A 57671-nucleotide genomic window follows, 5' to 3' on the forward strand; every position below is an offset into this window, starting at 1 on the left:
CGAGGAAATCATCAAGACCTCGCGCCGCTGCAACGACACCCTGCCGATGGGCACCACCGTGGTGGCCGCACGCGTGCTCGGGCAGCGTTTCGAAGTGGCCTGGGTGGGCGACAGCCGCGCCTACCTGTGGCGTGACGGCCGGCTGGCGCAACTGAGCCAGGACCACAGTTATGTGCAGGAACTGATCGCCCAGGGCACATTGACCAGCGAGCAGGCGCGCGCGCATCCGCATCGCAATGTCGTCACCCAGGCGCTCGGCGTCACCGACCCGGCCCATCTCAATGTCGCCACCATGCAGGGCGAGCTCAAGTCGGGCATGCAGCTGCTGTTATGCAGCGATGGGTTGACCGAAGAAGTGGACGACACCGCGATCGCCGCAACGCTGTCGCAGGCCGATTGCAGTGCCCAGGAATGCGTGGAATGCCTGGTCGCCGCCGCACTCGATGGCGGCGGCTCGGACAACATCACCGCCATCCTGGTGCGCAGTCACTGACTGCGCGGGCAGCGCGTCCTTCAGCGTCGCCTTAACTGGCGACCGCGACCTCGTCCAACTCCGGCGCATCCCACAGCGCACGCCCGGCCTTCTTGCGCAGCCGCTCCAGACGCGCCTCGTGCGCCTGCAGCTCCGAGGGCGTCACCACCACGCGTGGGCGCGGCAGCAACAGCGACGGATCGAACGCGATCATGCCCTCGCCGCCTTCGGCATGCTGGCCGGCATCCATCGCGCCGAAGCCGATCTCTTCCTGCCCGGAGGTCAGCGCGATGTAGACATCGGCCAGGATCTGCGCATCGAGCAAGGCGCCATGCAACTGCCGGTGCGAGTTGTCCACGCCCAGCCGTTTGCACAATGCGTCCAGCGAGTTGCGCTGACCGGGATAACGCTCGCGCGCCATCATCAAGGTATCGACCACGGTGGCGCGGTCGATGATGCGGCCAAACTGATCGCCCAGCAGCGACAGTTCGTTGTCCAGGAAACCCAGGTCGAACGCGGCGTTGTGGATGATCAGTTCGGCGCCGTCGATGTAGGCCAGAAACTCCTCCACCACTTCGGCAAACACCGGCTTGTCCGCCAGAAATTCCAGGGTCAGCCCGGTGACTTCCTGCGCGCCGGGCTCGAAGTCGCAGTCCGGCCGCAGATAACGATGGAAGTTATTACCGCTCGGGCGGCGCTCCAGCAGTTCCACCGCACCGATTTCGACGACGCGGTTGCCCTTGCGCCATTCCAGGCCGGTGGTTTCGGTATCGAGAATGATCTGACGCATGCGTCCTCTTACGATGTTGCGAGGCCACCGCGCTGGGCGATGGCCTGATTGCGGGCAAGCACGTCGACGCGCTCGTTGTCCGGGTCGCCATTGTGGCCTTTCACCCAGCGCCATTCGATGGTGTGGCGCTGGGTGGCCGCGTGCAGCCGCTCCCACAGCTCGCGGTTCTTGACAGGGTCGCCGCCGGACGTCTTCCAGCCGCGCCGCGCCCAGCCAGGCATCCACTCGGTGATGCCCTGGCGGACGTATTGCGAATCGGTGTGCAGCAGGATCTGGCACGGCTCGGTGAGCGTTTCCAGCGCCATGATCGCCGCCATCAGCTCCATGCGGTTGTTGGTGGAATTGGCTTCGCCGCCGGCCAATTCCTTCTCGCGACCGTTGTAACGCAGCAGGGCGGCCCAGCCGCCCGGCCCGGGATTGCCGAGGCAGGAGCCGTCGGTATGGACTTCAATGGATTTCATCAGGACCTAATTTGGATTGCGATGTCAGATCGTGGCCACAGGCTGCGGCCAACGCGACGGCAGGGCGATCGGCGTCGGACCGATCGGCGCTGCGGCACGCTTTTCCACTTCGAGGAGATACACCGCACGCCAGGGCGCACGGCTCGGATCGGTGGAGCCGCGGCCGGGGCCCCAGATCGGCCCCAGATACCGCTCCTTGTCCACGCATTGCAGCCCGGCCCGCTGCGCCAGCAGCCGCCACCGATCCGGGCGCAACGCCACCGGGCCACGACGCGCCCAGCGGAACCGGTACGGGCTCAGCGGGTTGAGCGTGAACAACCACAGCCGCCCACCCGGCATCAGCACCCGCTCGCATTCGGCCAGGAACTCCGCCGCCCCATTGACCACCGCATGCTGCACCACGATGGCCTGCAGGCTCTCGGCCGGTAACGGGAACGGCAGCGCACAGCGCGCGTCGCCGCCAAAGCGACTACCGCTGCGATACAGCCGCAAGCCACGCCCCTGCAGGGCGTCGCGCGGTGGCAGATCAGTGGTCGGAGTGACCCACAGCCAAGGCTGCGACGGGCGCGTCTGCAGCGCCGTGAGCGCCAATTGGCGCTCCAGCTGGAGCAGGCGGCGGCCTCCACCCGTTTCAAACCAGGATGAGACACCAGCTTGACGGGAGAACGGCGTGGCAGGCATGGTCCCAATTCTATGCGACTCACCGCCCTGCCCGCATTCGACGACAACTACATCTGGGCCCTGGTCGCCGATGATGGCCGTGCAGTGATCGTCGACCCTGGCCAGGCAGCGCCGGTGCTGGAGGCCGCGCAGCGCGAGGGCTTCACTCCGGTGGCCGCCCTGCTGACCCACCACCATGCCGACCATATCGGCGGTGTGGCGGAGCTGCAGCAGCATTTTCCGGCGCTGGAACTGTACGGGCCGGACGACGAACGCATGCCTGCGGCCACCCGCCACGTCGCCCACGGCGACACTGTGACGGCCCTGGATATCGACTTTGCGGTGCTGGATGTCCCCGGCCATACCCGCAGCCATGTCGCCTATGTGGGTGACGGGCACCTGTTCAGTGGTGATACCCTGTTCAGCCTAGGCTGTGGGCGGATGTTCGAAGGTACGCCCCCACAGATGTTCGACGCCTTGCAGCGTCTGGCCTCCCTGCCAGGCGAGACGCTTGTGTGTTGCGGCCACGAGTACACCTTGGCCAATGCGGCCTTCGCGCTGCACGTCGATCCCACCAACGCTGCCTTGCAGCGCCGTCAACAGGAAGCCCAGGCAATGCGTCATGCAGCCCGTCCTACCCTGCCGATTTCGCTCAAGAGTGAACTGGCCACCAATCCGTTCCTGCGTCTGCATACTCCCGAAATTCGCGCCGCGGTCACCGCACACGCAAGCATTTCGATAACGAGCGATGTAGACGTATTTGCCGAACTTCGGCGCTGGAAAGACGTATTTCGCGCATGAGGCGCCTGCTTCTGGGTGTGTTGGCCGCGCTGTTGGCCGCCGCACCGGTCGCCGGCTCCGCCAGCGGGTCAAGCACCTCTGCCACCGTCAGCAGCCCAGCACCGGCCGTACGCAACGGCCGGGACATCTTTGCCTCCTTCCTGGAAGGGCGTGCCGACCCGGGCTGCGATACCGAGCACAGCGATCGGCGTTGGGAGCAGCACTTCTCCCGTGCGCCGGCCCGCCTGGCCGATGATGGGCAGGACGTTCTCCCGCTGTTTGGCTACGTGGTCGACCAGCTGCGCGAAGCCGACATGCCCACCGAATTCGCCCTGATTCCCTTCGTGGAAAGCGGCTACCGGCCCGGCGCACGCAACGGCAGCGGCCCGGCAGGCCTGTGGCAGTTCATCGCCACCACCGCGCGCAATCACCACGTACCGGTCGGTGCCCAGTACGACGGCCGCCTGTCGGCGGTGGATTCCACCACCGCGGCAGTGCGCTATCTCAAAACCCTGTACGGCATGTTCGGCGGCGACTGGCGCCTGGCGCTCATGGCCTACAACGCTGGTGAATACCGCGTCTTGCAGGCCATGCGCAGCGCTGGCATGAATGCGCAGAACGCCCGTCCGGCCGAATTGCCGGGCATGTCCAAGGTCACCTACGAATACGTGGAAAAGCTGCACGCGCTGGCGTGCGTGCTTGACCATGCGCAGGAGCAAGGGACCTTGATGACGTCGCTGGATCGCCCGGTGCCGGTGCTGACCGAGCACGCATTGCCGGCCGGCACCAGCCTCACCACCTGGGCTGGGCAGCGCGCACTGGAACCGCAACTGCTTGCCCGCCTCAATCCGGCAGTGGCCAGCGCCCGTGCAGCGCCGCGTGGCGTGCATGTGCTGGCGCCGATCGCGCCGGCACAACCCGGGTCCGCTGGCGCTGTTGTCGCCCTGGCTGATCGCGCTGCAGATGCGGATGAGGGCGGCGGTGCCACTGCGGTGGCCAGCGTCCAGACCTCCAAGCGCAACAGCGCGCGCACGCACACCGTGCGTAATGGCGAGTCCGCGTGGGCCATCGCCAAGCGCTACGGAATCACGGTCACCACGCTGCTCGCCAGCAATGGCCTGGACAAGCGCGCGGTGTTGAAGCCGGGCATGGTGCTGTCGTTCGAAGATTCGCCCTGAGCCATCAGCTGCGCTTGCGGTGACTCGCCGGTGATTGCTCGGTGTGCGCTGCGCCGCGCGACTGCAAAGCTGCAGCATTTTCCGGGCATCGCGTTTGAGAGCCTGCGGCGACAAAGGCGCTTTGCGCGGCCCCGCTATTCCTTGAGCAATTATTTGCCTGCGGCCGAGCTTTCCTGCGCAGTGATCCGTCGTCGGGAGAACGCGGCCGAAGGGCCGATGCGTGCAAAGTTGCTCACACTGGCCGGGGCGTGACGCTTGGCTTGGGGCGCCCATCCCAGCACATGGGGAACAAAGCACGGAGCACACCAAGTGCGAGGCGTTCGCGCATGCGTCGCGAGTTCTTTGTCTAGGTGACAGCCACCAAGCCGCTTTCGCCGACGTACGTCGATCCGGTGATCGCTACGCTGGCGCGCTGTACTTGGCGCGGTGTCTAGACTCGCTCCGCTCATGCACGCATCCAGTTCCTTCCCGGGAGAGGCACAGGAGGCGGATGAGATTTCGGCGTCTGTACTTTTGAGTGGTGACGAGCGGTTGGGCACCCTCCACTGCAGCAGGAGTGCGAAGCGTGAAGCAGGCAAGTGCAGAGCTTTCGCGCCTGTGGCGCGAGTTCCTTTTGTCTTGGCAAAAGGAACCAAAACCGCTGTCGCCGACGCAATCCGGTGCGGTGAAGCCGCACCGGTGCCCCGCGCTCCTCGCCACGCGCGGCACGGCGCCCAAACTCGCTGCGCTCAGACAAGGGCGCCTCTTCGGCCGCGCGCAGCTGCGGTGCTCGGCTCGCTTTAAGGCGACCGGGTGAAGCAGGAGCAAGAGCAAACGGCAAGGCCGGAGCAGAGCCTGTGGTGTCGCGGCGGCCGATCGGCGTCGATTAGCAGAGCAAATGCATGCAAAACCAGATCTACAGCGACAGCGAGAATCACACACGTCATGTAAGCCTTCGCAGATATATCCGATCGGCCGGTTTGTTTGAGCACGAGCATCTGTCGCCCGGAGTCAGCAATCACGTGTGGCTGCTCTCCACTTCGCCTACTCGGCGGATGCAAATCAAACCAACGGTCTCCGCAGGTGAATCGCCAAGCGGTGCTCTGCGCCACTCCATCGTCAGGCTAGACCCACGCGTTACTGCAGAACTCATTTCATGAGTACACCGCGTACAGGGCTAGCGACAGTTCGGCGACGCTGGTCCGCCACAATCGCGGTCACCCGTCGGCACACAAGCGGGCTCCGGTGCTCCGCCTAGCGCACCAGGAGTTGAGACCAATCGAGCAGCTTCTGCACGCTTGCTCATTACCACCTCCAGCAGATCGCTACAGCGCACGGTCGTACCACGCGCCTGCCCACACCCCTGTCCACAACCGTCGCGCTCACCAAACAACAGACCACCAAGCCACAATGGCTCCGTATCTCGGCCAAAGAAAAGCCCGGTGATGCCGGGCTTTTCCGTTTTATCGATATCAGAAGGGCTTACAGCTGCGCTTCTTCGATCTGGATCTTGTAGCGCTTGCGCATTTCCTTGACGTAGGCCTGCGCCGCATTGCCGCCGTCGATCTGACTCAGCTGCTCGCGCAGCATGGTCTGCTGCTCGGCCGGCATCTGCTTAAGATCGCCCGGGGTCGATTTACTCACCACGAACACCGCATAACGCCCGCCAGTGAGCTCAACCTTGCCAACCGACGGCTTGCCTTCGGTCGGGCGCGGGGCGCTGAAGATCGCGCGATTGGCGGCGGGCGTCGGCACCGGCGCGGTGCGCGGCAGCCCCGGAATCGGCGTGACCTGCAGCTTTTCGGCCGCCGCGAGCGATTGCAGGGTTTCACCCTTCTGCACACGCGCAAGCAGCGCGTCGGCCGCAGCCACCGCAGATTTCTTGGTGCGGTCCGCATTCACTGCGGCAATCACCTTCTCGCGCACCTTGTCCAGCGGCAGTGTCTGTTCGGCGGTGTGATTGGTCACGCGCAACACCACGCTGTGATTGGGCGCAATGGTGATCGGGTCGCTCACCGTACCGTCCTGCACCAGCGTCTCGGAGAACGCCGAGCGCAGCACCGCCGGGTTGGCGGCAATGCCGCTGGCATCAGTTCGGGAGAACGGGCCCAGCGTCTGCACCGGCAGGCCGACCTGCTTGGCCGCCGGCTCCAGCGCGGTGGGGTTTTTGTAGACCTGGTCGACGAGCTTGCCGCTCAGGTCGGCAAACGCCTTGTCGGCGTCGGCCTTGAGCTGCTCGGCAGCCAATTGGTCACGCACCTGCTCGAACGACTTGCCCTGCCCACCCTTGACCTCACGCAACTGAATCACGTGGTAGCCAAACTCGGTCTTGATCGGGCCGACCACATCGCCTGCCTTCATCGCGAACAGCGCGTCTTCGAACGGCTTGACCATCGTGCCCTTCTCGACCCAGCTCAGATCGCCACCGGCGTCCTTGGAACCCGGGTCCTGCGAGTTGGCCTTGGCCAGCGCAGCAAAGTCCGCGCCCGGCTGCTTGGCCTCGGCAGCCAGCTTGGCCGCTTTTTCTTCAGCGGCCTTCTGCGCAGCGGCATCGCTGCCGGCACTGATCAGGATGTGCGATGCCAGACGCTGATCCGGCTCGACAAACCGTGCCTTCTCTTCTTCATAGCGTTTACGCAGCGTTGCTTCGTCAGCCGCGGTGGCGGGCGGCAAGGTAGCTGCATTGAGCTCGACGTATTCGATCGTCACAGTTTCCGGCTGGCGGAAATCCTGCGGATGCCCGTCGTACCACTGCTTGATCTGTGCATCGCTGACCGGCGCGGTATCGGCGGTCGGCTCCGGCAGCATCGCCAACTCGACATCGCGCGTCTCGCCCATCAAGGTGAGCAGGCGCTCGAATTCACTCTTGGTCGCAAAGCCCGATTCGGCCACCGCTTGCGGAATCACCGACTGCTGCAAGCTATCGCGCACCAGCGCGTCGAACTGCGCAGGCGTGCGCGGCGGGGTGCCCTGCGCAAGCGCTGCGCGATACTGATCGGGGCTGAACTTGCCATCGATCTGGAAGGCCGGAATATTGGCGATGTAATCGCGCACGGTGACATCACCGATCACGATTCCCGCATCTTCCGCACCCAAACGCACGACCTGCTCGTCGACCAACTGATCGAGCACCTGCAGTTTGTTCTCGCGCGATTCGAACTGACGCGGGTCGAAATTCTCGCCCTGGCGCTGACGTTCCTGCATACGCGATTGTTCGAAGCGCGCACGGAAATCCTGCGTGCTGATCTCATGGTGCTGCCACAGCAGCGAGACCGGCCACCATGACGGTGCGGACTTCCACCATGTCGGGGGTGCCTGCACCTTGGCCACGTTGTTGGCGCCAATGCCGCCAAGGTAGCTGTTGTCGATGACGAACAGGAACGGAATCATCAGCAACCCCAGGATGGCGGTAGCGATCCAGCCTGACGTCTTGTCGCGAAGTTTCTGCAGCATTGGCAAATCACGGCCTGTGGGCGAGCCGCGCAGTGTAACGCGCTTCGCAGCCGGGCACCCAGCCCGACACCACCGTAGCGCCAGCCGCTTGTCCGGTTACCAACGGAACGCAGTGACCTCGGCCAAAAAAAAAGCCCCCGACACAAGGCCGAGGGCTTGGAAAAACTGGCGGAGCGGACGGGACTCGAACCCGCGACCTCCGGCGTGACAGGCCAGCATTCTAACCAGCTGAACTACCGCTCCGCTTTAAACTTGGACATCTTCTCTCCACGACATCCGCGCAATGCAAATGCTGTAGAGAAAACGAAGCCCCCAATCGCTCAGGGGCTTCGGTGTAACTGGCGGAGCGGACGGGACTCGAACCCGCGACCTCCGGCGTGACAGGCCAGCATTCTAACCAGCTGAACTACCGCTCCGCGCTTGAAACTTTTGCCTGGTGCTTATCTGGTGGGTGCTGAGGGTTTCGAACCCCCGACCCTCTCCGTGTAAGGGAGACGCTCTACCGCTGAGCTAAGCACCCTAGCGAGTCGATTAGTTTACTGCATCCTTCAGGGCTTTGCCAGCCTTGAATGCAGGATTCTTCGAAGCAGCGATCTTGATGCTGTCGCCCGTCTTCGGATTGCGGCCGGTACGCTCAGCGCGCTCGCGGACCTGGAAGGTGCCGAAGCCAACGAGGGTGACAGCGTCGCCCTTCTTCAGCGCCTTGGTGATTTCGCTCACAACCGCGTCGACAGCACGGCCGGCTTCAGCCTTGGAGATGTCAGCAGCAGCGGCAACGCCATCGATCAATTCGGTTTTATTCATTCTTGAAACTCCCTTTGCGGCAGATGCCGCGGAATCGACAATCGGCGCTCTTGCCGTTAGCGAAGAACCCGACACAAGTGGTATCGCGTGACGCATCACATTTTGCCGCGCCCACGAGTCGTACATTTATACCAGCGCACCCAAGCGCGCGCAAGCCAAAACCCAATAACGACGCGGGTTTTGGCCTGTTTTGCCTGGGTTTAAAGAGCGCACTTTAATGCTTGACGCGGGTGCCCGGTGTGGTACGCGACTTGCCGCGCACCGCTACACGCGAGGCGGTCTTGCGTGCTTTTTCCTTGCCGGCTTTCTTCGGCGCCAACGGGCGCTCCAGGGCCAGATCCAGCACTTCGTCGATCCACTTCACCGGCACGATCTTCAGATCGCGCGTGACGTTGGCCGGGATGTCCGCCAGGTCCTTGCGGTTCTCATCGGGGATCAACACGGTACGGATACCGCCGCGCAGTGCCGCCAGCAATTTCTCCTTCAAGCCGCCGATCGCAGAGACGCGGCCGCGCAAGGTGATTTCGCCGGTCATCGCCACGTCCGCACGAATCGGCACCTTGGTCAGGATCGACACCAGCGAGGTCACCATCGCAATACCTGCGCTGGGGCCATCCTTCGGCGTGGCACCGTCGGGCACATGCACGTGCACGTCCTGCTTCTGCAGGAAATCCACATCGATGCCCAGCCGCTCTGCGCGCGAGCGCACCACCGACAAGGCCGCCGATGCCGACTCCTTCATCACGTTGCCCAGCTGACCGGTGAGGATCAGGTTGCCCTTGCCCGGCACCAGCGTGGACTCGATCTGCAGCAGTTCGCCACCGACCTCGGTCCATGCCAGGCCCGTCACCAAGCCAATCTCGTTCTCTTCTTCTGCACGACCGAAATCGAAGCGGCGCACACCCAGATATTTATCCAGGTTCTTGGATGTCACCGTCACCAGCGCCTTGGGCTTGGCCTTCTTTGCGACCGCCTTCTTGGCCGCCGGCTGCGGGCCGGCCAACGCGATTTCCTTGACCACCTTTCGGCAGATCTTGGCCACTTCGCGCTCGAGGTTACGCACACCCGACTCACGCGTGTAGTAACGCACCACGTCCTGGATGGCATCGCTGCCGATCTCGATCTCTTCCGGCTTCAAGCCGTTGGCCTTGATCTGCTTGGGCACCAGGTAGCGCATGGCGATGTTGAGCTTTTCATCCTCGGTATAGCCGGGGATGCGGATCACTTCCATGCGGTCCAGCAACGGGCCGGGGATATTGAGCGAGTTGGAGGTGGCAACGAACATCACCTCCGACAGGTCCAGATCCACTTCAAGATAGTGGTCGTTGAAGGTGTGGTTCTGCTCGGGGTCGAGCACTTCCAGCAACGCCGACGACGGATCGCCACGGAAGTCCATCGACATCTTGTCGATCTCATCCAGCAGGAACAGCGGATTCTTGCTGCCGACCTTGTTGAGGTTCTGCACCAGGCGGCCCGGCATCGAACCGACATAGGTCCGGCGATGGCCACGGATCTCGGCCTCGTCGCGCACGCCACCCAGGCTCATGCGCACGAACTTGCGGTTGGTCGCCTTGGCGATCGACTGACCCAGCGACGTCTTACCCACACCCGGCGGGCCGACCAGGCACAGGATCGGGCCCTTCATCTGCTTCACGCGCGACTGCACGGCCAAGTACTCAAGGATGCGTTCCTTGACCTTGTCCAGACCGTAGTGATCGGCATCCAGGGTGTCCTGCGCAACCTTGAGATCCTTGCGAACCTTGGTGCGCTTCTTCCACGGCACGCCGAGCAACCAATCCAGATAGTTGCGCACAACCGCAGCTTCGGCAGACATCGGCGACATCTGCTTGAGCTTGTTGAGTTCGGCCTTGGCCTTGGTCTCGACCGGCTTGGGCATGCCGGCCTCGGCGATCTTGCGGGCGAGTTCTTCCAGTTCGCCGGGCGCGTCGTCCAGATCGCCCAGTTCCTTCTGGATCGCCTTCATCTGTTCGTTGAGGTAGTACTCGCGCTGGCTCTTTTCCATCTGCGACTTGACGCGGCCGCGGATGCGCTTTTCCAGCTGCTGCACGTCGATCTCGCCATCGACCAGACCAACCAGCAGCTCCAGCCGGTCGCCGATCTCGGTGATTTCGAGCAGGCGTTGCTTATCAGCCAAACGCACGCCGATGTGCGCGGCAATGGTGTCGGCCAGACGTCCGGGTTCATCGATGCCGGCCAGGGTCTGCAGCAATTCCGGCGGCAGCTTGCGGTTGGTCTTGACGTACTGTTCGAACAGCGACATCAGCGAACGCGCAATCGCCTCCAGCTCACGCGGCTCGCGTGCATCGCTGGCTTCCACTTCGGTGCCGCGGCCCTGCAAGGCGCCGTCCTGCTCTGCCACCTTGTCGACGGTGACGCGCGACAACCCTTCGACCAGCACCTTGATCGTGCCATCGGGCAGCTTGAGCAGTTGCAGCACCTGGGCGAGCGTGCCGACCGTGTACAGATCGCCCGCTGCCGGGTCGTCGGTCTCGGCCGACTTCTGCGCAACCAGCAGGATGCGCTTGTCCGCCTCCATGGCTTTTTCCAGCGCGCGCATTGACTTGTCACGGCCGACGAACAGCGGAATCACCATGTGCGGAAACACCACCACGTCGCGCAGCGGCAACACTGGCAGATCGAGAATTTCTGGTTGAGACTGGGCCATGGGGCGCTCCGCGGGATCGAGGAATTGGGGCGTAAAAAAAGCCGATGGCCCCGTTATGGGGCCATCGGCGAGGTGTTGCAAGTAGCGGTCGGAAACCCTTTAGCCGCCAGCGAGGCCACGGCCTGCCGGCATCGCCGCGAGGCCTCAGTCGCCAGACGCGGCCTTGGCCGGTGCCGGCTGTGCCTGGTAGATCAGATACGGCTCGGACTTGTGTTCGATCACCGATTCGTCCACCACCACCTTGCTCACGTTTTCCTGTGACGGCAGCTCGTACATCGTGTCCAGCAGCACCGATTCCACGATGGTGCGCAGGCCACGTGCGCCGGTCTTGCGCTTGAGCGCCTTCTTAGCGATCGCCGACAGTGCGTCTGGACGGAACTCCAGTTCCACGCTTTCCATCTCGAACAGCTTCTTGAACTGTTTGGTGATGGCATTCTTCGGCTCGGTCAGGATCTTGATCAGCGCGGGCTCATCGAGCTCCTCGAGCGTGGCGACCACCGGCAGGCGGCCGACGAACTCGGGGATCAGGCCGAACTTGATCAGGTCTTCCGGCTCGACTTCGGCCAGGATCTTGCCGACTTCCTGCTTGCGCTCGCTGCTCTTGACCTTGGCGCCGAAGCCGATACCACCGGCATCGTTGGAACGCGCCTGGATCACCTTGTCCAGCCCGGCAAACGCGCCGCCGCAGATGAACAGGATGTTCTTGGTATCGACCTGCAGGAATTCCTGCTGCGGATGCTTACGCCCACCCTGCGGCGGCACCGAAGCCACCGTGCCTTCGATCAGCTTCAGCAACGCCTGCTGCACGCCTTCGCCAGACACGTCGCGGGTAATCGACGGGTTTTCGCTCTTGCGCGAGATCTTGTCGATTTCATCGATGTAGACGATGCCCTGCTGCGCTTTCTCGACGTCGTAGTCGCACTTCTGCAGCAGCTTCTGGATGATGTTTTCCACGTCCTCGCCGACATAGCCGGCTTCGGTCAGCGTGGTGGCATCGGCAATCGTGAACGGCACATTGAGCAGGCGCGCCAGCGTTTCGGCCAGCAGCGTCTTGCCCGAGCCGGTCGGGCCGACCAGCAGGATGTTGGACTTGGCAAGTTCGACCTCGTCGTTCTTGCTCCGGCTCTCGATCCGCTTGTAGTGGTTGTACACCGCCACCGCGAGCGTGCGCTTGGCGCGCAGCTGACCGATCACGTACTGGTCCAGCACCTCAAGGATCTCGCGCGGCTTGGGCAGGCTGGAACGTGCCGACTGCGCCTTCTCTTCGAGTTCCTCGCGAATGATGTCGTTGCACAGCTCCACGCACTCATCGCAAATGAATACGCTGGGACCGGCAATCAGCTTGCGGACCTCATGCTGACTCTTACCGCAGAACGAGCAGTAGAGAATCTTGTTGCTGTCGCCGGAACGACCTTGGCGGTCTTCGCTCATGCTTCTGTTACCCAGTTACCCCACCCGATGCACGGGGGTTCGATTTCGAGAATAGCACAGGGTCGGGAGGACATTCGTCCAGCCCGACCCTGCCAGTTTTTCCAGCAATTTCAGGCGTCTGCGACTCAAGACGGCTGGATCGACTCTTCCGGACGGCGTTCCAGCACCTGATCCACCAGGCCATAAGCCTGTGCATCGACCGCGCTCTTGAAGTTGTCGCGTTCGGTGTCGCGCGCGATGGTCTCCAGCGACTGGCCGGTGTGCTTGGCGAGGATCTCGTTCAAGCGCGAACGCAAGGTCAGGATCTCGCGGGCGTGGATGTCGATATCGGTCGCCTGGCCCTGGAAGCCGCCCAGCGGCTGATGGATCATCACGCGCGAATTCGGCAGCGCATAGCGCTTGCCGGCCGCACCGGATGCCAGCAGCAGCGCGCCCATCGAGGCCGCCTGGCCCACGCAGATCGTGCTCACGTCCGGCTTGATGTACTGCATGGTGTCGTAGATCGCCATGCCGGCGGTGACCACGCCACCGGGCGAATTGATGTAGATGCTGATGTCCTTTTCCGGGTTGTCCGCTTCCAGGAACAGCAGCTGCGCCACGATCACGTTGGCCATATGGTCGTCGATCGGACCGACCAGGAAGATCAGACGCTCCTTCAGCAGACGCGAGTAGATGTCATACGCACGCTCGCCACGGCTGGTCTGCTCGACCACCATGGGCACCAGGTTCAGGGCTTTAGTCACAATGCTCATCAGTCTTCCTGTTGTGGCAGCGGCCTGTGCCGATGCCCGTGTGTGAGATCCGCACCCTGGCTAACCGGATGCGGGCTCGTACCACGCGGTCGCGTTAAACGCGAATCGCGTCCTGGAACGAAAGCGACTGCTCGGTGTGCTTGGCGCGCTCGGCGATCCAGTCGATCACCTGCTCCTCCATCACACGGCTCCGCAGCCCACTCATCAGTTGGGGGTCGTTGCGGTACATCTCAATGACCTGTTCCGGCTCTTCGTAGGTCGAGGCGATCAGACGCAGCGTTTCGCTGACACGCTTGGATTCCAGGCGCAGCTCGTTGCGACGCGCGACTTCGCCCACCAGCAGGCCTACCAGCACGCGCTTGGCAGCGGCGTCCATGAACCCCTGGTGCGCATCGGCCGGGATCTCGCCCGGGTTGCGGCCGCTGCGACGCATCTGGTCGACCTGTTGCGCCAGCATCGAACGGGCTTCGTTCTCGACCAGGCGCGGCGGCATTTCCACGTGCGCGTAGGCGGCGATCAGTTGCTCGCCCACTTCACGGCGCAGACGGTTCATCAGCGCACCCTTGAGCTCGCGCTCCAGATTGGTGCGGATGTCGGCGCGGAACTGCTCGGCATCGCCACTCTTCACGCCGAAGCTCTTGATGAACGCCTTGTTGACTTCCGGCAGCACCGGCTCGGACACCTCGACCGCCTTGACGTGCACCTGCACCGTCTTGCCAGCCAGCTGCGGCACGCGCCAGTCCGCCGGGAAATCGATGCTCAGGGCCTTGTCTTCGCCCTTGGACAGGCCTTCCAGGCCTTTTTCGATTTGGTCGAACATCACGCCCGAGCCCAGCACGCTGCTGCCGGTCTCCACGCCTTCAGCGGGCAGACGCTCGTTGCCGGCCTGCGACCAGGTCTCCAGCGCGACCAGATCACCGACCTGCGCGCCGCGCTCGACCGGGTTCCAGGTGCGGCGCTGCAGACGCAGGTTCTCGATCATCTGGTCGATGTCGGCATCGGTGACTTCAGCGGTGTGACGCACCACCGACAGGTTGGTCACGTCGATGTCGCCGAAATCCGGCACCACTTCGAAGGTGGCGACGAAATCGAAATCGCTCTCGCCCTGGTCGATGCGTGGGTTGCCGGCCAGACGCAGCGAGTGCTCGCGCACCGCCGAATCGAAGGTCTCACGCAACAGGCCTTCCATCGCCTCGGCACGCACCTGCTGACCGAAGCGCTGCTCGATGACCTTGGTCGGCACCTTGCCGGGCCGGAAGCCCTTGATGCGCGTGGTCCGCGCCAGTTCGCGCAGGCGACCACCAACATGCGTCTCCAGGCGCTCCTGCGGCAGGGTGAAGGTCAGACGGCGTTCCAGATTGCCGGTGGATTCGATCGATGCTTGCATGTTGACTCCTGCCACCGACAGCACACGGCGTCGGCACGAGATGGAAGAGACGGGTTGACGGATGGCGAGAAAGCCGCCGAGCCTTGTAGTTTCGCCGATAACGGCGGCCGCTGCCAGCGGCATGCGAAGAACGGGCTGCGCTGCGGGGATACGCCTGCCGCGGGGCGCGTAAAACGACCGGAACATTCACGGCCGCGCTGCACTGGTGCGAAAGGGGGGACTCGAACCCCCACGCCTTGCGGCGTCAGAACCTAAATCTGGTGCGTCTACCAATTCCGCCACTTTCGCGAGGCTGCACGTGCAGGTGCATTGTTGCAGGGATGCCTGCAAAGAAAAAGGCACCCGCACTGCGAATGCCTTTTAATTGGTGGGCCGTCAAGGATTCGAACCTTGGACCTATTGATTAAGAGTCAACTGCTCTACCAACTGAGCTAACGGCCCTGAAACTGGTCGCACATTGTATGTGCGTTTTTGCTTCGTTGCAACACCCCGCGACGCATCGGGTCAAACTTTCCTGCAATCAGTGGGGTGGCTGAGGGGACTCGAACCCCCGACATCTGGAATCACAATCCAGTACTCTAACCAGCTGAGCTACAGCCACCACTGAAACCTACTTCCTACCGCACCGCCGATGGCGCGCCCGACAGGACTCGAACCTGTAACCGCCGGCTTAGAAGGCCGGTGCTCTATCCGGTTGAGCTACGGGCGCCCGGACCGAACTTCGCATTCCCACGCCGCCAAAGAGCTCAGAGTGGTCGGGGTAGAGGGATTCGAACCCCCGACATCCTGCTCCCAAAGCAGGCGCGCTACCAGACTGCGCTATACCCCGGCGGGACCTTTCAATCCCGAAGGCTCGAAAGGTCGACTATTTTGGGAACGATTGACGCTGCTGTCAATCACCACGCGCAAAATCGATCATCCGGTATCCTGACGCCTGCAGTCATTCACCTCGCACGCCAGCACGGCGGGCACAACCTTCATGGAGAACATCATGCGTAGCGGCAACCCTGCCCTTCGGGAATCCACGTTCCTCGACCTCGGCTCCGGCTCGGTGGTCACCCGCGACGGTCAGGCAATGACCCTCAACGGCACCGTCAACAAGACCGGCCTGTTGTTGTTGATGGCGGTAGTGACCGCCGCGTTTGCGTGGTCGCAGTCGGTGGGTGCCGACGGCATGCCGCTGCCGGCCGCCAAGCTGTACATGATCGCCGGTGCCATCGGCGGGCTGGTGTTCGCACTGGCGACCTCGTTCAAGCCGACCTGGGCACCGGTCACCGCGCCGCTGTATGCGCTGGTGGAAGGCTTCTTCCTCGGTTCGATTTCCGCCGTGTACGAGGCACGCTTCAACGGCATCGTGTTCCAGGCGGTGCTGCTGACCTTCGGCACCATGTTTGCGCTGCTATTCGCGTACCGCAGCGGCATGATCAAGGCCACCGAGAACTTCAAGCTGGGCGTGGTCGCGGCGACCGGCGGTATCGCGCTGGTGTACCTGGCGACGATCGTGCTGGGCCTGTTCGGCGTGCGTATCCCTTTCATCCACGACTCGGGCCTGATCGGCATCGGCTTCAGCCTGTTCGTAGTGGTGGTGGCGGCGCTGAACCTGGTGCTGGACTTCGACTTCATCGAGAGCGGCGTGGAGCACGGTGCGCCCAAGCACATGGAGTGGTACGGCGCGTTCGGCCTGATGGTGACGCTGGTGTGGCTGTACATCGAGTTCCTGCGCCTGCTGTCGAAATTGCAGTCGCGCAACTGAGGCGTGAATCGGGAATCGGGATTGGGGAATCGCAACAGCGATCCCTTGGTCTGATGGCTTGACACTGGCTTCAAGCAACCCACTTCCAAAAAGAAAGGGCGCCGTCGGCGCCCTTTCTTTTTGTGCGATCTACCCGCGCGCTCAGAGGCGGCTGGCGATGGCCTTGGCAAAGCCCATGGTGTTGCCGGTGCCACCCAGGTCGGGGGTCAGCGAGTCCTTGGCTTCCAGCGTGGCGACGATCGCTTCGCGCAGGCGTTCGGCGTTCTGCGGCTGGCCGATGTGGTCCAGCATCTGTGCCGCGCCCAGCAGCAGCGCGCACGGGTTGGCCTTACCCTGCCCTGCGATATCCGGCGCCGAGCCGTGCACGGCCTCGAAGATCGCCGCGTCCACACCGATGTTGGCACCCGGCGCCAGGCCCAGGCCGCCGACCAGACCGGCACACAGGTCGGAGATGATGTCGCCGAACAGGTTGGTGGTCACGATGATGTCGAACTGCTCCGGACGCATCACCAGCTGCATGCAGGTGTTGTCGACGATCATTTCCTGGAATTCGATTTCCGGGTACTGCGTGGCGACATCGCGGGCGACTTTCAGGAACAGGCCCGAGGTCGACTTGATGATGTTGGCCTTGTGCACCGCGGTGACCTTCTTGCGGCCGGTGGCGCGCGCCAGGTCGAAGGCGTAGCGCACGATGCGCTCGGAGCCCTTGCGGGTGACGCGGGCACCGGAAACGGCTACTTCGCCGTCGGCCGAGACTTCCTGGCCTTCGCTCAGGTAGGCGCCTTCGGTGTTCTCACGCACCGTGATCAGGTCCACGCCATCGGCGAAACGCGACTTGGTATTGGGGAACGACTTGGCCGGACGCACGTTGGCGTACAGGTCGAACTTGCGACGCATGGCGACGTTGATCGAGCTGAAACCCTCACCGACCGGCGTGGTCAGCGGGCTCTTCAGCGCCACCTTGTTCTTGGTGATCGAGGCCAGGGTGGACTCAGGCAGCAGATCGCCGTGCTTTTCCAGCGCGACCAGGCCGGCATCGGCGTACTCGTAGGTCAGGCCAGCCTGCAGCGCGTCGAGCACGAACAGCGTGGCATCCATGATCTCCGGGCCAATACCGTCGCCGCGGATGACCGTGATTGTCTGCGTCATAACGTTGGGTTTCCGAACTTGAAGGGGGGAGCGCCAGCCGGAAGCCCGGCTCACCGGCGCAAGGAGGTTTCACCGGCAATTATGCCCGATGCCGGTGAAGGCGCCCAAACCGACCTTGGTCTAAGAGCCGGGTGTGGCGTGGGGCTGTCGCGCAGGAGCGCGGCTGCACAGCGAAAGCGGCCCGGCGACGCGGCAGGCCTCCCACGATTTTGGCACGCGCCCCCAAAACGCAACACGCCGCCTCACAGGACGGCGCGTTGGGGCGTGCGAGGCGAGGCTGATCAGCCGTGGCTGTGTTCGGCCGGCGCGGGCGCACCGCCTTCCAGCTGGTCGAGGAAGTCCACCGCGCGGCGCAGATGCGGGATGACGATCGAGCCGCCCACCACCAGGCCCACCGAGAAGGTTTCGAAGAACTCTTCGCGGGTGACACCGGCCTCCTTGCACTGCGCAACGTGGTAACTGATGCAGTCGTCGCAGCGCAGCACCATGGAGGCGACCAGGCCCAGCAGCTCCTTGGTCTTCACGTCCAGCGCGCCGGCCTGGTAGGTCTGGGTATCCAGCGCAAAGAAGCGCCGCACGACCTGATTCGGCTCGGCCAGGATGCGCTGGTTCATGCGCTGGCGGAAGTCGGTGAACTCGCGCAGGCGATCGGCGCTGCCGTCGTCGGAACCACTCATGCCTGACCGCCTGCGGCGGCGAACAGCGGTTCGAGCTTGCCGGCGCGGTGCATGGCCATCATGTCGTCATAGCCGCCCACATGGATGTCGCCGACAAAGATCTGCGGCACGCTCGTGCGCTTGGCCAGGGCGACCATCTTGTCGCGCTCGGCCGGGTCCAGGTCGATCCGCACCTCGGTCCAGGTCTGGCCCTTGCTCTTGAGGAAGTTCTTGGCCGCCACGCAGTACGGGCAAATTGCGGTGGAATACAGGGTGATCTGCGGACCGGTGGCCGCCTGCTGCCCGGTGTGGTCTTGGCTCACGGGAAACTCCGTGGTTGGGTCTGTGGTCTGACATATGGTAACGGGCGACTGGAATTTCGAGGTCGTCACCGCAACACTGTGGATTAACTGCCGATTCACGCCAACGCGCCGCGCTGCCCGCATGCTCCGCGCACCACCTGGGAGTTCCTCTTGCGCCTGCTACTGCTTGCCACCGCCCTCACGCTGGCCGTCGCCATGGGCGTGGCGCCCGCGCAGGAGAATCGCCTGCCCGACATCGGCTCGTCGGCCGGCGAGCTGCTGACCCCGGCACGGCAGGCCGAGTACGGCAAGATGATGCTGGCCGAGCTGCGCAACTACGACTACGTACTGGACGACCCGCTGGTCACCGACTGGCTGCAGACCATGGGCACGCGGCTGGGCGCCAACAGCGACCAGCCGCAGCAGCCGTTTACGTTTTTCATGCTGCGCGACCGCCAGATCAACGCCTTCGCCACGCTGGGCGGCTATATCGCCGTCAATGCCGGCCTGGTGCTGACGGCCGAGCGCGAGGACGAAGTGGCGGCGGTGCTGTCGCATGAAATCGCCCACGTCACCCAGCAGCACGTGCTGCGCGGGGTGGAACGCGCCCAGCGCGACCAGATCCCGATCCTGCTTGGCATGCTGGCCGTCGTGGTGGCTGCGCAACAGGCCGGTGGAAATTCCAGCGGCGACGCCACCATGGCCACGATCACCAGTGCCATGGGGCTGATGCAGCAGCGCCAGATCGACTACACCCGCTCCAACGAGTCCGAGGCCGACCGGCTGGGCATCCGCACGCTGGTGCGCAGCGGCTACGACGTGGACGCGATGGCCGGCTTTTTCGAGCGCATGTCGGTGGCGATGCGCGCCAACGAGGGCGGCTACAGCGCGCCGGACTTCCTGCAGACCCACCCGGTGACCACCACCCGCATCAGCGAGGCGAAGGCGCGCGCGGAGCAGATGAAAAAGAACACCGTGGTGCTGACCACCTCGGTGCCGGGCGGCACGCGCCAGGAGCGCGTGGACCCGTCCGACCCATCGCTGTCCGAGCCGCTGAGCCGCAACGGCAACGCGTTGCTGCCGTATGCGTTGCGCCTGCCGGTGGATGCATTGAGCCGCAGCAGCGACCAGCAGGGCTTCGACTGGGCCAAGGAGCGCCTGCGCGTGCTCAGCGCCAGCACGCCCGATAGCGCCATTCGCGAATACGAGAACCTGCGCCGCAGCGCAAAGCAAGGACTCACCGACGCGCAGCGCTACGGGCTGGCGCTGGCGCGGCTGCGCAACAGTGGCAGCCGCCCGGCCGAGCCGGTGGCCGAACTGACCAGCCTGCTTGAGGCGCATCCGGACAACCTGTGGCTGGCGCTGGGCCTGAGCGAGGCACAGGCACGTGTGGGCCCGCGCGAACAGGCCAACGCGCGCTTCGATGCGCTGCTGAAGCGGCTGCCTAACAATCGCGCAGTGGCGTTGACCTACGCCGGCGCGCTCAACGAGCAGGCCAGCAAGGAGGCCGGCCAGCGCGCGCGTCAGGTGCTGGAGCCGCTGCTGTACCGGAGTGGCGAGGATCCGCTGCTGCAGCAGACCTATGCGCGCGCCTGCGAACTGTCCGGCGACCAGGTGCGCGCCAGCGAGGCCTATGCGGAGTCGGCCTACCTCAATGGGCGCGCGGAACAGGCGCTGATCCAGCTGGAAGCGCTGAAAAAGAAGGATCTCGATTATGTGACACGGGCCCGCGTGGATGCGCGCATTGCCGCGATTACGCCCACCGTGCTGGAGCTGCGTCGGCAGGGAATTCGCGACCCGGACCTGTCACAGCGCTAGGGGTGTCACATGAGAGTCACAAAACCGTAGTCTACTGGCGACCATCCGAAGCCAGACGGTAAGCCCCGCGTGCAGAAACGCATCCTGATCGTCGATGACGAACCCGCAATCCGCGACATGGTCGCGTTCGCACTGCGCAAAGGCGAGTTCGAGCCCATCCACGCCGGTGACGCCCGCGAGGCGCAGACCGCCATCGCCGACCGCGTTCCCGATCTCATCCTGCTCGACTGGATGCTGCCCGGCACCAGCGGCCTGGACCTGGCGCGGCGCTGGCGCAAGGAATCGCTGACCCGCGAGATCCCGATCATCATGCTGACCGCGCGCGGCGAAGAGAACGATCGCGTCGGCGGCCTGGAGGCCGGCGTCGACGATTACGTGGTCAAGCCGTTCTCGGCCCGCGAATTGCTGGCACGCATCCGTGCGGTCATGCGGCGCACCCGTGAGGACGACGAAGACGGCAGCGTGGCCGTGGGCCGCCTGCGCATCGACGGTGCCGCGCACCGCGTGTTCGCCGGCGATGCCCCGGTGCCGATCGGCCCGACCGAATACCGGCTGCTGCACTTCTTCATGACCCATCCTGAGCGCGTCTACACCCGCACGCAGCTGCTGGACCATGTGTGGGGCGGCAGTGTGTATGTGGAAGAGCGCACGATCGATGTGCACATCCGCCGCCTGCGCAAGACGCTGGAACCGTTCGGCCTGGAAAACATGGTGCAGACCGTGCGTGGATCGGGCTACCGTTTCTCCTCGGCCACCTGATGCCGGCCGCGCAGGCCGGCCCGGTCGCATGCCTACCTGACGCTCCGTGGTAACGCCTTCCATGCCCCAACATATCCGTTCCGCCTGGCTGAAGACGCTCGGCACCCTTGCGCTGTTGCTGGGCGCTGCCGTGCTGGCCGGGGTGCTGATCGGGCATGTCTGGATGGCGCTGACGCTTACCGCGCTGAGCGTGCTGGCCTGGCACTACTGGCGGTTGCGCCAGGTGCTGCGCCGCCTGACCGCGCGCCAGCGTGCCGAACCGGCCGCCGGTGTGGGCGCCTGGAACGAACTCGACCGGCTGCTGTATCGCAGCCAGGCCGAAATGCGCGCACGCAAGCGTCGCCTGATCGACATGTTGCGCACCTACCGCGCCGCCGCGCAGGCATTGCCCGATGCGGTGGTGGTGGTGGACCGCAACAGCCAGCGGGTGCAGTGGTTCAACAAGGCCGCCGCCGGCCTGCTCGGCCTGCATCATCCCGGCGATATGGGCGTGTCGGTGGTGGAGCGCCTGCAGCCGTTGCCATTGGCGCACTGGCTGGCAGCCGGGCGCAATGCCGAGCCGATGCTCGATGCCGCCTCGCCGGTGGACCCGGACCTGCGCCTCAATCTGCGGCTGATCCCGTATTCGGACGACTACTGGCTGCTGGTGGCGCGCGACGTCAGCAAGCTGCTGCGGCTGGAACAGGTGCGCCGCGACTTCGTCGCCAACGTCTCGCATGAACTGCGTACCCCGCTCACCGTGGTGCACGGCTATCTGGACATGCTCGACCCGGAAGACTTTCCGGATTCGGGCCCGATGCTGGCGGAGATGCGCAAGCAATCGCAGCGCATGGCGCAGCTGGTGGAAGACCTGCTGACGCTATCGCGCCTGGAATCGCAGGAAGAGCTCGGCGAGGAACACGTGGCGATGGCACCGATGCTGTCCACGCTGCGCCGCGAAGCCGAAGCGCACAGCCAGGGCCGCCACACCGTGGAAGTGTTCGACGAAGCCGGCGTGGATCTGCTCGGTTCCAATAAGGAACTGCACAGCGCGTTTTCCAATCTGGTGACCAACGCGGTGCGCTATACGCCCGGCGGTGGCACGGTGACGATTCGCTTCGTGCGCGAAGGCGATGGCGCGGCACTGGCAGTGCGCGACACCGGCTACGGCATTCCCGCCTCGCACCTGCCGCGCATCACCGAACGTTTCTATCGTGTCTCCAGCAGCCGCTCGCGCGAGAGCGGCGGCACCGGGCTGGGTCTGTCGATCGTCAAACACATTCTGGGCCTGCACCAGGCGCGCCTGGAGATCGAAAGCGAAGTGGGACGCGGCAGCGAATTCTCGTGCCATTTCGGTGCGGCACGTGTTGTGCAACGCGAACAGTCCCTGCCCTTGTCACGCTCGGCGTGATATGAAGGATGCGCGCGCCACGGCGCTGCGCACTGCAACGACGCAGCGCTGTGTGTGGCGCATGTTGCGCATGGCGCGCACCGCATCGCCGCCGCCTGCCTTACCTTGATGACCGCCTCGAAGACCGACTCCATGGGCCACGCCAAGCACTCTAAAGACCCCGCACCTTCCGAGGACATCGGCAGCGATCCGCTGCGCGACCCGGCGCTGTATCTCAACCGGGAACTGTCGCAGCTGGATTTCAATTTCCGCGTGCTGGCGCAGGCGCTGGACGAACAGGTTCCGCTATTGGAGCGGCTGCGGTTCCTGTGCATTTCCTGCACCAACCTAGACGAGTTCTTCGAGATCCGCGCAGCCACCGTGCGGCATGCGCAAGAGTTCGGCCTGCCGCCCGCACCCGATGGCATGAGCCCCACCGCCATCCTCAACGCGGTGCACGACCGCGCCGCCAAGCTGGTGGATCAGCAGTACCACGTGTGGAACGACGTGCTGCGCCCGGCGATGGAACAGGCCGGCGTAGCGGTGCTGAGCCGCACCACCTGGAATTCGCGCCAGAAACGCTGGCTGCGCGCCTACTTCCGCAACGAGATCATGCCGGTGCTGTCGCCGCTGGGCCTGGACCCGGCACATCCGTTCCCGAAGATCCTCAACAAGACCTTGAACATCGTGGTGGTGCTCGAAGGCCAGGACGCGTTCGGGCGCGCCGGCCATCTGGCGATCGTGCGCGCGCCGCGCTCGCTGCCGCGCATCATCCAGCTGCCGGCCAGCCTGTCGCCGGACGGCGAGCAGAGCTTCGTGTTCCTGTCCTCGGTGCTGTCGGAGTTCGTGGATGAACTGTTCCCCGGCATGCAGGTCAAGGGCTCCTACCAATTCCGCGTCACCCGCAATTCCGAGCTGGTGGTAGACGAAGAAGAAGTGGAAAACCTGGCGCTGGCGTTGCGCGACGAACTGGTCACGCGCGGCTACCGGCCGGCGGTGCGGCTGGAGATTGCGCACGATTGCCCGCCGGCGATCATGCGCACCCTGCTGCAGAATTTCGGCCTCAACGAAAACGCGGTGTATCGCATTGCCGGTCCAGTGAACCTGAGCCGCGTGACCCAGGTCTACGACCTGGTGCAACGGCCCGAGCTCAAGTACCCGGCGTTCAATCCGCGCACCCTGCGCGACAACGTGGGCATCTTCGAGATCGTCAACAAGGGCGATGTGCTGCTGCATCACCCCTTCGATGCGTTCACTGCGGTGCTGGACGTGATCCGCCAGGCGGCGGTCGACCCGAACGTGCTGGCGATCAAGCAGACGCTGTACCGCACCGGCAAGGATTCGCTGATTGTCGATGCGTTGATCCTGGCCGCGCGCAACGGCAAGGACGTCACCGTGGTGGTGGAGCTGCGCGCGCGCTTCGACGAAGAAGCCAATCTGGGCCTGGCCGACAAGTTGCAGGAAGCCGGCGTGCAGGTGGTCTACGGCGTGGTCGGTTACAAGACCCACGCCAAGATGTTGCTGATCGTGCGCCGCGAAGGACGCAAGCTCAAACGCTACGTGCATCTGGGCACCGGCAACTACCACAGCGGCACCGCGCGCCTGTACACCGACCTGAGCCTGATCACCGCCGATGTGGAGATCGGCAACGATGTGCACATGCTGTTCCAGCAGCTCTCCGGCCTGGCGCCGCGCATGAAGCTGGAACAGCTGCTGCAATCGCCCTTCACCCTGCATACCGGCGTGCTGCAGCGGATCGAACGCGAGACGCGGCTGGCGCGCAACGGCCGGCCCGGGCGCATCATCGCCAAGATGAACGCACTCAACGAACCGCAAGTGGTGCGCGCGTTGTATACGGCCTCCCAGGCGGGCGTGCAGATCGACCTGATCGTGCGTGGCGCCTGCACCTTGCGCCCAGGCGTGCCGGGCGTGTCGGACAACATCCGCGTGCGCTCGATCGTGGGGCGTTTTCTGGAACATAGCCGCGTGTACTGGTTCGGCAATGACGGCGCAGCCGAGTTGTATTGCGCCAGCGCCGACTGGCTGGAGCGCAATCTGCTGCGCCGGGTGGAGACCTGCTTCCCGATCCTGGACCCGGACCTGGCCAAGCGCGTGTACCGCGAAGTGCTGCAGAACTATCTGGACGACAACGTCAACGCGTGGGAACTGGATGCCGAAGGCATCTATCACAAGCGCACGCCCGGGCCTGGCGAGCCGGCGCATTCGGCCCAGATGACCTTGCTCGATCGGGTCTGAGGCCAGACGGGCCGCCGCCTCTCACGGGGCTGGCGGCCCATCGGCTACCATGCGGCCATGCCAATGCCCTCCCCCACGATCCCGCCCCTGCGCGATGGCGATTTTCTTGCCGCCATCGACTTAGGATCCAACAGTTTCCACATGGTCATTGCGCGCTACCTGATGGGTCAGTTGCGCGTTGTCGACCGCCTGCGCGAAACCGTGCGCATGGCCGACGGCCTGGATGGCAAGGGCGGCATTTCCAACGAGGCGCGCCAGCGCGCGCTCGAGTGCCTAGCACGCTTCGGCCAACGCATCCGCGAGGTGCCATCGCTGCGCGTGCGCGCGCTGGCCACCAACACCGTGCGCCAGCTGCGCTCGCCGCAGGCGTTCCTGATGCCGGCCGAAACTGCGCTTGGCCATGCTATCGAAGTGGTCAGCGGGCGCGAGGAAGCGCGCTTGATCTATCTGGGCGTGGCGCATGCGCAACCACCCAAGCCCGATCAACGCCGGCTGGTGATCGACATCGGCGGTGGCTCCACGGAGTTCATCATCGGCCGCGGCTTCCAGACCCTGGAACGCGAAAGCCTGCAGGCCGGCTGTATTGCCAGTACGCGGCGGTTCTTTCCCGGCGGCAAGCTCTCCAAGAAAAAGTGGAAAGACGCGCTGACCGAGATCGGCGCCGAGTTCCAGCAGTTTGCCGGCCAGTACAAGGCGCTGGGCTGGCATGAAGCGATTGGCTCGTCCGGCACGCACAAGGCCATCGGCGAGATGTGCGCGGCGATGAAGCTCACCAAGGGCGCGATCACCGCCGAGGCGCTGCCAGCGCTGCGCGATGAGCTGCTCAAGGCCAAGCGCATCGAAGACATCCAACTGCCCGGCCTGGCGGCCGAGCGGCGGCCGATCATCGCTGGCGGCATTCTGGTGCTCGAAGCGGCCTTCCAGGCGCTGGGCTTGGAGAAGCTGATGGTCAGCAAGGCGGCGATGCGCGAAGGCATCCTGTACGACATGCTCGGCCGCGGCGGCGAGAACGACCCGCGCGACAGTTCGGTGGCGTCGTTGGTGCAGCGCTATGGCATCGACGAGGCGCAGGCACAGCGCGTGGAAGCCACCGCGTGCCGCCTGTTCGACCAGGTCTGCGAATCCTGGCAGCTCGATGGCGACGACGCGCAGGTGCTGCGCCGCGCCGCACGCCTGCACGAACTGGGCCTGATGATCGCGCACAGCCAGTACCACGTGCACGGCAGCTACATCCTGGAACACTCGGATATCGCCGGGTTCTCGCGGCAGGAACAGCAGGTGCTGGCCGCGCTGGTGCGCACGCATCGCCGCAATGTGCCCAAGACTGCCTTCGACGCATTGCCCGACCGCTTGCTGCTGCCAACGCGGCGCAAGGCCGCGCTGCTGCGGTTGGCCGTGCTGCTGCACCGCGCCCATGAAACCGATCCGATCCCGACCCTGGAACTCACTGCCGACGACAACCGGCTGTCGCTGATCCTGTCGCAGGCCTGGATCGATTCGCGCCCGTTGCTGCGCGCCGACCTGATCGGCGAAGTGGAAGGGATGGCGGGTCTGGGCATCATGTTCCGGCCGTTTGTTACGTAGGCCAGCGGCCGTTGGCCTCTGGCGGGAATGGGGAATGGGGAATGGGGAATGGGGAATTGTCGGCTGTGGGACGCCGGGCGTTCCCATCGCAGTTGCGTTAAGCGCCACAGCCCCACGCTTTTTACGATTCCCGATTCCCGATTCCCCACTCCCGATTCCCACCCCTCTGTCACCCCCGCGACTTCTTCGCGCAATACCGCTGCCATCGCGTTCCCGGAAGCTAGATCAAACGGGAGAACGACCATGCGCTACGCGATCGTTACCGAAACCTATCCACCCGAAGTCAACGGCGTTGCGCTCACCGTGCATGGCCTGGAAACCGGTCTGCGTGCGCGCGGCCACCAGGTCGATGTGGTGCGCCCGCGGCAAGCGGCCGACAATGCACCGGCCGACACCGTGCTGGTGCGTGGCGCGTCGCTGCCACGCTACCCCGGGCTGAAGTTCGGGCTGCCGGCCACCCGGCGGCTCACCCGACATTGGGCAACCACGCAACCGGATGCGATCTACGTGGCCACGGAAGGCCCGTTGGGATGGTCGGCCATGCGCGCGGCGCGGCGGCTTGGCATTCCGGTCGCCACCGGCTTCCACACCCGCTTCGACGAATACCTGCCCGACTACGGCGCTGCCTGGCTGCAAGGCACTGCGCTGCGCTGGATGCGGCGCTTCCACAACCAGGCCGAAGCCACGCTGGTTCCCACCCGCGAGCTGCAGCAGTTCCTGCGCGGCAGCGGTTTCGAGCGGGTGCAGTTGCTGGCGCGTGCGGTGGACAGCCTGCAGTTCGATCCGTCCCGCCGCGACCCCGCGTTGCGCGCCGAATGGGGGATCGAAGGCGAAGGCTTTGCGGCGATCTACGTAGGCCGGATTGCCAACGAGAAAAACCTGCCACTGGCGATCCGCGCGTTTCGCAAGCTGCAGCAGCTCCGCCCCAAGGCGCGCTTTGTGTGGGTGGGCGATGGCCCGGCGCGCGAAAAGATCGCTCACGAGAATCCGGACTTCATTTTTTGCGGCATCCAGCGCGGCGACGCGCTGGCGCGGCACTTCGCCAGCGGCGATCTGTTCCTGTTTCCCAGCCGCAGCGAGACCTTCGGCAACGTCACCCTGGAAGCGATGGCCAGCGGCGTGGCGACGGTGGCCTTCGATTACGGTGCGGCGCGCGAATACCTGCGCAATGGCCAGACCGGCGCTGCAGTGGAGGACGACGCTGCATTCGTGCAGGCCGCACTGACACTGACCGAAAACGACGACGTGCGCCAACGCATGGGCCATGCCGCCGCACAGGCGATGAAGAAACTGCATCCGGACAACGTGGTGTCCGATTTCGAAGCACTGCTGCTGGGGATCACGGCGGCACGGGGGCGGTATGTCGTCGACGCGGCTTGAACTCCTGCACGGTCACGAAGCGCGCTGGTGCCGGCGGGCCAACCACTGGTGCCGCCGGCACCCGGTGCGGCGCAGCTTCGCGGCGATCAGCCGGCTGGGCGACGGGGTGTTCTGGTACAGCCTGATGGGCCTGCTGGTGCTGCTGGACGGAATGGACGGCGTGCGCGCCTCCGCGCACATGGCCGCCACCGGCGTGCTGGCGCTGACCCTCTACAAGACTCTCAAACGCTGGACGCGCCGGCCGCGTCCGTATGCGGCGGATGTGCGCATCCGCGCCTGGGTGGCGCCTCTGGATGAATTCAGCTTTCCCTCCGGACACACCCTGCACGCGGTGTCCTTCAGCATCGTCGCGCTGGCCTATTACCCCTGGCTGGCCCCGCTGCTGGTGCCGTTTTCTGCGGGCGTGGCGCTCTCGCGTGTGGTGCTGGGGCTGCACTATCCCAGCGACGTACTCGCCGCCACCGCGATCGGCATTGCGCTGGCCAGTCTCTCGTTGTGGTGGTTGCCGGTTCCTGCCTTGTTCGTCTGATGCGCGCCTTCCCGATCAGGGAACACCACACCATATGCAAGCATCGTCAGACCCGCAGCCAGCGATGCGTGAGGCGCTGATGCATCCGGGACGCTCCCGTACAATGGCGCGATGACGACCCTGTTCATCTCCGACCTGCATCTGGACCCGGCCCGGCCGGCGATCACCGAGCTGTTCCTGGATTTCCTGCGCACGCAGGTACCCGGCAGCGACGCGCTCTACATCCTTGGCGATCTGTTCGAGGCATGGATCGGCGACGACACCCCGTCAACCGCTGCGGATGCGGTGGCCGAGGCCTTGCACGCGGTGGCCGCCACCGGTGTGCCGGTGTTCTTCATGCCCGGCAATCGCGACTTCCTGGTCGGTGCCGCCTACGCCCAGCGCGCCGGCTTCCGCATCCTGCCCGACCCCACCGTCATCGATCTGTACGGGCAGCCGACGCTGCTGATGCACGGCGACCTGCTGTGCACCGACGACACCGCTTACCAGGCCTTCCGCGCGCAGACGCGCGACCCGGCTTTCCAGGCACAGTTCCTGTCGCAGCCGCTGGCCGCACGCGTGGCGTTCGCACAGCAGGCACGCGCCGCCAGCCAGGCGCGCCAGTCAGAGCTCAAGCAAGGCGACCAGGCACAGTTCGAAACCGTCACCGACGTGGCGCCGGCCGAGGTGGACACCACCTTCGTGCGCTACGGCCTGGACCGCATCATCCACGGCCACACCCACCGCCCGGCCATCCACACCGTGCAGGCCGGTGGCCGCACCTGCACACGCGTGGTGCTGGGCGATTGGTACGAACAAGGCTCGGTGTTGCGCGTGGACGCCGACGGCTTGGTGCTGGAACAGCTGGCGCTGTGATCTAGCGCGTCCCGTGCGACGGCGCAGGCATGGCGCGGTGGCGCGGTGCCTGCACGCTGCGCAGTGCGCTTCAATACGTCTGCGCTGCTGCTCGGCGCTGCATCACTGCGTGCTGCGCTGATGCTCGGCGTAGTCGACAAAATCCCCGTTGACCACGTCGTACCAGAGCAAGCGGCCATCGGCCTGCACGCGGAAGCGGTCGCGCACCGGACTGGTCTGCGGATCGCCCGGGCAGCCATCGCCGTGGCGTTCGTGCACGGCGAATTCAAAGGCATCCGATACAGGCGCGTCTTCTTCCTGCTCGGTCATGATGCTGATGCAGTCATCGGGATAAAAACGGTCGCGCTGCAGTTGTGTTTGCAGGCGTTGCAGCGCGCGTTCTTCCGCTGCGTTGCCCGCGCTGGCCGCGGCTGCGGGGGTGGTGACTGCAGGTTTGGCCGGGGATGCGGCAGGCTCGGCAGGTTGCTGACGACAGCCGGCAACCGCCAGCACGGCCAGGCACAACACGCTGCAGGTCAGGGACTTGGACATGATCGCTCCGCTGGACATCACATGGCCGGCAACCACCGGCGGTGTGCCTAGTCTGCGCGATCGGCGTGCGCGGATATAGCGGCACTGCCCGGCACGCGTGGTGCCGGGCAGGCTGGGCAGTGATCAGCGGAACGCGGCGATGTTGGCCTTGGTGTTGACCAGCACACGTTGGTTGTCCGCGGTGCTGGCGTTGCCCATGGGCACGCCGTTGTAGCTGATGTTGGGATTGGACCAGTAGTTCAGTCGCGGGCAACCGCTGGGGCAGGCGTAGGCCATGATGGTGCGCCAGCTGTTGCCGTAGCGGTAGCCGTGGCCATACGCAAACGGCGAGGTGCTCGGGTCGGTGGCCGCATCGTGACGTGCACTCTGCAGGTGGCCGATTTCATGCGCAAAACTGTAGTAGCCGGTGGCGCAGTCCCAGTACACCGATGCAAACGCCGTGGCCGCGGTGGAGCCGATACCCGACGCCAGGCCGCAGTAGCTGCTGTTGTTCAACACGATCACGCCCACATCGGCGGTGTAGGTGTTGCGGCTGGTGTGGATGCTGTCCATGTAGCCGTCGTTGGTGACTCGGAAGCGCTGCAGATCGGTGGTGAAGTTACCGGTTTCCGCATAGCTGGTGGTCTCATAGCGCGCCAGCTGCAAGGTGATGCCCACATTGCTGTTGACGTAGCCCTGGTTGGCCTCGGCGACCGCCAGTTGCACCAGCGACTGCATGTTGCCGCCGTACGCAGTCACCGCCTGGTTGGTGGCCACCACCAGCACGCGGATGGTGGCCGGGCTGCCGGACGAAGCCTGCGCAGCGGTCACGCGGCCGTCGTTGGGCATGTCGAACTTGGGCAGCAAGCTGTATTCGGCCGGATGCTCCTGCGGCATGCGCTGCTCGTCCACCTGCACCAGCACATGGCGGCCATCGGCAAGCGGCCGCAGGCGATAGAGCTTGCCGGCGTAGCGGATGGTGCCGGTGACGGTGTCGCCGCTCCGCACCAGGATCGCCGAGTTGAGCGGGTCCACGCCGGACAAGGTGCGTGCACGGGTGCCGGCACGCGGGCCGAGATTGCCGTACCAGATGCTGTCGCCACCTTCCAACGCGTCGACCTTGGCCTGGGTGGCGGTGATGGTCTGGCCATCCAGCTGCAGCTCGAGCAGTTTTTCCGCCGGCGCCACCGCGCCCGCATCGATCTGCACCACCTGTGCGTTTGCGGTGGATGGCGAGCTCAGTACGCGCTGTAACGAGGGTTCTGCCGTGGCGGTGGCTGCAGCGCTGCGGCTCAATGCCGGGCCGGTCTGGTACAGCGGCTTGCCTGCTGCTGCCGCCGAGCCAGCCAGACACATGGCGATCAGACCGACCGTGGTGCACATCGACTTCGACTTCATCGTCTCTCTCTCCTAGACATGGAAGCAACGGGATGTGAAACACCGGGCCCCTGTCCCCGGGACGCCATTAGGGCGCGCCGATCAGGATGGAATGCAAGTTGTTACAACAGAAAATTACCGTTCTGTGATGTTTGACGTCGACTGGATGCGATTCCAGCACCGGTGTGGCGCGACGGAGTGCACATTCCAGTGGTAGGCGATGTCTTCCATTGGGTCTCGACCAGGCGTTGCGAGGTTGGCGGATGACTGCGCTTGGGCCTTGATGAGGCCTGGCTTTCGGTTGGCAGCGCTCACGCACGCGGACGTCCAAGCAATGTTGCGATACGCGTGAAGGAAGTGACCGGCACCGCCTTGGCGCTGCACCGCATGCAGATTGTCCGGATCCAGGAGCATGCTGGCTTACAGAGCCAGCTCCGCTGGCTGTGGTCCGTCAGCGCACGTGCGCTGACGGACCGACAAATCGCTCATCGAAGCACCCTAATCAACCAGCGTGCTTCACTGCACGCACGAAATGCAGCGTCGGCAACGCTTTCCTTGTCGGATCGCGCGGGACGATGCAAACAGATGAATCACCGCGCCGACCAGGGCACGGAACCCCTCAGCCAGCCTGCTCCACCAGGCTCGCCAATTCGTCTTCATCGAAGCCTGCCAGCAGACGCGCTTCGATATTGAACGGGCCGTGCAGGTAGCCGCCGGCGTAGTCGCGCAACAGTTCCTTGAAGCGCGCGCGCGGCTCGATGCCGGCCTGCTCGCAATACCAGCGATACCAACGCGAACCCGCGGCGACGTGCGCCACTTCTTCGCGCAGGATGATCTCCAGCACCTGCGCGGTGGCGGTGTCGCCCAGCGAGCGCAGTTTGTGGATCATGGCCGGCGTGACATCCAGCCCGCGCGCTTCCAGCACCCGCGGCACCAACGCCATGCGTGCCAGGCCGTCGTGCGCGGTTTTCTCGCACATCTCCCACAGCCCGTTGTGCGCGGCAAAGTCGCCGTAGTCGTGGCCGTGCGCGTGCAACCGTTCGCGCAGCAGCATGAAGTGACGCGACTCGTCATCGGCCACCGCCACCCAGTCGGCATAGAACCCGTCCGGCACACCACGGAACCGGTACACCGCATCCCAGGCCAGATCGATGGCGTTGAGCTCGATGTGCGCGATGGCATGGATGAAAGCTGCACGTCCCTCCGGCGTGCCCAGGCCGCGCCGTGGCAGCTCGCGCGGATGGACCAGCAACGGGCGCGGCGGGCGCCCCGGCATACGAATGGGTTCAGGCGCATCGGCCTGGGCCGGCAGCGGCAAGCTGTTCGCGCGAAACGCTGCGGCGTACTGCTGGGTCAGCGCGACTTTTTCGACCGGATCACACGCCTGCAGGCAGGCGTGCGCTGCTTGCAACAGATCCATCGTCACTCCCTGCGGCGCGCAACCTTGCACTGGCTGCGACGCGCGCACTCAAACCGCCGCGTCAGAGCGCTCTCAGTAATCAGGCGCGCCGGCGCTTCTTGGCATCGTCCGAACGCAGCTGCTGGATGCGCTCGAAATACCCTGGCTCGATACCGGTGATGTACTCGCCGTTGAAGCACGACGAATCGAACTGCTTGATGTCCGGATTGCCTTCGCGCACCGCCACTTCCAGGTCTTCCAGATCCTGGTAGATCAGCCAGTCGCAGCCCAGGAATTCCTGGATTTCCTGCTCGCTGCGGCCATGCGCAATCAGTTCTTCGGCGGCCGGCATGTCGATGCCGTAGATGTTCGGGTAGCGCACCGGCGGCGCGGCCGAGGCCAGATAGACCTTGCGTGCACCGGCGTCGCGCGCCATCTGCACGATCTGCCGGCTGGTGGTGCCGCGCACGATCGAGTCGTCGACCAGCAGCACCACGCGGTTGCGGAATTCCAGATGGATCGGGTTGAGCTTGCGGCGTACCGATTTCTGCCGTTCGCCCTGCCCCGGCATGATGAAGGTGCGGCCCACGTAACGGTTTTTGACGAAGCCTTCGCGGTACTTCACACCGAGCACGTTGGACATCTCCAGCGCCACATCGCGCGAGGTGTCCGGGATCGGAATGATGGTGTCGATGTCATGGTCCGGGCGCAGACGCAGGATCTTCTCGCCCAGCTTCAGGCCCATGCGCATGCGCGCCTTGTGCACCGAGATGTTGTCGATCATCGAATCGGGACGCGCGAAATACACGTACTCGAAGATGCACGGCGCATGGTCGGTCGGCGCGGCACAGATTTCGGAGAACAGCTCGCCACGCGCAGTGATCACCAGCGCTTCGCCCGGGCGCACGTCGCGCACGCGCTGGTAGCCGAGAATGTCCAAGGCCGCCGATTCGGACGACACAATGTACTCGGTGCCTTCGGCGTGTTCGCGCTTGCCCAGGACCAGCGGGCGGATGCCGTGCGGGTCGCGGAATGCCACCAGACCCAGACCCAGCACCACGCTGACCACCGCATAGCCGCCCTTGCAGCGGCGGTGCACGCCAGCTACTGCGCGGATCGCCGCTTCTGGGGTGAGCATGCGTTGCGCGTCCAGCTCGTAGGCGAACACGTTCAACAGCACTTCGCTGTCCGAATCGGTGTTGATGTTGCGGCGGTCGGCCTCGAACACCTGCTGGCGCAAGGCCTCGGTGTTGATCAGATTGCCGTTGTGCGCCAACGCGATGCCGTACGGCGAATTGACGTAGAACGGTTGCGCTTCGTCCATGCCTTCCGAGCCGGCGGTCGGGTAGCGGCAGTGCGCGATGCCGACGCGGCCTTCCAGCACCGCCATCTTCTTTTCGTCGAAGACATCGCGGACCAGGCCGTTGGCTTTTTGCACGCGCAACCGCGTGCCATCGGCCGTGGCGATGCCCGCGGCATCCTGCCCGCGATGCTGCAGGACGGTCAGGCCGTCATAGAGCTGCCCGGCGACGTTCTGGTTGCCGACAATACCGACGATGCCACACATGGTGCGCGTTCTCCGCTTCGGCTTGCGCCGTTACTGTGAAGGTGGCCGTGCCTGGCCTTGGGACTCGACCCGAGCCGGGTCGCTTTCTCCGCCGCGAACCTGCGCCGGATCGATATTGGCCGGCATCGCCTGCGTCGGATCGCGTCCGTCGCTGGCAGTGTTGCCGGGTTTGCCGAGCGCCTTGTTGATCGTGTCGCTCAGGCCAGACCCGGAGAGCGCCTTGCCCAGGTCCGTATTATCGCCTGCCGAAGGCAACTTCCCCAACTCCGCTGATACGTTGCCGAGTTCCATCGATGGAAGGTCCATCGAGGGCATCCGCCAGGCCGGCAGTTGCGCGCGCATCCAGCCAGCGCCCGGCGACAGCACCGGCAGCAGGACCGATTGCCGCCAGGCCGGTTCGCGCGGCAGCGGCGTGAAGCCCATCAGCAGCACCAGCACGCAAGCCAGGAAGGCCCCGCGCACCACGCCCAGACCGAACCCGAGCATGCGGTCGGTCCCACCGAGCTTGACCGCGTCCACGCCGGCGCGGATCACCATGCCGATCACCGCCACGCTGATCAGTACGCCCACGAACACCATGGCGTAGCCACCGAACGACTCGGTGGCCGAGGGGTGCTTGCCATCGGCCAGCCAGCGCGCGGCCGGGCCGCCGAACAGGAACGTGGCCCAGCCGGCCAGCAGCCACGACAGCGTGCCGACCACGATCGCCACAAATCCACGCAGCAGACCCAACAGCGCCGACACCAGGATGATGACGCCCAACACCATGTCGATCATGGCCAACCTCGTGACGCGGGGTGCGCGCCGCTTGCCTGGCAGGATGCAGTCATCATCGCCCTCCCCTCCATGGGTGTGAGGCTATCGAGAATCAAGGATGTGGACGCACCATGCCGGAGATGCCGACCTTGGCCGCCACCTGGGCACGCAATTGCTCGGCATCGCCACGGTTGGCCACCGGCCCGACGCGCACGCGGTTGAGCGCGCCCTTGTCGGTGCGCACCTGTTCCACGAACGCGCTGAATCCGGCGGCACGCACGCGGTCGCGCAGCGCATTGGCGTCTTCGGCACGGCCAAAGGCGCCCAGCTGGACCGCAAACCCAACCCCACTGGCGGCCGGCGCGGCGGGCGCGGTCGGCGCTGCCGCGACCGGCTTGGCCGGCTCGGGCTTGCTGGGTTCGGGCTTGGGCGCTTCCGGCTTGGCCGGCGCAGGCCTGGGTGCCTCGGCCGGCTTGGGCACTGCGGCCACTGGCTTGGCCGGCTCCGGCGGCAGGCTCTCGGTCTTGGTCGGTGCCGTGGTGGCCGCCGCGGTGGTGCTGCCGGCCGGCTTGGGCGCGGCGGTGCTCGGGGTGGGAGCGGTCACCGGTGCAGGCGCATTGGCACCGGCATCCAGCGTCACCACCTGCGCGTTGACGTCGCTGCGCACCTTGACCGCCTGCAGACGGGCCGCTTCGGCCTGCGCCTGCTCGGCATACGGGCCCACCCGCACGCGCCAGGCAGGGCGACCATTGATCTGGGTCTTTTCGCTGAAGCCGGGCAACTGCGCCTGCTTGAGCCGCGCGATCACTGCATCGGCGTCGGCACTGCTGGCGTAGGCGCCGAAGTTGACCGCGTAATTGCCGGCAGCCACCTCCGGTGCGGACGGCGTGCTCGACGGGGCGGCCAGATCGGCCGCATCGGGGTTGTCCTGCACTGCGGCCGGTGCGGTGGCAGCGCCCCGCATGCCGAGCGCGCCGCCAGCCGGTGTGGCACCGGGCGTGACCAGCGGCAATTCGCGGGTTTCAAACTCGCCAGTGCCGGGTGCGGCAGGCGCGTCGAGCGGAACATCGGCCACGCCACTGGAGGGCGCAGGGCCCTTCACCAGCATCGGCAGGAAGATCACGGCGAGCGCCACCAGAACGATGGCGCCAATCAGTCGCTGTTTCAGAACAGTATCCACGGAAGAGACAAGAGGCGGCGTGGCGGGGTGCCGCGGCGATTATAAGGCCGGCGCCCGGCAACCGACCTCAATGGCCTGAATGAAGTGCCTGCAACGCATCGGCCACGGTGTGGAAGGAGCCGAACACCAGCACGCGGTCGCCTGGCTGCGCCTCCGCCAGCACCGCATGCAGCGCACCGGCCACATCGCCATGGCAGGCCGCCTGTGCGGCGGCGGTGCCCTGCAGGCGGGCGCGCAAGGCCTCGGCCGACTGCCCACGCGCGCCCTCCAGCCCGGCCAGTGCCCATTGGTCCACACACCCGGTCAACGCCTCGACCACACCGCGCACATCCTTGTCCGCCAGCGCCGCATACAGCGCAACGGTGGTGCCGGCCGGCGTGGCCTTGCCCAGCGCCTGGGCCAGGGCACGCGCGGCCTGCGGGTTGTGGCCGACATCCAGCATCAGCTCCACCCCATCGCGCGCGACCCGCTGCAGGCGGCCAGGCAGCTGCGCGGCAGCCACACCCTGCGCCCAGGCGGTTGCAGGCACCTCGACCGGCAACGCCTGCAATGCGGCGATCGCCGCCGCTGCATTGGCCAACTGCACCGGCGCCTGCAGGGCTGGCATCGGTAGCTCCAGGGTCTGCGCAACATCACGCCAGCGCCAGTGCTGCGCATCGATGGGCTCATGGAAATAATCGCTGCCGGCGCGGATGGCGTTGGCGCCCAATTGGTAGGCGCGCCGCAACACACTCGATGGCGGGTCGATCTCACCCAGCACCACCGGCTTCCAGCCGCGGATGATGCCGGCCTTCTCCGCACCGATCGCCTCGCGGTCCTCGCCCAGCCAATCGGTATGGTCGATGTCCACGGTGGTGATCACCGCCACATCGGCGTCGATGATGTTGACCGCATCCAGGCGCCCGCCCAGGCCGATTTCCAGCACCGCCAACTCCAGCGCGGACTGCTGCAACAGCCACAGCGCGGCCAGCGTGCCGAATTCGAAATAGGTCAACGCGGTATCGCCGCGCGCCGCCTCCACCGCAACGAACGCGGCCACCAATTGCGCTTCGCTCGCCTCGACACCGTGGATACGCACGCGCTCGTTGTAGCGCAGCAGATGCGGCGAAGTGTAGGTGCCCACCTTCCAGCCGGCCGCCCGCCCAATCGCTTCGATGAAGGCCACCGTGGAGCCCTTGCCGTTGGTCCCGCCAACCACGATGACGTGTTTGGCCGGCGCTTCGATCTGCAACCGCGCAGCAACCTCGCGTACGCGCTCCAGGCCCATGGCGATGACGCTGGGATGCTGTTGCTCGATGTAGGCAAGCCAGTCGGAGAGTGTGTTGGGGGTGGTCACTGTGCTACCTGAGGTCTTGCGGGCAGCGCGCATTATCGCGGTTGCCCGGGTCCTGGACTACCAGCAGCAGTTTTTCATCCTTGACCCGCGGACGCTTGCTGTCTGCCACCAGTGAGCAGGTGGCAACGCGCTGAAGCTGGGACGACACCTATCCGGCCAACATGACGTCCACACCGTGGCGCGTCATTGCGGACCGTAGATTTCCACAATGTGTGTCCCCAATCGTGAGCGCTGCCCTTTCAATATCACTGCGACCTGCTGCTGTGGATAGCGGTGATACAGGTCTTCGTGGATGCAGAGGTAATCTGGAAACCCATGTTCCATTGGCCCACCCCGCAGCCGATATTCACAGGTGCTTCGACTCGATTGATGGTCCGTCTGCATGACGTACGCTTCTTCGAATGAACCGCCAATGGCCCAGGTCAGCAACCAGGGTGCCGTTTTTGCCAGCAACAACCACGACACAAAGCCCAGCATCACCGGTGTTGCGAAGAACATGAAGGCACTGAAAATACGCCCGTGTCCGTCCAGGTCCGTTGGTCGACCAAGACGCCGGTTGTGCCTGCGCAGCCACACCGTCAGCATGATGCCAACCGCTAAACATGGCCATTTCAAAGTGCGTCCTTGCAGGAATTGTGCAGGAACGAAATCGGCAAACAGGCCCAAGACAAGCAGACCCATCACGACGAAGAACGTTCCGATCTTCATCCATGCAAACAGTTTCGATGTCACTTGATCATCCTGACGAGGTACGTTGGAGCGTGCGCCGAATTACGGCAGGGCCGATGCGATGCGCATGCCCAGCACCGACCGCTGGCCACGCACCCGCATCGCAACCTGCTGGTCCGGATGCCGCCGATACAACTGCTCACTGATGCACAGATGGCTCGGGAAACGCTCTTCAAGCGGGCCGCCGCTCAACCGGTATTTGCAGGTCCGCGCACTGCGCACGTACTCGGTTTGCATGAGGTGGGTTTCTTCAAAATCCACGCCCGCGATACGCGTGTAGATCCACGGCGCGCCTCTGGCCAGCACGATCCAGCACAGCAACCCCAACAACGGCGGCGCCAGGCAGATCGCAAGCACGGTGGTGATCAGCTGCTTGCCGACGACCACCTTCCATCCACCGAAGCGATAGCCCTGCACGAGGATAAACGCCGTCATTGCCGCGCCCAGCAGCCACATCGGCGCAATCCAGTTCCGCCCGGACATGAAGGGTGCGGGGATGAAATCGGAGAAGCTCCCCAGCGCCAACAGGCCGGCTACTCCCGCGAGCGCCGTGATACGGAACGCTTTTGGCCACCGAGGCGGTGTTACGGTCGAACGCGCCATGGCGTCTTCCAGCGTCCTTGCTGCACGTGGCCTTACAACGCCCGATGCTTGGCTTCACCAAAGAACGGCGTGTGGTGCGCGCAATCGTTGAGGCGGACCACTTCCAGGTGATCGACGTCGTCGCCTTCGAGCAGGTTGAGCGTGGTGGGGGCCTGACGGAAGGTCCACAGCTTGGACAGCGGCAGGCCCAGGATCTTGCACAGAATCACGCGGTTGACCGCATCGTGCGCGACCACCAGCAAGGTGTCGTCTGCCCCCAGGCCGTCGGCGGCGCGCGCCAGACCGCGCCAGCTGCGATCGAGCACCTGACGCAGCGACTCGCCACCGGGCATCAGCACCGTGTCGGGTTCCTCGCGCCATGCGCGCAGGCGCGCCGGATCCTTGTCATTGATTTCGCTTGCAAGCAACCCTTCCCATTCGCCATGGGCGATTTCCTGCAGGTCCGCATCGGTCTGCAGCAGGCCTGCGCGTGCACTGCCAAGCGCCAACGTTGCGGTGGCCTGGGCACGCGAGAGTGGCGATGCCACTGCGCGGGTGATCTGCAAGGCCTGCAGACGCGCGCCCAACGCGGCGGCCTGCCCTTCGCCGACCGGTGACAGCGGGATATCGATCTGGCCCTGGTAACGGCCTTCGGCGTTCCACGGCGTCTCGCCGTGACGGGCAAGCAGGATGCGCATGCGCGAGAGATTCCTTGGGGAGGGGCCGGCTCGCCTTGCGGCCAGACGGGAGCGGCATGATACCGCCCTCGCCGCCTCCCCGGGCCGCGAATCAGCCAGACGGTGATCTGGTCGGCGCACCGTCCTGCGCGTTGCATGCCACCCGCACGCCGGCCAGAACCCGCGGCTGGCTCAGGCGCGACCGAGCGCCGGGTCGCTGCGACTGGGCTTGCCGGTTTCCAGGTGCCCGGCCAGCCGGCGGCGGAACGCGCTGCCCGGCTGCTCCACCACAATGTCATACCAGTGATCGCTTGCCGCCAATGTCAGGCGCAGAGTGTGGCGCTGCCCTGCGGCCAACTGCAGCGGCTGTGTGGTCGGCTCGGCGTAATCCAGCGCGCGCACCTGCAGCGTGCACGGCTGGCGCCCGGCATTGCCGATCTCCAACACCAGCAGCTCGCCATCCTGACGCGCCTGCACCCACGGCGCAGCCAACGCCGGCTGCTCGGCACCTAAATTCCCTGCGAACTCGCGCAAAAATCCATTCGGGCCGTGCACGCGCAATGCATACGCGCCGTCGTGCACCGCGCCCATCGGCACGTCGTCCAGCTGAGTGCCGGGCAAGACGGTGTAATACCAGGGGCCGCCTGTCGCGGCGGACGTGTACACGTTGAAGGCAGCTGCAGCGGCACCGGTGTTGACGAACTGCAACTGCACGCCGCTGTCATCGTGGACACGCGCATGCACCTGCAACGCATACGGCAGCGCGCGCGCGGGCCGCTGCCCTGGTTCCTGCCGCGGCATCTGCGCAGTGGTTGGCGGCACCGGCAGCGGTTTGTCGCGCACCGCGGCCGTGCGTGCGCGGTAGTCGCCGATCGCTGGCAGCGCGCTCAGCGCGGAATGGTCCGGCTGGCGGAAGTCGAACACGCTGGTGAGATCGCCACTCACCGCGCGTCGCCACGGGCTGATGTTGGGTTCGGCCACACCGAAACGGCGCTCGAGCAAACGCAGCACAGAGGTGTGGTCGAACACCTGCGAGTTGACCCAGCCGCCGCGCGTCCAGGGCGAGATCACCAGCATCGGCACGCGAATGCCCAGCCCCACCGGAACGCCCTCGTGCACTTCGCCGCGCGCGTCCACGTTACTGCGGCCCATGCGCGCATCCAGTGCCGGCAGCGGCGCAGGCACGTGGTCGAAGAAGCCGTCGTTCTCGTCGTAGTTGATGATCAGCGCGGTCTTGGACCACACCTCGGGATTGGCGGTGAGCGCATCGATCAGCCGCGCCACCAGCGATTCGCCATATGCCGGCGGCGCTTCGGGATGTTCGCAATAGGCGGTGGGCGGGATCACCCACGACACCTGCGGCAGTCGGTTGGCTTGTACATCGGCGGCGATGGCTGCGACCAGATGATCGGCCTGCGTGGTGGCGGCATTGTCGGCAGTGGACCCCGGGACGCACGCACGTGCGCGTCGATAGCGCTCATCGTTGCGATCCAGATCGCGATAGTGCGCAAAGTACGCCAGCGAATTGCAGCCGAAGTTGTCGTACTCCTGATACACCCGCCAATCGACACCGGCCGCCTGCAGCCGCTGCGCGTAGGTGGTCCATTGCATCGCGGCGTAACCGGGTTTGTCGCGCGCCATGTCGGCGGTCCAGTTGCCGTCGTCGGCATTGGTGACCGTCTGCGCACCGGTGTTGCCCACGCTCAAGCCGCTGGTACCGGTGAACAGATACATGCGATTGGGATTGGTGGGCCCGTGCAGCGAGCAGAAATAACCATCGCAAATGGTGAACGCATCGGCGAGCGCGTGGTAGTACGGAATATCGCTGCGCTGGAAATAACCCATCGTCAGCTCGCCCTTGTACGGCACCCAGGCGTCGTATTCCTGCCAGCGCAACGGGTCTTGCCCATGGCCGGCTTTCCAGGAGTGATCCAGGCTCTTGATCAGCGGCGCGCAGGTGTTGCGCGCATCGAAGGCGAACGGCAACACACGTCGCCCGTCGCTGGCTGCCTGGCTCCACACCGGGTTGCCGTCGCGTAACTGCAGCGCACGCGGGTCGCCGAAGCCGCGCACACCGCGCATGGTGCCGAAGTAATGATCGAAGGAGCGGTTTTCCTGCATCAGGATCACCACGTGTTCGATGTCGCGCAAGGTACCGGTGCGTGCGTTTGCCGGCAGTGCGAGCGCGCGTCCGATCGAGGCGGGTAGCGCACCGGCAGCCGTCAGTGCTGCCACACGTTTGAGAAAGTCGCGACGCGAGGGGGAGGCCGTCATGGAAGAAAAACCTTTGGAAAACACTGAAAAAGACGGCGTGCCGCAGCGGCGCGCGACGCCAGTGCACACGTATAGCCCCCGCACGCGACAGTTTTGCGACAGCCACCGTCATCAATGTTTCATGAGCCGTTGACACCCTGCGTCGCGAAACGCCGGTCTTGCACCGTGCGTCCGCCCTCAGCCGTGCTCGAACAGGATTCCCCCATGACTTCCGCCCGTCGTTTCCATGTCACGCCACTGGCACTCGCCCTCGCCGTGCTGCTTCCCGTCATCGCACACGCCGCCGACCCTATCCCCGCCAGCGCGGCGGACGCGCCGGTAACGCCCGCCGATGCGGCTGGCAACGCGACCCAGCTGGATGCGATCAACGTGGTCTCGCAAGGCAGCACGCGGCAGGTGCAACGCATCAGCCGGCAGGACATCGAGCAGCTGACACCGGGTAGCAGCGCCTTCAAGGCGGTGGAAAAGCTGCCCGGCGTGCAGTTCCAGTCCGCCGATCCCTTCGGCACCTATGAGTGGTCCACGCAGGTCACCTTGCATGGCTTCGACCAGAGCCGCCTGGGCTACACGCTCGACGGCATCCCGCTGGGCAACATGAGCTACGGCGTCACCAACGGCCTGCACATCACCCGCGCCATCATTTCCGAAAACCTCGGTTCGGTAGAGATCGCACAGGGCGCCGGCGCGCTCGGCACTGCGTCCAACACCAATCTGGGCGGCACCATGCAGTTCTACTCCGCCGATCCGCAGACCACGCCCGGCGCGCGGCTGGTGCAGACGGTGGGCAGCGATGCAACGCGACGCACCTTCGTGCGCGCCGATACCGGCGATCGCAATGGCCTGTCGGCGTATCTGTCCTACGCCAACGCCAGCACCGACAAGTGGAAGGGTTTCGGCGATCAGCAATCCGAGCAGGCCAACCTCAAGACCGTGTACCAGTGGGGCGATGGCAATCGCCTGAGCCTGTTCCTGGATACCTCGCGGCGCAAGGAATACGACTACATGGACTTGTCGTTGACCAGTCAGCGCGCGCTGGGTTGGGACTACGACTACCTGCAACCGGATTGGGCCACCGCGGTGCAGATGGCACGTGCGTATCAGACCACCGGTGCCACCAGTGGCGTGGCCAACGGCTATCCGCAATCGCTGGCCGGATTGCCGGACGACTACAGCTGGCTCGATGCCAGTTACTACGCCGGTGGCGGCCTGCGCCGCGACAATCTTGCCGGCCTTTCGGGCACGTTCGTGTTCGGCGGTGCAACCCTGGATGCCGCCGGCTACTACCACGCCAATCGCGGCGAGGGGCAGTGGGTGACGCCGTATGTCGTCACCTCGGCGCAGATCCCGGTGTCGATGCGCACCACCGACTATGGCCTGGACCGTTTCGGTGGTACCAGCGCATTGAAGTGGTCGTGGGGCAATCACGATCTGGAAGCCGGCGTGTGGGCCGAGAATGCACGCACCACGCAAGGGCGCAATTACTTCGCGCTGGGCAACGAGGGCTACACCTCGCTGTACAACGTGTATGAAGCGCAGCCCCCATTCCGCCGCGATTTCCAGCAGCGCTACACCACTCAGACCCGCATGCTGTACCTGCAGGACACCGTGCGCCTGCTCGATGACCGCCTGACCGTGAACTACGGCGCAAAGGCGCTCAGCACCACTACGCGCGCGCAATCGCTGGTGCCGACCACCGCGCTGGCGCAAGGCCGCATCCGTGCCGAAGACAACTTCCTGCCGCAAGTCGGCGTGAACTACAAACTCGACGAACGCCAGGACATCTACACCTCCTACAGCAAGAACATCGCCGCGTTCGGCTTTACGCCGTTCGCCACCTCGCAGGCCGCGTTCGACCGCAGCCGCTCCACGCTGGAGCCGGAAGAGTCGCAGACGGTGCAGGTGGGCTACCGCGTGCAGGACGCGCAATTCCAGCTCTCGGCCGACGCCTACTTCACCAAGTTCTCCAACCGCCTGTTGACCACCTCGCCGTGTACGGCCGTGCAGACCTGCGCATCGATCCTGAGCAACGTCGGCGCGGTGCACAGCGCCGGCGCCGACCTGGCGTTGATGTGGCGCCCGATCGAGGGCCTGAGCTGGTTGAACTCGCTGTCGTGGAATCGCTCGCGTTACCAGGACGATTACCTCAACAACGGCGTGGTCGCCACCGCGGGCAAGGACGTGGTCGGCATTCCGGCGTTGATGTTCTCTTCCAGCGCGAGCTACCAGATTGGCAACCTGCGGCTGGATCTGGACGGCAAGTATGTCGACAAGCGCTACATCACCTTCCTCAACGATTCGCAGGTGCCCTCGTACTGGCTGTTCAATGCCGGCGCGCGCTACGACTTCGGCCGCCTTGGCGGCGTAGCCGATGTCGCGCTGGCCTTGAACATCACCAACCTCACCGACAAGCGCTACTTCGCCAGCACCGGCACCAACGGCTATGTCGCCTCCGATCCGAATGGCTACAACCAGACCATGGTGGTGGGCGCGCCGCGGCAGACCTTCCTGAGCCTGGATGTGAAGTTCTGACGCTGGCGAATGAGCGGCGCAGGGGTGGATGCGCGTTGCTTCCGCGAGTGAATGCGGTGCAACGCCAGCGCATGGAGGAGTCCACCGTAGTGGCGCCTTCTCCGGCGCCAGCAAGTTCTCGACCTAAGCCATTCGCCGGTCGGGAGAGGGGCCGGCGAGAGCGGACACCGGCAGCGGCGCTGGACGGCACGGCCATCAAGCGCCGCACGTTGCATCGGGCGTTCCTGCCAGGCACTTTTCTTCAGGGGCAAGCTCTGGCGGGCTGATCCACCGCGCCACCAGTCGATCGCAAGCATCAGTCCGCTAGGGCGCGTCTGCGAGGCTGACATGCGTCTGTCTCGCACGCCTCCGGATCTCTCCATCAGGCACGGGCATTGCCCATTCCGCGACATGATCGACCGCAACGCGCTCAACGCCACACGCTTGACGCGCCTCCTGCTCCACCCCGTCGCCTACCAGGCCGAGTCCCACCGCAATCGTGCACCGCCGCATGGCGCCGACGCCCGGCCGCATATAATTGACGGCTTATCTTTCACTAAGCAGGTCCCGCCAGATGGCGCAGACGATGAAGGCGCTGGTCAAGCGCGAAGCGAGCAAGGGCATCTGGCTGGAACAGGTCCCTGTGCCCACCCCGGGCCCGAATGAGGTCCTGATCAAGCTGGAAAAGACCGCCATCTGCGGCACCGACCTGCATATCTACCTGTGGGACGAGTGGAGCCAACGCACCATTACGCCAGGCCTGACCATTGGCCACGAGTTCGTCGGCCGCGTGGCCGAGCTCGGTTCGGCGGTGACCGGCTACCAGGTCGGCCAGCGCGTCTCGGCCGAAGGCCACATCGTCTGCGGGCATTGCCGCAACTGCCGTGGCGGCCGCCCGCATCTGTGCCCCAACACGGTGGGCATCGGCGTCAACGTCAACGGCGCCTTTGCCCAATACATGGTGATGCCGGCCAGCAACCTGTGGCCGATCCCAGACCAGATCCCCTCCGAGCTGGCCGCCTTCTTCGACCCCTACGGCAACGCCGCGCATTGCGCGCTGGAATTCGATGTCATCGGCGAAGACGTGCTGATCACCGGCGCCGGCCCGATTGGCATCATTGCCGCCGGCATCTGCAAGCACATCGGTGCGCGCAACGTGGTGGTCACCGACGTCAACGACTTCCGCCTCAAGCTGGCCGCCGACATGGGCGCCACGCGCGTGGTCAACGTGTCCAAGACCTCGCTCAAGGACGTCATGGCCGACCTGCACATGGAAGGCTTCGACGTGGGCCTGGAAATGAGCGGCAACCCGCGTGCGTTCAACGACATGCTCGATTGCATGTACCACGGCGGCAAGATCGCGATGCTCGGCATCATGCCGCGCGGCGCTGGTTGCGATTGGGACAAGATCATCTTCAAGGGCCTCACCGTGCAGGGCATCTATGGCCGCAAGATGTACGAGACCTGGTACAAGATGACCCAGTTGGTGCTGTCGGGTTTTCCGCTGCAGAAAGTGCTGACCCACCAGTTGTCGATCGACGAGTTCCAGAAGGGGTTCGACCTGATGGAAGAAGGCAAGGCCGGCAAGGTTGTGTTGAGCTGGAACTGAGTAACCGCTCCACCGCTGTGAAACGCAAAAGGCGCCGGAAGGCGCCTTTTGCATGTCAGCCTCAGTGATTATCTCGACACGCATCACCGGCGCTGTCGCTTCGCCGCCAGCTGCACCAAAAATTGATCGCCCTGCCCCACTCTCATGCCCGCAGCGCGCTCCAGTGTTCCAGCAAATGCCCTGAGCGCAGCGCCTTGCTTACGGCCAGGTCACCGTCGCCGTGGCGACCAGATGGTTCTGCGAATTCTGCCGGCCAAATCCGAACTCCGCCGCTTCGCTGGTGTCGTAGTAGCCCACGCTCAAACCGAGCGGGCCGAACGCCTTGCCCACGTTCACCCCGAAATCGTTGTAGTCGTGGTCCACCTGGCTAAGCGAAGAGGTATAGATGCTGTGGCCCGCGTGCGCGCCAAAGGTGAAGTCGTACGGCAGCGTCCAGTTGGCGTCCAGCGCGTAGTAGTAGCCATCGGTCTTGGTGCCGTACAGATCGTTGGTATAGGCAACCGTGACGCTGTAGGTTTTCAGGAACGTGGTCTTGGTGATCAGTTCGGCGTAATTCGACGCGCCCGCTCCCAGATACTGGTAACGGTTGACCATGACATCGACATTCCAGTTGGCCCCAAGGTCCTTGTTGTAGCCGACAAAACCATCCACTTCCCAATCCGGATCGTCCGCGCCGTAATCGACGTTGGAAGTCCAGGTGCCGATGTACAGGCCGAACGGTGTCTTGTAGGTCAGCCCGGCCTGAAACGCAGCCTCTTCGTTGGTCTGCGAAATGCCGCGGAACAGGTAATCGCTGGTCACCGCGAAGGTGCCGGTGAACGGTGAGGCGGGTGCGTCTTCGTCCTGTGCCTGTGCCAACGGCGCGGCACCCAGGAGCAACAGCGACAGGCAACAAGCAAGCGAGGATGGCTTCATCGGGCATCTCCTGGAGCGGTGGGCGGTCGGATTGCATGAAGCGAGACTGCACAGACTTATTAGTCCAACTGCCATTGCAGTGCAACATAAATGTCGCGCTCGCTTGACCTGGCGCACATCCTTCGACGGCAGGCCGTGCTCCTCAGCCTCCCTTTCATCGACCGCCGACGCCCAATCTTGATGCGTGCACCGACGCGTCACAGCCACGCGCGAACGACGCGAACTGACAACCGCGCTCACCGCCAACCACTCACGCATTCGAGCTCAACAGCCCAGCGCCAACCGGTGATGCATCAAGCCGGAAACACCCCGTAATGCCGCGCAGCCAGCCGCAGTTGCTGGCCTGCCGTGATGGTGCCCGCTGATGCCGGCAGTTCCACTTCCACTTCATTGCCCGCCGCGTCCAGGATGGCGCGCACCCGCAGGCGGGCGCCGCTGCGTTGTGCCCAGGCCACGGTGGCCGGCCAGCCATCGGCGTCCGGCACCAGATCCTCGGGGCGCACGTAGACTTCTACCGGGCCCGCAGCCAGTGCGGGGTTGGCCGACGGCAGCGCATGACCGGCCACCTGGATCTGGCCGTGCGCGAGCACGCCCGGAATCCGGTTCACCGCACCGACGAACGAGTACACGAACGGCGACGCTGGCGTGTCGTAGACGCGCGCCGGCGTATCGAGTTGTTCGATCCTGCCACGGTTGAGGATGGCCACGCGGTCGGCCAGTTCCAGCGCTTCTTCCTGATCGTGGGTCACGAACACCGTGGTCAAGCCGGTTTGCTCGTGCAATTCGCGCAGCCAGCGGCGCAGGTCGCGGCGCACCTGTGCATCCAGGGCACCAAAAGGCTCGTCCAGCAGCAGCACGCGCGGCTCGATCGCCAGCGCGCGCGCCAGCGCCACGCGCTGACGCTGCCCACCAGACAACTGGGTCGGGTAACGCTGCTCCAGGCCCTGCAACTGCACCAGCGCCAGCAGCTCTTCCACGCGTGCGCGGATGCGCGCTTCGGCCCAGCGCTCCTTGCCGCGCCGCACGCGCAGCCCGAACGCGATGTTCTCGAACACATCCATGTGCTTGAACAGCGCGTAATGCTGAAACACGAAACCCACCCGCCGCGACTGCACGCTCATGCGGGTGGCGTCTTCGTCGCCGAACAACACCTGCCCGCCGTCGGCATGCTCCAGCCCGGCCATGATGCGCAACAAGGTGGTCTTGCCCGAACCGGACGGCCCCAGCAGCGCCAGCAACTCGCCCTGGCGCACGTCCAGGGTGATGTCGTCCAGTGCGGTGAAGCTTGCGAACTGCTTGCGCAGATGGCTGATACGGATGCCCATGATCACCTCAGTGGCGGTGGTTGGCGGCGAGCGCATCGCCATGCCGCCATTCCAGATATGTCTTCACCGCCAGGGTCAGCAGCGCGGTCAATGCCAGCAGCGAGGCGCATGCAAACGCGGCGCTGTAGGCGTATTCGTTGTAGAGAATTTCCACGTGCAGCGGCAGCGTATTGGTGCGCCCACGGATATGCCCGGACACCACCGACACCGCGCCGAATTCGCCCATCGCCCGCGCCGCGCACAGCAGCACGCCGTACAACAGGCCCCAGCGGATATTGGGCACGGTCACGCGCCAGAACATCTGCCAGCCGTTGGCGCCCAGGCTCAGTGCCGCCAGTTCCTCGTCACTGCCCTGCTGCTCCATCAGCGGCATCAGCTCGCGCGCGATGAAGGGAAAGGTCACAAAGGTTGTCGCCAGCACGATGCCCGGCAGCGCAAACACAATGCGCGGCAGCTGGATCAGCACCACGCCCAGCGCCGGCAATTCCACCCGCCAGCCTTCATCGATCAATGGCCAGGCCCAACCGTTGCGGCCGAAGATCAACACGAAGATCAGGCCCGCCACCACCGGCGATACCGAGAACGGCAGGTCGATCAGGCTGATCAGCAGGCGTTTTCCCGGGAATTGATGCTTGCTCACCGCCCATGCGGCGGCCACGCCGAACACCAGGTTCAGCGGCAATACCACCGCGGTGACCAGCAAGGTGAGCTTGATCGCCGACAGCGCATCCGGATCGACCAGCGCGTGCAGAAACGTCGCCCAGCCACCACGCAGCGCCTCGGCGAACACCAGCACCAGCGGCAACAACAAAAAGGCCAGCAGGAAGCCCAAGGCACCCAGAATCATCAGCCACTGCACCCAGCGCGGCTCGCTGGTGGCCGACTCGGTGATGCGGCGTGCCTGTCGGGCAGTGGCAGTGCTTTGCAGCATGGTGGGCAGCGGCGAAACGGCGTCGGTCATGCGCTGCTCCGTTGATAGCGCAACAGGCGTGCCTGCAGTGTATTGACCACCAGCAGGATCACGAACGACAGCAGCAGCATCGCCGCGGCAATCGCAGTGGCGCCGGCGTAGTCGAACTCCTCCAGGCGAATGGTGATCAGCAGCGGCGCGATCTCGGTCGCGTTGGGCAGGTTGCCGGCAATGAAAATCACCGAGCCGTATTCGCCCACGCCGCGCGCAAACGCCAGCGCAAAGCCGGTCAGCACCGCCGGCCACAGTACCGGCAACACCACCCGCCAGACCGACTGCCAGCGCGAGGCGCCCAACGTGGCCGCGGCCTCCTCGATCTCACGCTCGCTCTCGGCCAGCACCGGCTGCACCACCCGCACCACGAACGGCAGCCCCACGAACACCAGCGCAATCACGATGCCGAGCTGCGTATAGGCCACCTTGATGCCAATCGCTTCCAGCCAGCGGCCCACCCAGCCATTGCCCCCATACAGCGCCGTCAGCGCGATACCGGCCACCGCGGTCGGCAAGGCGAACGGCAGGTCGATCACCGCATCGAACAGGCGCTTGCCGGGAAAGCGGTAGCGCACGAACACCCAGGCCACCCAGGTGCCCATCACCGCGTTGAACGCACCGGCCGCGAATGCCGTGCCGAAACTCACCCGCAGCGCCGACAGCACGCGCGGCTCGCTCCAGACCCGCCACAGGCCATCCCAGCCCAGCCCGCTGGTCTTGATGAAGACACCCAGCAACGGAATCAACACGATCAGCCCCAGCCAGGTCAGGGTGATGCCCAGGCTCAGTCCAAGACCGGGCATCACGCGTCTGCGCGATGCCCGCGCCGGAGGGGGTGCAACCGACATCTGCATCGCCTACTTGCTGGCCTGGATCTGGTCGAACAACCCACCATCGGCGAAATGTTCCTGCTGCGCCTTGTCCCAGGAGCCGAATGCCTCCTGGATGGTCACCAGCTTGATGTCAGGGAGCCGCGCCAGGTCATTGCGGTCGGCAAATTCCGGATGGCGCGGGCGGTAGAAGTGCTTGGCGGCCAGCTTCTGGCCTTCCGGTGCATAGAGAAACCGCAGATAGGCTTCGGCCACATCGCGTGTACCGTGCTTGTCGACGTTCTTGTCCACCAGCGCCACCGAAGGCTCGGCCAGGATCGACAGCTTCGGCACCACGATCTCGAACTTGTCCTTGCCCAGCTCCTGGCTGGCCAGCAGGGCCTCGTTCTCCCAGGCCAGCAGCACATCGCCAATGCCGCGCTGGGCAAAGGTGGTGGTGGCGCCGCGTGCGCCGGTATCCAGCACCGGCACGTTGCGGAACAGCGCGCGCATGTAGCGCAGGGTGCGCTCGCGGTCGCCCTTGAAGATGTGGTCCGCGTAGGCCCAGGCCGCCAGATAGTTCCAGCGTGCACCGCCGGAGGTCTTGGGGTTGGGCGTCACCACCGACACGCCGGAGCGCAGCAGGTCCGGCCAGTCCTTGATGTTCTTCGGGTTGCCCTTGCGTACCAGAAACACAATGGTCGAGGTGTACGGCGCACTGTTGTCGGGCAGGCGCCTTTCCCACGCGGTGTCGATCAGCTCGGCCTTCTGCGCGATCGCATCCACGTCGTAGGCCAGCGCCAGCGTGACCACGTCGGCCTCGATGCCATCGATCACCGCGCGCGCCTGCTTGCCGCTGCCGCCGTGCGAGGTCTCCACACTGACGGTGTCTTGCGGATGCTGCTGCTTCCATTGCGCAGCAAAGGCCGTGTTGTACTCGCGATAGAACTCGCGGGTGGGGTCGTAACTGACGTTGAGCAGATTGATCTCACGGGCGGCGGCCGGGCCGGCCAGGGCCAGCAGCGTGCCGAACACCGCGGCAATCAGGCGGAAGCGGGAATGGGTCACAACGATCTCCTGGCCGATGGGGCGCAGCCTGAACAGCAAGCATGCCATGCTGCGCAGCGGCACGCGGCCGGTGAAATGACATCCAAGCCTGCGCTTATGCCAATTTTGCATGACGTAGTGGTATGCCACCGTGATCGTTAAAATTGCGCCTCTTCCTGCCACTGCGATCGCCATGACCAACGCTCCCGCCGCGCTGACCGCCCATTACGCCGCCGAACTGGAATCAATCCAGTCCCAGGGGCTGTTCAAGTCCGAGCGCATCATCACCGGCCCGCAGTCGGCACAGATCACGCTGGCCGACGGCCGCAGCGTGCTGAACTTCTGCGCCAACAATTATCTTGGCCTGGCCGACCATCCGGACATCATCCAGGCCGCCAAGGATGCACTGGACACGCACGGCTTCGGCATGGCCTCGGTGCGTTTCATCTGCGGTACCCAGGACCTGCACAAGCAGCTCGAACGCACCATCGCCGACTTCTTCGGCACCGAAGACACCATCCTCTACGCCGCCTGCTTCGATGCCAACGGCGGCCTGTTCGAGCCGTTGCTCGGCGAGCATGACGCCATCATTTCCGATGCGCTCAACCACGCCTCCATCATCGACGGCGTGCGCCTGTGCAAGGCCAAGCGCTTCCGCTACGCCAACTGCGATATGGCCGATCTGGAAGCACAGCTGCAGGCCGCCGACGCCGCCGGCTGCAAGACCAAGCTGATCACCAGTGACGGCGTGTTCTCGATGGACGGCTTCATCGCTCCGCTGGATGAAATCACCGCGCTGGCACGCAAGTACAACGCGCTGGTGCACATCGACGAATGCCACGCCACCGGCTTTTTGGGCGCGACCGGGCGCGGCTCGGCCGAGGTCAAGGGCGTGATGGACCAGATCGATATCTTCACCGGCACGCTGGGCAAGGCAATGGGCGGCGCGTTGGGCGGCTTCACCACCGCCAAGCGCGAAGTCATCGAACTGCTGCGCCAGCGCTCGCGGCCGTACCTGTTCTCCAACTCGCTGCCGCCGCACGTGGTGGCTGCCGGCATCAAGGCCTTCGAGATGCTGGACGCGGCCGGCGAGCTGCGCACGCAGCTGGTGGAAAACACCCGCTACTTCCGCGAGCGCATGACCGCTGCCGGCTTCGACGTGAAGCCCGGCGTGCATCCGATCAGCCCGGTCATGCTGTACGACGCACCGCTGGCGCAGCGCTTTGCCGAGCGCCTGCTCGAAGAAGGCATCTACGCCATCGGCTTCTTCTTCCCGGTGGTGCCCAAGGGGCAGGCGCGCATCCGCACCCAGATCAGCGCCGCGCACACCCGCGAGCAGTTGGATCAGGCGATCGACGCCTTCACCCGGATCGGTCACGAGCTCAAGGTCATCGGCGGCTGAGCATGCGCACGGTGCTGCGCCAGCGCCTGCTGCTGGCTGCGCAGACCGATGCGCAGGCCCAGTTGCAGGCAGGCGGTTGGGAAACCCGCTGCCTGCACTGCCGGCGGCGCCTGTCGGTGCGCGCCGATGGCGAACCGCTCGGGCACACCACGCTGGAACACGTGGTGCCGCAGGCCTGGTTTGGCCGCCGCGCGGCAGCGCCGCTGTGTGCCCAGGTGGGAGACGACCCCAACGACGCACGCAACCTGGCGCTGGCCTGCGCCAGCTGCAATCACGCCAAGGGCCGCCGGCACGATGCCAACGGCGCAGGCGACGCACGGGCCGTTGAGGTGGTGACGGCCTTGCTCAACGCGCGGCTGGCGCGCTGGCGGCCTGTGCCGCCGGTGCCAATGCCCTGACTTCGGCAGCGCTGAGCAGACGCCAGCTGCCCTTGCCCAGCTCGCCCATCGCCAACGGGCCGATCGCCACGCGCACCAGGCGCAAGACACCAATCTCCAGTGCTGCGAGCAAGCGACGGATCTGCCGGTTGCGGCCTTCATCCAGCACGATTTCCAGCCAGGCATTGCGCTCACCTTCGCGCAGCACACGCACCTGCTTGGCGCGCAGCAGGCTGCCATCGCTCTCGGGGTCGGTATCGGCCACGCCGTCGTGCATGCGCGCCAGCTGCAGCGCATCCGGGCGGCAATCCACCTGCACGTGATAGGTCTTGTCCGGGCCGGTCGCCGGGTCGGTCACGGCGGCGGCCCATTGCGGGTCGTTGCTGAAAAGCAGCAGCCCCTCGCTGGCCTTGTCCAGCCGCCCCACCGGTGCCAGCCATGGCAGCCCGGCGCCGTCGAAGCAGCGGTAGACGGTGTCCCTGCCCTGCTCGTCGCGCACCGTGGTGACCACGCCACGCGGCTTGTTGAGCATCAGGTACAGCCGCGCGGGTCCGGCCAGGGGCTGACCATCGATGGCAATGCCGTCGTGTTGATCCGCGCGCAGCGGGAACTCCGGATCGCGCACCACCCGGCCCGCTACGCTGACCCGCCCATCGGCAACCCAGCGCGCAGCCTCGGTCCGCGAACACACGCCCAGCTTGGACAGCACCCGCGCCAGACTATGCCGCGGCGTGGGTGTGGCGCTGCCTGCACCAGCGCGCGCGCCAGCGGGCGCCTTGCCAGCACGGCGTTGCCGGGATGCTGCCGGCGCAGGTCGCCGGGGCATCGCGTCCGCTCCGGGGCTTACTTGTTCTCGACCGGCTTGGCGTCGGCCGCCGGGGCCGGCGTCGCTGCTGCAGGCGCTGCGCCGGCAACCGGACGCGCCTTGACCACGCGCACGCCGCGCGCCTTCATCCAGGCGTCGAACTCTTCGGCCGTCATGCGCTTGCCGTTCTGGCTCATGTCGAAGCGCCACGGGGTGTTATCGAACGCGGTGGTGGCCTTGTAGGCCGCCGGATCGTTCGGATTGACGGTGCCGCCCGCCGGCATGGCCTTGGCCAGGTCCTGGCAGCCTTCCACGCGCAGACGCAGCAACACGCGGTCCACCGACTGCTCGCTGGTGTAGGGCTGCGCCAGCACGCCGGTGGGCATGCCCAGCTGCACGCTGCGGGTGTAGAACTCGGCGGCCGCCGGTGCGATCACGGTAGCAGGCAGCGGCAGTGGCTGGGACACCGTGCTGCCAGTGCAGTTCGGAGCGGCGTAGGCGGCGGGAATCAAAGCGAGACAGAACAGTCCTGCCGTAGCGGTACGCAGCATCGTGAATTCTTCCAATGGGTGGTATGTCGACGCGGCGAGTGTAGGCAGCGATGAACGCCGTTTCAACCGGAACCGTGCCTGGATCGCAACACAGACAGGATTTGCGCCGCAGGGCGGCGCGATTGCCGGCCCCACAAAGACAAAACCCGGCACGAGGCCGGGTTCTGTATGAAGCAGCTAGCAGTCCAATTAGTTCTGGACGTTCAGCTCGGTACGACGGTTCTTCGCACGGCCTTCCGGATTGTCGGAACCATCCGGGTTGGCGTTCGGAGCAATCGGACGGCTCTCGCCGTAGCCGATCGGGCCAACCAGACGCGACGCATCAACGCCGTTCTTGGTCAGGTAGTCATACACGGTCGTCGCACGACGCTCGGACAGCTTCTGGTTGTACGCGTCGGTGCCCTTCGAGTCGGTGTGACCGGCAACCTCGACCTTCAGGTCGGGGTAACGCTTCAGGATCTCGGTCGCTTCGCTCAGGATCGACACAGCATCCGGACGCAGGGTCGACTTGTTGAAGTCGAAGTTCACGCCCTTCAGGTCGATCGACACAGGCACCGGGCAGCCGTCCGGACCGATGGTCTGGCCAGGCTGGGAGGTCGGGCACTTGTCGTCGCAGTTGTTGACGCCGTCACCGTCGTCATCCAGATCGGCGCAGCTCGGAGCAACCGGAGCCGGAGCCGGCGGCGGAGCCGTCGACGGAGCAGGTCCCAGCGGGATCACGACGCCGACCGAAGCCAGCACGTCGCCGAACCAGTCTTCCTGCGGAGCAGCAACGCTCTGGTCATTGAAGTCGGCGCGGTAGGCCAGTTCTGCACGCACGGCAACGCGCTTGTCGAAGGTGGTCTGCAGACCGACACCAGCCTTGGCGGCAAAGTTGCCGTCCTTCTGCTGGCCCGGCGAAACCGGGTTCGGGGTGGCGTCGAACTCTTCTTCCGAACGCTGATAGCCCAGACCGAACAGCAGGTAGGGGTTCCAGCCGCGGCCTTCGGCGATGAAGTGGCGACGCAGGTCGAACGAGATGCCGTACTGGCTCCAGTTCTGGTCCTGGTTGGCATCGAAGTTCGGGTTCTGATAGTTCAGCTCGCCGTCGATCGACCAGTTCGGGCTAACGAACTTGCCCAGACCCAGGGTGACGAACGGAGCATCATTGGTCAGACGATCGCTGTCCTGGAAGTTGAAGCCAGCGCTACCGGTCAGGTACCAACGGTCATCGAACTCCTGCGCGGAAGCAGCCTGGGCAACCGCCAGACCGCCGAGCAACGCGGCAGTGAGAATTTTCTTGTTCATGTATACAGCTCCTTCTTTGGGAGATAAACCGATAGAGGCGTTGTTCTTGGTAAAAGATGCTCGTCACATCCAGAGCCATCGGGGCGCAGATTAAGCCGGGCTTAGTGAAGATCGCGTTAACGGTCATATAACATGTGAAAGCAAATGCCGCCCGCCGCAAACGCTGCTAATCCTACGTATACAGCTTTATGAGGAGTGCGACCGGGCGCCCAGTTCGGACATGCAGTGCAGATGAACGCCACCCCAATTTACCCAGTTGAATACGTCGGTTGAACGCCTTGGGCAGGTGCGTGAAGACCGTGTCCAAGTGCACGTTGGTGAACGGAAAGGCCCGCCCGACCTGAATTGTGGGGTTGGTGGTTGCGGGGAACTTCCCACACAACGCACCCTGAACTCCCCACTAGGAGCGCTCCGATGAAAGCCGTCGCCCTCACCCATTACCTCCCGATCGACGACCCCGCGTCCCTGCTTGACATGGACCTGCCAGCGCCATCCGCACCGGCCGGGTATGACTTATTGGTACGTGTCGAAGCGGTGTCGGTGAATCCGGTCGATACCAAGCTGCGCGCGCCCAAGGCGCAAACCCTTGCCGCACCGAAGGTGCTGGGCTTCGACGCCGCTGGCGTGGTTGAAGCCGTGGGCCCGGACGTCACCGCGTTTGCGGTCGGCGACGAGGTCTATTACGCAGGAGATAGCGGGCGCCAGGGCAGCAACGCCGAATATCACTTGGTGGATGCGCGCATCGCCGGCTGCAAGCCGACGTCGCTGAGCTTTGCGCAGGCCGCCGCGATGCCACTGACCACGCTCACTGCGTGGGAGTTGCTGTTCCAGCGCATGCCGTTCGCGTTCGACGGCGCGCGCAACCGTGGCAAACACCTGTTGATCATCGGCGGCGCGGGCGGCGTGGGATCCATCGCCATCCAGTTGGCGCGGCATGCGGGCTTCACCGTCATCGCCACCGCGTCGCGGCCGGAAACCGTTGAATGGGTCCGACAGATGGGCGCGCAGCATGTGATCGACCACCACCAGCCACTGCACCCGCAGTTGCAGGCGATCGGCCTGGACCAGGTGGACGCGGCGCTCAACCTGGCCGATACGGACCGCTACTGGGCGCAACTCGGCGAGATCCTGGCGCCGCAGGGGCATGTGGGGCTGATCGTGGAGCCACGCGGCCCGTTGCCGATTGGCGACCCGTACAAATCCAAGTGCATCGGCATCCACTGGGAGCTGATGTTCACCCGTGCGCGCTATGCCACGGACGACATGGTCGAGCAGCACCGCATTCTCAATCGCGCGGCCAGCCTGATCGATGCCGGCGAGCTGCGCACCACCCACACCGAGACACTTTCGCCAATCTGTGCGCAGACCCTGCGCGAGGCGCACCGCCGCCTGGAAAGTGGCAGCACCATTGGCAAGCTGGTGGTGGCTGGTTGGTGATGGCTGGTGCGCTTGGTGGGTGGAGCTGCGGCGGCGATGTGAGCCTCAGCTACGCGCTTATGGTTGCGGGTTGCGGGTTGCGGGTTGCGGGTTGCGGCATGAGCGTGCCCTCCCGCCCGCCAAAAGACCGTTATCGCGACACAATTTTTGACGGTCATGCGCTGGCTTGTTTCGATCTGTGGCAGCCCCGAGTACATGTTCGCGCCCAGGTGAGCTCCTACGTGGTCCAGATTGCCTTTCGACAGCGAGCGGTGGCCAGTCCTCGACGGAGGACGCGGCGAATACTCGACACCGTAGCGATCTACGTGTTGCGTGCCTGCCTGGAACAACCAGACGCGCTCCACGTCGTAGGAGCGCACCCGGGCGCGACCGGTAGGAATGGCCAGGTTTGGTCGGATGGATGCACAGCACCCTTCCGCCACCCAACATCTTCACGAGCGGCACCAGCAGCGCCGCTCAGACGCAACTTCCGACAACCCGCGCAAGGCATGCAGCCGCACGCTGCCGCGGAAGATCGAGGCGAGCCCGCCCAAACCCTGTCACGCGCCCCTCCGGCACTGCCGACGGCGCCACACCCGCACCCAGGGCTTGCCGACGCGGCCGTTTGCCTGCATCGTGCGCACTCCGTACGCCAGCGTATCCTTAGTTATGTCGCCCGCCACCGGCCTGTCCGACTCCCCGTTCCCGCACCTGTTCGCCCCGCTCGATCTGGGCTTCACGCAACTGCGCAACCGCGTCCTGATGGGCTCGATGCACACCGGTCTGGAAGACCGTGCGCGCGACTTCCCGAAGCTGGCCGCGTATTTCGGCGAACGTGCGGCTGGCGGCGTCGGGCTGATCGTCACCGGTGGGTTCTCGCCAAATGTGGTGGGGTGGCTCAAGCCGTTCGGCGGCAAGCTGTCCTGGCCGTGGGAAGTACGCCCGCATCGGCAGGTGACCGCGGCGGTGCATGCGCACGGTGCCAAGATCTGCCTGCAGCTGCTGCATGCCGGGCGCTACGCCTAC

49 protein-coding genes and 8 tRNA genes (2 of these 57 only partly in view) are annotated in these 57671 nt (G+C 65.1%); 18 read left to right on the plus strand and 39 right to left on the minus strand.

The features are described 5' to 3' along the window. Positions 1–493, plus strand: the 3' portion of a protein-coding gene (locus ACCQ09_RS16460) for a PP2C family protein-serine/threonine phosphatase (protein ID WP_014506874.1). 212 nt of this gene lie to the left of the window's left edge; 493 of the gene's 705 nt are visible here — the last part of the coding sequence; the start codon falls outside the window, past its left edge; its stop codon occupies positions 491–493. 31 nt (positions 494–524) lie between these two features. Here ACCQ09_RS16460 and dnaQ read toward each other — a convergent pair whose 3' ends face one another. Genes dnaQ through ACCQ09_RS16475 form a run of 3 tightly spaced genes read right to left on the minus strand, consistent with a single transcriptional unit; the run spans position 525 to position 2404 of the window. Beyond that, positions 525–1262: a DNA polymerase III subunit epsilon gene (dnaQ, locus tag ACCQ09_RS16465; RefSeq protein WP_011036193.1), complete on the minus strand. Its 738-nt coding sequence runs from the start codon at positions 1260–1262 to the stop codon at positions 525–527. A gap of 8 nt (positions 1263–1270) precedes the next feature. Further along, the gene (gene rnhA, locus ACCQ09_RS16470) at positions 1271–1723 is read right to left on the minus strand and encodes a ribonuclease HI (RefSeq protein WP_040940585.1); all 453 of its coding nucleotides are present in this window, start codon (positions 1721–1723) and stop codon (positions 1271–1273) included. Between the two features lie 24 nt (positions 1724–1747). Continuing rightward, the gene (locus tag ACCQ09_RS16475; RefSeq protein WP_040940584.1) at positions 1748–2404 is read right to left on the minus strand and encodes a class I SAM-dependent methyltransferase; all 657 of its coding nucleotides are present in this window, start codon (positions 2402–2404) and stop codon (positions 1748–1750) included. 12 nt (positions 2405–2416) lie between these two features. Here ACCQ09_RS16475 and gloB point away from each other — a divergent pair, with 12 nt between their 5' ends. Beyond that, positions 2417–3184: a hydroxyacylglutathione hydrolase gene (gene gloB / locus ACCQ09_RS16480; RefSeq protein WP_040940583.1), complete on the plus strand. Its 768-nt coding sequence runs from the start codon at positions 2417–2419 to the stop codon at positions 3182–3184. Next, positions 3181–4341 (plus strand): lytic transglycosylase domain-containing protein, encoded by a 1161-nt coding sequence (locus ACCQ09_RS16485; protein ID WP_040940582.1) that lies wholly within the window; start codon positions 3181–3183, stop codon positions 4339–4341. Before gloB ends, ACCQ09_RS16485 begins: the two co-directional genes overlap by 4 nt. Positions 4342–5802: 1461 nt before the next feature. Here the strand turns inward: ACCQ09_RS16485 and ACCQ09_RS16490 are convergent. The 14 genes from ACCQ09_RS16490 to ACCQ09_RS16555 all read right to left on the minus strand — a co-directional run bounded on the left by ACCQ09_RS16490 (position 5803) and on the right by ACCQ09_RS16555 (position 15662). Continuing rightward, a complete protein-coding gene (locus tag ACCQ09_RS16490; protein ID WP_040941688.1) occupies positions 5803–7773 on the minus strand; it encodes a peptidyl-prolyl cis-trans isomerase in 1971 nt (656 codons plus the stop codon). Between the two features lie 166 nt (positions 7774–7939). Next, positions 7940–8016: transfer RNA gene (locus tag ACCQ09_RS16495), tRNA-Asp, on the minus strand. Between the two features lie 96 nt (positions 8017–8112). Beyond that, positions 8113–8189: transfer RNA gene (locus ACCQ09_RS16500), tRNA-Asp, on the minus strand. A gap of 29 nt (positions 8190–8218) precedes the next feature. Then, positions 8219–8293 (minus strand) — tRNA-Val (locus ACCQ09_RS16505). 11 nt (positions 8294–8304) lie between these two features. Beyond that, positions 8305–8577, minus strand: a complete 273-nt coding sequence (gene hbs / locus ACCQ09_RS16510; RefSeq protein WP_002806049.1) for a non-specific DNA-binding protein Hbs — start codon at positions 8575–8577, stop codon at positions 8305–8307. A gap of 214 nt (positions 8578–8791) precedes the next feature. Next, complete coding sequence (gene lon, locus ACCQ09_RS16515) at positions 8792–11263, minus strand: endopeptidase La (protein ID WP_011036186.1); 2472 nt, start codon at positions 11261–11263, stop codon at positions 8792–8794. Positions 11264–11407: 144 nt separating this feature from the next. Next, complete coding sequence (clpX, locus tag ACCQ09_RS16520) at positions 11408–12694, minus strand: ATP-dependent Clp protease ATP-binding subunit ClpX (RefSeq protein ID WP_011036185.1); 1287 nt, start codon at positions 12692–12694, stop codon at positions 11408–11410. A gap of 125 nt (positions 12695–12819) precedes the next feature. Then, positions 12820–13446, minus strand: coding sequence for an ATP-dependent Clp endopeptidase proteolytic subunit ClpP (gene clpP / locus ACCQ09_RS16525; protein ID WP_002806026.1), 627 nt, complete (start codon positions 13444–13446; stop codon positions 12820–12822). A gap of 94 nt (positions 13447–13540) precedes the next feature. Continuing rightward, positions 13541–14833: a trigger factor gene (gene tig, locus ACCQ09_RS16530; RefSeq protein WP_040941689.1), complete on the minus strand. Its 1293-nt coding sequence runs from the start codon at positions 14831–14833 to the stop codon at positions 13541–13543. Between the two features lie 203 nt (positions 14834–15036). Beyond that, positions 15037–15121: transfer RNA gene (locus ACCQ09_RS16535), tRNA-Leu, on the minus strand. A gap of 77 nt (positions 15122–15198) precedes the next feature. Further along, a tRNA-Lys gene (locus tag ACCQ09_RS16540) sits at positions 15199–15274 on the minus strand. Between the two features lie 83 nt (positions 15275–15357). After that, positions 15358–15434: transfer RNA gene (locus ACCQ09_RS16545), tRNA-His, on the minus strand. A gap of 31 nt (positions 15435–15465) precedes the next feature. Beyond that, positions 15466–15542, minus strand: a tRNA-Arg gene (locus tag ACCQ09_RS16550). A gap of 43 nt (positions 15543–15585) precedes the next feature. Then, a tRNA-Pro gene (locus tag ACCQ09_RS16555) sits at positions 15586–15662 on the minus strand. 162 nt (positions 15663–15824) lie between these two features. On the opposite strand from ACCQ09_RS16555, the gene ACCQ09_RS16560 reads away from it, so the two are divergent. Next, positions 15825–16586: a Bax inhibitor-1/YccA family protein gene (locus tag ACCQ09_RS16560; protein WP_012439084.1), complete on the plus strand. Its 762-nt coding sequence runs from the start codon at positions 15825–15827 to the stop codon at positions 16584–16586. Between the two features lie 141 nt (positions 16587–16727). Here ACCQ09_RS16560 and ACCQ09_RS16565 read toward each other — a convergent pair whose 3' ends face one another. The 3 genes from ACCQ09_RS16565 to grxC form a co-directional block, all read right to left on the minus strand. Beyond that, on the minus strand, positions 16728–17735 hold the full coding sequence (locus ACCQ09_RS16565) for an isocitrate dehydrogenase (RefSeq protein ID WP_011036181.1): 1008 nt from the start codon (positions 17733–17735) through the stop codon (positions 16728–16730). Between the two features lie 281 nt (positions 17736–18016). Further along, positions 18017–18412: a carboxymuconolactone decarboxylase family protein gene (locus tag ACCQ09_RS16570; protein ID WP_011036180.1), complete on the minus strand. Its 396-nt coding sequence runs from the start codon at positions 18410–18412 to the stop codon at positions 18017–18019. Then, positions 18409–18714, minus strand: a complete 306-nt coding sequence (gene grxC, locus ACCQ09_RS16575) for a glutaredoxin 3 (protein ID WP_014506861.1) — start codon at positions 18712–18714, stop codon at positions 18409–18411. The genes ACCQ09_RS16570 and grxC overlap by 4 nt, the downstream gene beginning before the upstream one ends. A 150-nt stretch (positions 18715–18864) precedes the next feature. Between grxC and ACCQ09_RS16580 the strand changes: the two genes are divergently transcribed. From ACCQ09_RS16580 to lpxH, 8 genes are all read left to right on the plus strand, one after another. Continuing rightward, on the plus strand, positions 18865–20511 hold the full coding sequence (locus ACCQ09_RS16580; RefSeq protein WP_040941690.1) for a M48 family metalloprotease: 1647 nt from the start codon (positions 18865–18867) through the stop codon (positions 20509–20511). Positions 20512–20580: 69 nt separating this feature from the next. Further along, positions 20581–21270, plus strand: a complete 690-nt coding sequence (gene phoB, locus ACCQ09_RS16585) for a phosphate regulon transcriptional regulator PhoB (protein WP_011036177.1) — start codon at positions 20581–20583, stop codon at positions 21268–21270. Positions 21271–21331: 61 nt separating this feature from the next. Continuing rightward, entirely contained in the window at positions 21332–22660 is a 1329-nt protein-coding gene (gene phoR / locus ACCQ09_RS16590) for a phosphate regulon sensor histidine kinase PhoR (protein WP_016944810.1), read from the plus strand. A gap of 132 nt (positions 22661–22792) precedes the next feature. Continuing rightward, positions 22793–24895, plus strand: a complete 2103-nt coding sequence (ppk1, locus tag ACCQ09_RS16595; protein WP_011036175.1) for a polyphosphate kinase 1 — start codon at positions 22793–22795, stop codon at positions 24893–24895. A 63-nt stretch (positions 24896–24958) separates the two neighbouring features. Continuing rightward, a complete protein-coding gene (gene ppx, locus ACCQ09_RS16600) occupies positions 24959–26479 on the plus strand; it encodes an exopolyphosphatase (protein WP_016944807.1) in 1521 nt (506 codons plus the stop codon). Between the two features lie 243 nt (positions 26480–26722). Further along, on the plus strand, positions 26723–27859 hold the full coding sequence (locus ACCQ09_RS16605; RefSeq protein ID WP_014506855.1) for a glycosyltransferase family 4 protein: 1137 nt from the start codon (positions 26723–26725) through the stop codon (positions 27857–27859). Beyond that, on the plus strand, positions 27840–28388 hold the full coding sequence (locus ACCQ09_RS16610; RefSeq protein WP_011036172.1) for a phosphatase PAP2 family protein: 549 nt from the start codon (positions 27840–27842) through the stop codon (positions 28386–28388). Before ACCQ09_RS16605 ends, ACCQ09_RS16610 begins: the two co-directional genes overlap by 20 nt. A gap of 111 nt (positions 28389–28499) precedes the next feature. Then, positions 28500–29243: a UDP-2,3-diacylglucosamine diphosphatase gene (gene lpxH / locus ACCQ09_RS16615; RefSeq protein WP_050911675.1), complete on the plus strand. Its 744-nt coding sequence runs from the start codon at positions 28500–28502 to the stop codon at positions 29241–29243. 102 nt (positions 29244–29345) lie between these two features. On the opposite strand, the gene ACCQ09_RS16620 is transcribed toward lpxH, so the two are convergent. From ACCQ09_RS16620 to ACCQ09_RS16670, 11 genes are all read right to left on the minus strand, one after another. Then, the gene (locus tag ACCQ09_RS16620; RefSeq protein ID WP_011036170.1) at positions 29346–29774 is read right to left on the minus strand and encodes a hypothetical protein; all 429 of its coding nucleotides are present in this window, start codon (positions 29772–29774) and stop codon (positions 29346–29348) included. A gap of 123 nt (positions 29775–29897) precedes the next feature. Then, positions 29898–31151, minus strand: coding sequence for a zinc-dependent metalloprotease (locus tag ACCQ09_RS16625; RefSeq protein ID WP_011036169.1), 1254 nt, complete (start codon positions 31149–31151; stop codon positions 29898–29900). Between the two features lie 598 nt (positions 31152–31749). After that, positions 31750–32550, minus strand: a complete 801-nt coding sequence (locus tag ACCQ09_RS16630) for a ferritin-like domain-containing protein (RefSeq protein ID WP_050911676.1) — start codon at positions 32548–32550, stop codon at positions 31750–31752. A 79-nt stretch (positions 32551–32629) separates the two neighbouring features. Further along, complete coding sequence (purF, locus tag ACCQ09_RS16635; RefSeq protein WP_011036167.1) at positions 32630–34096, minus strand: amidophosphoribosyltransferase; 1467 nt, start codon at positions 34094–34096, stop codon at positions 32630–32632. 30 nt (positions 34097–34126) lie between these two features. After that, positions 34127–34873: a CvpA family protein gene (locus ACCQ09_RS16640; protein ID WP_050911909.1), complete on the minus strand. Its 747-nt coding sequence runs from the start codon at positions 34871–34873 to the stop codon at positions 34127–34129. Positions 34874–34964: 91 nt separating this feature from the next. Further along, complete coding sequence (locus tag ACCQ09_RS16645; protein WP_011036165.1) at positions 34965–36032, minus strand: SPOR domain-containing protein; 1068 nt, start codon at positions 36030–36032, stop codon at positions 34965–34967. Between the two features lie 67 nt (positions 36033–36099). After that, on the minus strand, positions 36100–37299 hold the full coding sequence (folC, locus tag ACCQ09_RS16650) for a bifunctional tetrahydrofolate synthase/dihydrofolate synthase (RefSeq protein ID WP_372386291.1): 1200 nt from the start codon (positions 37297–37299) through the stop codon (positions 36100–36102). Positions 37300–37551: 252 nt separating this feature from the next. Further along, positions 37552–38076, minus strand: a complete 525-nt coding sequence (locus tag ACCQ09_RS16655) for a hypothetical protein (protein ID WP_040941695.1) — start codon at positions 38074–38076, stop codon at positions 37552–37554. Positions 38077–38139: 63 nt separating this feature from the next. Next, a complete protein-coding gene (locus ACCQ09_RS16660; RefSeq protein ID WP_040941696.1) occupies positions 38140–38700 on the minus strand; it encodes a hypothetical protein in 561 nt (186 codons plus the stop codon). A gap of 32 nt (positions 38701–38732) precedes the next feature. After that, complete coding sequence (locus ACCQ09_RS16665) at positions 38733–39377, minus strand: histidine phosphatase family protein (RefSeq protein WP_014506844.1); 645 nt, start codon at positions 39375–39377, stop codon at positions 38733–38735. Positions 39378–39548: 171 nt separating this feature from the next. Beyond that, positions 39549–41630: a phosphocholine-specific phospholipase C gene (locus tag ACCQ09_RS16670; protein WP_014506843.1), complete on the minus strand. Its 2082-nt coding sequence runs from the start codon at positions 41628–41630 to the stop codon at positions 39549–39551. A gap of 114 nt (positions 41631–41744) precedes the next feature. Here ACCQ09_RS16670 and ACCQ09_RS16675 point away from each other — a divergent pair, with 114 nt between their 5' ends. Continuing rightward, the gene (locus tag ACCQ09_RS16675; protein WP_228428156.1) at positions 41745–44159 is read left to right on the plus strand and encodes a TonB-dependent receptor; all 2415 of its coding nucleotides are present in this window, start codon (positions 41745–41747) and stop codon (positions 44157–44159) included. Positions 44160–44712: 553 nt separating this feature from the next. Further along, positions 44713–45747, plus strand: a complete 1035-nt coding sequence (gene tdh, locus ACCQ09_RS16680; RefSeq protein WP_014506840.1) for an L-threonine 3-dehydrogenase — start codon at positions 44713–44715, stop codon at positions 45745–45747. A 198-nt stretch (positions 45748–45945) separates the two neighbouring features. Here tdh and ACCQ09_RS16685 read toward each other — a convergent pair whose 3' ends face one another. The 5 genes from ACCQ09_RS16685 to ACCQ09_RS16705 all read right to left on the minus strand — a co-directional run bounded on the left by ACCQ09_RS16685 (position 45946) and on the right by ACCQ09_RS16705 (position 50828). After that, the gene (locus ACCQ09_RS16685) at positions 45946–46662 is read right to left on the minus strand and encodes a TorF family putative porin (protein WP_014506839.1); all 717 of its coding nucleotides are present in this window, start codon (positions 46660–46662) and stop codon (positions 45946–45948) included. A 293-nt stretch (positions 46663–46955) separates the two neighbouring features. Then, a complete protein-coding gene (locus ACCQ09_RS16690; protein ID WP_011036157.1) occupies positions 46956–47987 on the minus strand; it encodes a sulfate/molybdate ABC transporter ATP-binding protein in 1032 nt (343 codons plus the stop codon). A 7-nt stretch (positions 47988–47994) separates the two neighbouring features. Beyond that, a complete protein-coding gene (gene cysW / locus ACCQ09_RS16695; RefSeq protein ID WP_012439097.1) occupies positions 47995–48948 on the minus strand; it encodes a sulfate ABC transporter permease subunit CysW in 954 nt (317 codons plus the stop codon). Further along, positions 48945–49805: a sulfate ABC transporter permease subunit CysT gene (gene cysT / locus ACCQ09_RS16700; RefSeq protein ID WP_040941698.1), complete on the minus strand. Its 861-nt coding sequence runs from the start codon at positions 49803–49805 to the stop codon at positions 48945–48947. Before cysT ends, cysW begins: the two co-directional genes overlap by 4 nt. A gap of 3 nt (positions 49806–49808) precedes the next feature. Beyond that, positions 49809–50828 carry a sulfate ABC transporter substrate-binding protein gene (locus tag ACCQ09_RS16705; RefSeq protein WP_040942379.1) on the minus strand — a complete coding sequence of 340 codons (1020 nt, stop codon included), beginning with the start codon at positions 50826–50828 and terminating at the stop codon, positions 49809–49811. Positions 50829–51000: 172 nt separating this feature from the next. Here ACCQ09_RS16705 and kbl point away from each other — a divergent pair, with 172 nt between their 5' ends. After that, positions 51001–52209 carry a glycine C-acetyltransferase gene (kbl, locus tag ACCQ09_RS16710; RefSeq protein ID WP_040941699.1) on the plus strand — a complete coding sequence of 403 codons (1209 nt, stop codon included), beginning with the start codon at positions 51001–51003 and terminating at the stop codon, positions 52207–52209. A 2-nt stretch (positions 52210–52211) separates the two neighbouring features. Beyond that, positions 52212–52607: an HNH endonuclease gene (locus tag ACCQ09_RS16715; protein ID WP_011036152.1), complete on the plus strand. Its 396-nt coding sequence runs from the start codon at positions 52212–52214 to the stop codon at positions 52605–52607. On the opposite strand, the gene ACCQ09_RS16720 is transcribed toward ACCQ09_RS16715, so the two are convergent. From ACCQ09_RS16720 to ACCQ09_RS16730, 3 genes are all read right to left on the minus strand, one after another. Continuing rightward, positions 52555–53412, minus strand: a complete 858-nt coding sequence (locus ACCQ09_RS16720) for a pseudouridine synthase (protein ID WP_228428157.1) — start codon at positions 53410–53412, stop codon at positions 52555–52557. The genes ACCQ09_RS16715 and ACCQ09_RS16720 overlap by 53 nt on opposite strands. 17 nt (positions 53413–53429) lie before the next feature. Further along, positions 53430–53942 (minus strand): hypothetical protein, encoded by a 513-nt coding sequence (locus tag ACCQ09_RS16725; protein WP_011036150.1) that lies wholly within the window; start codon positions 53940–53942, stop codon positions 53430–53432. A 189-nt stretch (positions 53943–54131) separates the two neighbouring features. Continuing rightward, complete coding sequence (locus ACCQ09_RS16730) at positions 54132–55229, minus strand: OmpA family protein (protein ID WP_011036149.1); 1098 nt, start codon at positions 55227–55229, stop codon at positions 54132–54134. A 414-nt stretch (positions 55230–55643) separates the two neighbouring features. Here ACCQ09_RS16730 and ACCQ09_RS16735 point away from each other — a divergent pair, with 414 nt between their 5' ends. Together ACCQ09_RS16735 and ACCQ09_RS16740 are read left to right on the plus strand one after the other, a co-directional pair. Then, on the plus strand, positions 55644–56666 hold the full coding sequence (locus tag ACCQ09_RS16735) for a zinc-binding alcohol dehydrogenase family protein (protein WP_012439101.1): 1023 nt from the start codon (positions 55644–55646) through the stop codon (positions 56664–56666). 648 nt (positions 56667–57314) lie between these two features. Then, positions 57315–57671, plus strand: partial view of an NADPH-dependent 2,4-dienoyl-CoA reductase gene (locus tag ACCQ09_RS16740; protein ID WP_012439102.1) — the 5' end (the start) only. 1683 nt of this gene lie beyond the right edge of the window; only the first 357 of its 2040 coding nucleotides appear in the window; the start codon lies at positions 57315–57317; its stop codon lies off the right edge, out of view.

It is taken from the genome of Xanthomonas sp. NCPPB 2586 (assembly GCF_041475775.2).
Lineage (GTDB): Bacteria > Pseudomonadota > Gammaproteobacteria > Xanthomonadales > Xanthomonadaceae > Xanthomonas > Xanthomonas campestris.

Bases quoted from the DNA above. Each gene is read 5' to 3' on its own strand.
- dnaQ (WP_011036193.1), bottom strand. From the start codon at position 1,262: ATGCGTCAGATCATTCTCGATACCGAAACCACCGGCCTGGAATGGCGC.
- rnhA (WP_040940585.1), bottom strand. From the start codon at position 1,723: ATGAAATCCATTGAAGTCCATACCGACGGCTCCTGCCTCGGCAATCCC.
- ACCQ09_RS16475 (WP_040940584.1), bottom strand. From the start codon at position 2,404: ATGCCTGCCACGCCGTTCTCCCGTCAAGCTGGTGTCTCATCCTGGTTT.
- gloB (WP_040940583.1), top strand. From the start codon at position 2,417: ATGCGACTCACCGCCCTGCCCGCATTCGACGACAACTACATCTGGGCC.
- ACCQ09_RS16485 (WP_040940582.1), top strand. From the start codon at position 3,181: ATGAGGCGCCTGCTTCTGGGTGTGTTGGCCGCGCTGTTGGCCGCCGCA.
- ACCQ09_RS16490 (WP_040941688.1), bottom strand. From the start codon at position 7,773: ATGCTGCAGAAACTTCGCGACAAGACGTCAGGCTGGATCGCTACCGCC.
- hbs (WP_002806049.1), bottom strand. From the start codon at position 8,577: ATGAATAAAACCGAATTGATCGATGGCGTTGCCGCTGCTGCTGACATC.
- lon (WP_011036186.1), bottom strand. From the start codon at position 11,263: ATGGCCCAGTCTCAACCAGAAATTCTCGATCTGCCAGTGTTGCCGCTG.
- clpX (WP_011036185.1), bottom strand. From the start codon at position 12,694: ATGAGCGAAGACCGCCAAGGTCGTTCCGGCGACAGCAACAAGATTCTC.
- clpP (WP_002806026.1), bottom strand. From the start codon at position 13,446: ATGAGCATTGTGACTAAAGCCCTGAACCTGGTGCCCATGGTGGTCGAG.
- tig (WP_040941689.1), bottom strand. From the start codon at position 14,833: ATGCAAGCATCGATCGAATCCACCGGCAATCTGGAACGCCGTCTGACC.
- ACCQ09_RS16560 (WP_012439084.1), top strand. From the start codon at position 15,825: ATGCGTAGCGGCAACCCTGCCCTTCGGGAATCCACGTTCCTCGACCTC.
- ACCQ09_RS16565 (WP_011036181.1), bottom strand. From the start codon at position 17,735: ATGACGCAGACAATCACGGTCATCCGCGGCGACGGTATTGGCCCGGAG.
- ACCQ09_RS16570 (WP_011036180.1), bottom strand. From the start codon at position 18,412: ATGAGTGGTTCCGACGACGGCAGCGCCGATCGCCTGCGCGAGTTCACC.
- phoR (WP_016944810.1), top strand. From the start codon at position 21,332: ATGCCCCAACATATCCGTTCCGCCTGGCTGAAGACGCTCGGCACCCTT.
- ppk1 (WP_011036175.1), top strand. From the start codon at position 22,793: ATGGGCCACGCCAAGCACTCTAAAGACCCCGCACCTTCCGAGGACATC.
- ppx (WP_016944807.1), top strand. From the start codon at position 24,959: ATGCCCTCCCCCACGATCCCGCCCCTGCGCGATGGCGATTTTCTTGCC.
- ACCQ09_RS16605 (WP_014506855.1), top strand. From the start codon at position 26,723: ATGCGCTACGCGATCGTTACCGAAACCTATCCACCCGAAGTCAACGGC.
- ACCQ09_RS16610 (WP_011036172.1), top strand. From the start codon at position 27,840: ATGTCGTCGACGCGGCTTGAACTCCTGCACGGTCACGAAGCGCGCTGG.
- lpxH (WP_050911675.1), top strand. From the start codon at position 28,500: ATGACGACCCTGTTCATCTCCGACCTGCATCTGGACCCGGCCCGGCCG.
- ACCQ09_RS16620 (WP_011036170.1), bottom strand. From the start codon at position 29,774: ATGTCCAAGTCCCTGACCTGCAGCGTGTTGTGCCTGGCCGTGCTGGCG.
- ACCQ09_RS16625 (WP_011036169.1), bottom strand. From the start codon at position 31,151: ATGAAGTCGAAGTCGATGTGCACCACGGTCGGTCTGATCGCCATGTGT.
- ACCQ09_RS16630 (WP_050911676.1), bottom strand. From the start codon at position 32,550: ATGGATCTGTTGCAAGCAGCGCACGCCTGCCTGCAGGCGTGTGATCCG.
- purF (WP_011036167.1), bottom strand. From the start codon at position 34,096: ATGTGTGGCATCGTCGGTATTGTCGGCAACCAGAACGTCGCCGGGCAG.
- ACCQ09_RS16640 (WP_050911909.1), bottom strand. From the start codon at position 34,873: ATGATCGACATGGTGTTGGGCGTCATCATCCTGGTGTCGGCGCTGTTG.
- folC (WP_372386291.1), bottom strand. From the start codon at position 37,299: ATGGGCCTGGAGCGCGTACGCGAGGTTGCTGCGCGGTTGCAGATCGAA.
- ACCQ09_RS16655 (WP_040941695.1), bottom strand. From the start codon at position 38,076: ATGAAGATCGGAACGTTCTTCGTCGTGATGGGTCTGCTTGTCTTGGGC.
- ACCQ09_RS16660 (WP_040941696.1), bottom strand. From the start codon at position 38,700: ATGGCGCGTTCGACCGTAACACCGCCTCGGTGGCCAAAAGCGTTCCGT.
- ACCQ09_RS16665 (WP_014506844.1), bottom strand. From the start codon at position 39,377: ATGCGCATCCTGCTTGCCCGTCACGGCGAGACGCCGTGGAACGCCGAA.
- ACCQ09_RS16670 (WP_014506843.1), bottom strand. From the start codon at position 41,630: ATGACGGCCTCCCCCTCGCGTCGCGACTTTCTCAAACGTGTGGCAGCA.
- ACCQ09_RS16675 (WP_228428156.1), top strand. From the start codon at position 41,745: ATGTTTCATGAGCCGTTGACACCCTGCGTCGCGAAACGCCGGTCTTGC.
- tdh (WP_014506840.1), top strand. From the start codon at position 44,713: ATGGCGCAGACGATGAAGGCGCTGGTCAAGCGCGAAGCGAGCAAGGGC.
- ACCQ09_RS16685 (WP_014506839.1), bottom strand. From the start codon at position 46,662: ATGAAGCCATCCTCGCTTGCTTGTTGCCTGTCGCTGTTGCTCCTGGGT.
- ACCQ09_RS16690 (WP_011036157.1), bottom strand. From the start codon at position 47,987: ATGGGCATCCGTATCAGCCATCTGCGCAAGCAGTTCGCAAGCTTCACC.
- cysW (WP_012439097.1), bottom strand. From the start codon at position 48,948: ATGACCGACGCCGTTTCGCCGCTGCCCACCATGCTGCAAAGCACTGCC.
- cysT (WP_040941698.1), bottom strand. From the start codon at position 49,805: ATGCAGATGTCGGTTGCACCCCCTCCGGCGCGGGCATCGCGCAGACGC.
- kbl (WP_040941699.1), top strand. From the start codon at position 51,001: ATGACCAACGCTCCCGCCGCGCTGACCGCCCATTACGCCGCCGAACTG.
- ACCQ09_RS16715 (WP_011036152.1), top strand. From the start codon at position 52,212: ATGCGCACGGTGCTGCGCCAGCGCCTGCTGCTGGCTGCGCAGACCGAT.
- ACCQ09_RS16720 (WP_228428157.1), bottom strand. From the start codon at position 53,412: ATGCCCCGGCGACCTGCGCCGGCAGCATCCCGGCAACGCCGTGCTGGC.
- ACCQ09_RS16725 (WP_011036150.1), bottom strand. From the start codon at position 53,942: ATGCTGCGTACCGCTACGGCAGGACTGTTCTGTCTCGCTTTGATTCCC.
- ACCQ09_RS16730 (WP_011036149.1), bottom strand. From the start codon at position 55,229: ATGAACAAGAAAATTCTCACTGCCGCGTTGCTCGGCGGTCTGGCGGTT.
- ACCQ09_RS16735 (WP_012439101.1), top strand. From the start codon at position 55,644: ATGAAAGCCGTCGCCCTCACCCATTACCTCCCGATCGACGACCCCGCG.